At 45.3% G+C, this 42,038-nt stretch carries 32 protein-coding genes and 1 rRNA gene; 13 read left to right on the forward strand and 20 right to left on the reverse strand.

Going from position 1 to position 42,038, the window contains the following annotated elements; translation table 11 throughout:
- The 7 genes from DPF93_RS19510 to trxA form a co-directional block, all read right to left on the reverse strand.
- Nucleotides 1-213: ribosomal RNA gene (locus tag DPF93_RS19510) — 16S ribosomal RNA — on the reverse strand; the annotation flags it as partial.
- A gap of 466 nt (nucleotides 214-679) precedes the next feature.
- On the reverse strand, nucleotides 680-1,393 hold the full coding sequence (gene fre, locus DPF93_RS19520) for an NAD(P)H-flavin reductase (RefSeq protein ID WP_114767713.1): 714 nt from the start codon (nucleotides 1,391-1,393) through the stop codon (nucleotides 680-682).
- Between the two features lie 13 nt (nucleotides 1,394-1,406).
- Nucleotides 1,407-1,676, reverse strand: coding sequence for a 2Fe-2S iron-sulfur cluster-binding protein (locus DPF93_RS19525; protein WP_075647760.1), 270 nt, complete (start codon nucleotides 1,674-1,676; stop codon nucleotides 1,407-1,409).
- A complete protein-coding gene (ubiD, locus tag DPF93_RS19530) occupies nucleotides 1,673-3,526 on the reverse strand; it encodes a 4-hydroxy-3-polyprenylbenzoate decarboxylase (protein ID WP_114767714.1) in 1,854 nt (617 codons plus the stop codon). Before ubiD ends, DPF93_RS19525 begins: the two co-directional genes overlap by 4 nt.
- Before the next feature lie 90 nt (nucleotides 3,527-3,616).
- Nucleotides 3,617-4,615 (reverse strand): hypothetical protein, encoded by a 999-nt coding sequence (locus tag DPF93_RS19535; protein ID WP_114767715.1) that lies wholly within the window; start codon nucleotides 4,613-4,615, stop codon nucleotides 3,617-3,619.
- Nucleotides 4,616-4,718: 103 nt separating this feature from the next.
- The gene (rho, locus tag DPF93_RS19540; protein WP_114767716.1) at nucleotides 4,719-5,978 is read right to left on the reverse strand and encodes a transcription termination factor Rho; all 1,260 of its coding nucleotides are present in this window, start codon (nucleotides 5,976-5,978) and stop codon (nucleotides 4,719-4,721) included.
- A gap of 202 nt (nucleotides 5,979-6,180) precedes the next feature.
- Nucleotides 6,181-6,507, reverse strand: a complete 327-nt coding sequence (trxA, locus tag DPF93_RS19545; RefSeq protein ID WP_075706355.1) for a thioredoxin TrxA — start codon at nucleotides 6,505-6,507, stop codon at nucleotides 6,181-6,183.
- Between the two features lie 111 nt (nucleotides 6,508-6,618).
- Here trxA and rhlB point away from each other — a divergent pair, with 111 nt between their 5' ends.
- Both rhlB and gppA read left to right on the forward strand, forming a co-directional pair.
- Nucleotides 6,619-7,917: an ATP-dependent RNA helicase RhlB gene (rhlB, locus tag DPF93_RS19550; RefSeq protein WP_114767717.1), complete on the forward strand. Its 1,299-nt coding sequence runs from the start codon at nucleotides 6,619-6,621 to the stop codon at nucleotides 7,915-7,917.
- A 7-nt stretch (nucleotides 7,918-7,924) separates the two neighbouring features.
- Nucleotides 7,925-9,415: a guanosine-5'-triphosphate,3'-diphosphate diphosphatase gene (gene gppA, locus DPF93_RS19555; protein ID WP_114767718.1), complete on the forward strand. Its 1,491-nt coding sequence runs from the start codon at nucleotides 7,925-7,927 to the stop codon at nucleotides 9,413-9,415.
- Nucleotides 9,416-9,488: 73 nt separating this feature from the next.
- On the opposite strand, the gene DPF93_RS19560 is transcribed toward gppA, so the two are convergent.
- The 3 genes from DPF93_RS19560 to recQ form a co-directional block, all read right to left on the reverse strand.
- Nucleotides 9,489-10,160, reverse strand: a complete 672-nt coding sequence (locus DPF93_RS19560) for a 7-cyano-7-deazaguanine/7-aminomethyl-7-deazaguanine transporter (RefSeq protein WP_114767719.1) — start codon at nucleotides 10,158-10,160, stop codon at nucleotides 9,489-9,491.
- Nucleotides 10,161-10,370: 210 nt separating this feature from the next.
- Nucleotides 10,371-10,691, reverse strand: a complete 321-nt coding sequence (locus DPF93_RS19565; RefSeq protein WP_114767720.1) for a DUF3630 family protein — start codon at nucleotides 10,689-10,691, stop codon at nucleotides 10,371-10,373.
- Complete coding sequence (recQ, locus tag DPF93_RS19570; RefSeq protein WP_075647751.1) at nucleotides 10,684-12,522, reverse strand: ATP-dependent DNA helicase RecQ; 1,839 nt, start codon at nucleotides 12,520-12,522, stop codon at nucleotides 10,684-10,686. Before recQ ends, DPF93_RS19565 begins: the two co-directional genes overlap by 8 nt.
- 146 nt (nucleotides 12,523-12,668) lie before the next feature.
- On the opposite strand from recQ, the gene rarD reads away from it, so the two are divergent.
- The 3 genes from rarD (at nucleotide 12,669) to DPF93_RS19585 (ending at nucleotide 15,276) form a co-directional block, all read left to right on the forward strand.
- On the forward strand, nucleotides 12,669-13,604 hold the full coding sequence (gene rarD / locus DPF93_RS19575) for an EamA family transporter RarD (protein WP_114767721.1): 936 nt from the start codon (nucleotides 12,669-12,671) through the stop codon (nucleotides 13,602-13,604).
- A gap of 76 nt (nucleotides 13,605-13,680) precedes the next feature.
- Entirely contained in the window at nucleotides 13,681-14,478 is a 798-nt protein-coding gene (locus DPF93_RS19580; RefSeq protein WP_114767722.1) for a helix-turn-helix transcriptional regulator, read from the forward strand.
- 120 nt (nucleotides 14,479-14,598) lie between these two features.
- Complete coding sequence (locus tag DPF93_RS19585; RefSeq protein ID WP_114767723.1) at nucleotides 14,599-15,276, forward strand: LysE family translocator; 678 nt, start codon at nucleotides 14,599-14,601, stop codon at nucleotides 15,274-15,276.
- 1,159 nt (nucleotides 15,277-16,435) lie between these two features.
- Here DPF93_RS19585 and uvrD read toward each other — a convergent pair.
- Nucleotides 16,436-18,610 (reverse strand): DNA helicase II, encoded by a 2,175-nt coding sequence (uvrD, locus tag DPF93_RS19595; RefSeq protein WP_114767724.1) that lies wholly within the window; start codon nucleotides 18,608-18,610, stop codon nucleotides 16,436-16,438.
- A 256-nt stretch (nucleotides 18,611-18,866) separates the two neighbouring features.
- Between uvrD and DPF93_RS19600 the strand changes: the two genes are divergently transcribed.
- The 4 genes from DPF93_RS19600 to DPF93_RS19615 all read left to right on the forward strand — a co-directional run bounded on the left by DPF93_RS19600 (nucleotide 18,867) and on the right by DPF93_RS19615 (nucleotide 21,280).
- A complete protein-coding gene (locus DPF93_RS19600) occupies nucleotides 18,867-19,121 on the forward strand; it encodes a BufA1 family periplasmic bufferin-type metallophore (RefSeq protein WP_114767725.1) in 255 nt (84 codons plus the stop codon).
- 68 nt (nucleotides 19,122-19,189) lie between these two features.
- A complete protein-coding gene (bufB, locus tag DPF93_RS19605) occupies nucleotides 19,190-20,053 on the forward strand; it encodes an MNIO family bufferin maturase (RefSeq protein ID WP_114767726.1) in 864 nt (287 codons plus the stop codon).
- On the forward strand, nucleotides 20,050-20,820 hold the full coding sequence (locus DPF93_RS19610) for an HvfC/BufC N-terminal domain-containing protein (protein WP_114767727.1): 771 nt from the start codon (nucleotides 20,050-20,052) through the stop codon (nucleotides 20,818-20,820). Before bufB ends, DPF93_RS19610 begins: the two co-directional genes overlap by 4 nt.
- A gap of 10 nt (nucleotides 20,821-20,830) precedes the next feature.
- Entirely contained in the window at nucleotides 20,831-21,280 is a 450-nt protein-coding gene (locus DPF93_RS19615; RefSeq protein ID WP_114767728.1) for a DoxX family protein, read from the forward strand.
- Between the two features lie 387 nt (nucleotides 21,281-21,667).
- Here the strand turns inward: DPF93_RS19615 and prlC are convergent, their stop codons facing one another.
- Nucleotides 21,668-23,710 carry an oligopeptidase A gene (gene prlC / locus DPF93_RS19620; RefSeq protein ID WP_114767729.1) on the reverse strand — a complete coding sequence of 681 codons (2,043 nt, stop codon included), beginning with the start codon at nucleotides 23,708-23,710 and terminating at the stop codon, nucleotides 21,668-21,670.
- A 269-nt stretch (nucleotides 23,711-23,979) separates the two neighbouring features.
- On the opposite strand from prlC, the gene DPF93_RS19625 reads away from it, so the two are divergent.
- The 4 genes from DPF93_RS19625 to DPF93_RS19640 all read left to right on the forward strand — a co-directional run bounded on the left by DPF93_RS19625 (nucleotide 23,980) and on the right by DPF93_RS19640 (nucleotide 30,291).
- A complete protein-coding gene (locus DPF93_RS19625) occupies nucleotides 23,980-24,819 on the forward strand; it encodes a 23S rRNA (adenine(2030)-N(6))-methyltransferase RlmJ (RefSeq protein WP_075647765.1) in 840 nt (279 codons plus the stop codon).
- A 246-nt stretch (nucleotides 24,820-25,065) separates the two neighbouring features.
- Nucleotides 25,066-26,421: a glutathione-disulfide reductase gene (gene gorA / locus DPF93_RS19630; RefSeq protein WP_114767730.1), complete on the forward strand. Its 1,356-nt coding sequence runs from the start codon at nucleotides 25,066-25,068 to the stop codon at nucleotides 26,419-26,421.
- A gap of 299 nt (nucleotides 26,422-26,720) precedes the next feature.
- Entirely contained in the window at nucleotides 26,721-28,667 is a 1,947-nt protein-coding gene (locus DPF93_RS19635) for a methyl-accepting chemotaxis protein (protein WP_114767731.1), read from the forward strand.
- A gap of 148 nt (nucleotides 28,668-28,815) precedes the next feature.
- On the forward strand, nucleotides 28,816-30,291 hold the full coding sequence (locus tag DPF93_RS19640; protein ID WP_114767732.1) for a hypothetical protein: 1,476 nt from the start codon (nucleotides 28,816-28,818) through the stop codon (nucleotides 30,289-30,291).
- Nucleotides 30,292-30,361: 70 nt separating this feature from the next.
- On the opposite strand, the gene DPF93_RS19645 is transcribed toward DPF93_RS19640, so the two are convergent.
- From DPF93_RS19645 to DPF93_RS19680, 8 genes are all read right to left on the reverse strand, one after another.
- Nucleotides 30,362-32,065: a chromosome partitioning protein ParA gene (locus DPF93_RS19645; protein ID WP_114767733.1), complete on the reverse strand. Its 1,704-nt coding sequence runs from the start codon at nucleotides 32,063-32,065 to the stop codon at nucleotides 30,362-30,364.
- Nucleotides 32,066-32,294: 229 nt separating this feature from the next.
- Complete coding sequence (locus tag DPF93_RS19650; RefSeq protein ID WP_114767738.1) at nucleotides 32,295-33,242, reverse strand: SPOR domain-containing protein; 948 nt, start codon at nucleotides 33,240-33,242, stop codon at nucleotides 32,295-32,297.
- 282 nt (nucleotides 33,243-33,524) lie between these two features.
- The gene (locus tag DPF93_RS19655; protein ID WP_114767734.1) at nucleotides 33,525-35,171 is read right to left on the reverse strand and encodes a phosphoethanolamine transferase; all 1,647 of its coding nucleotides are present in this window, start codon (nucleotides 35,169-35,171) and stop codon (nucleotides 33,525-33,527) included.
- A 308-nt stretch (nucleotides 35,172-35,479) separates the two neighbouring features.
- On the reverse strand, nucleotides 35,480-36,418 hold the full coding sequence (locus tag DPF93_RS19660) for an ABC transporter permease (RefSeq protein ID WP_114767735.1): 939 nt from the start codon (nucleotides 36,416-36,418) through the stop codon (nucleotides 35,480-35,482).
- A 2-nt stretch (nucleotides 36,419-36,420) separates the two neighbouring features.
- Nucleotides 36,421-37,398 carry an ABC transporter permease gene (locus DPF93_RS19665; RefSeq protein ID WP_114767736.1) on the reverse strand — a complete coding sequence of 326 codons (978 nt, stop codon included), beginning with the start codon at nucleotides 37,396-37,398 and terminating at the stop codon, nucleotides 36,421-36,423.
- Between the two features lie 184 nt (nucleotides 37,399-37,582).
- Nucleotides 37,583-39,193 (reverse strand): ABC transporter substrate-binding protein, encoded by a 1,611-nt coding sequence (locus DPF93_RS19670; protein ID WP_425275315.1) that lies wholly within the window; start codon nucleotides 39,191-39,193, stop codon nucleotides 37,583-37,585.
- An 89-nt stretch (nucleotides 39,194-39,282) separates the two neighbouring features.
- Nucleotides 39,283-40,998 (reverse strand): dipeptide ABC transporter ATP-binding protein, encoded by a 1,716-nt coding sequence (locus DPF93_RS19675; protein ID WP_114767737.1) that lies wholly within the window; start codon nucleotides 40,996-40,998, stop codon nucleotides 39,283-39,285.
- A 730-nt stretch (nucleotides 40,999-41,728) separates the two neighbouring features.
- The coding region (locus DPF93_RS19680; protein WP_164675402.1) for an integrase core domain-containing protein at nucleotides 41,729-42,038 on the reverse strand (310 nt) is incomplete at its 5' end.

Raw genomic sequence — 42,038 nt, forward strand, 5'->3', positions numbered from 1 at the left:
CCCCTCTTTGGCCCGTAGGCATCATGCGGTATTAGCCATCGTTTCCAATGGTTATCCCCCACATCAGGGCAATTTCCTAGGCATTACTCACCCGTCCGCCGCTCGCCGCCCAACAAATCCCCCGAAGGTTCAATGTTGTCGCTGCCGCTCGACTTGCATGTGTTAGGCCTGCCGCCAGCGTTCAATCTGAGCCATGATCAAACTCTTCAATTTAAGATTTTGGTGACTCAATGAATACTGAACATTACATAGTAATGTTGAATTGACTGTGCCGATACTAAGTATCGAATTGGTCACTCAGTTCATTGAAATCAAATTTGAAGCCGAAGCTTCTAATTGGATTATCATCAACGAGTGCCCACACAGATTGATAGGTTTATATTGTTAAAGAGCTTGCTTTAAGATTTTCTCTCAAAGCGGAGGTGCATTCTAACGAGATAATTGAAAGAGTCAAACACTTTTTTCAATTTATTTTCTCAGAAGCTTTCACCTCTCTGACTAACGCTGAAGCCTTGTGGCGTCTGCCCTGTCAGTGGATGCGCATTATAGGGAGCTGGATTTTTATGGCAACCCTTTTTTGCAAAAAAATCGAAAAAAGTGACCGTTCGTTTAAATTACCATCAAAACGACGAAAAAGAGGGCATTTTGCCCTCTTCAAATCAATGATTGCTTGCTATTACTATATGAAAGCATAGGCATCAGCGAACATTCTGTCACTTTTCGCCTGTTTATTTTGCGTAAACTGTTCGCGCGCTGCTCCAGCCATTTCGAAACGACCGGCAATGTAAATATCGTAGTTTTCTAGCGTTGGGAAATCTTGGTTCACCGCTTCTAGTACGTTGCCAAGTTTGCCTTGCCAATCCGCAGCTGCCTCTTCTACTACCGGTACAAAGTGAACGTTACTGTATTTAGCTGCAATTTCTTTCAACTCTGCTTTTGCGTATAACTGGCTAATATCGCGAGCACCCCAATAAAGGTAAATCGGATTTACTTTGTTTTGTGCAATGCAGTGATCGAGAATCGAGCGAACATAGCTAAACCCTGTACCACCAGCAATAAGTAAAAGCGGATTATCACTCTCTTCTCTTACCCAAGCATCACCATGAGGTGCATCAATAGTAATTGAAGAGTCCTGCGCCAATGCCGACTTCATTGCTTCAACGACTTCAAGTGCGTAAGCATTCTGTTCTGCCGCACCAATGTGAAGCTCAAGCTCGCCTTCATGGCGACATGGGCTACTCGCAATAGAAAATGGACGCTTATCTTTTTCACCCATAACAACCATCAGGTATTGACCCGCTTTAAATGGCACTGGGTTTTCAGGGTGAAGCAAAATACGGTAGGTATTAGCTGCTAACGACTCAATTGACTTTACTTTACATTGAATACTCATGGGTTCCTCTCACTTACTCTTCAAAAGTAAGGACTAAATGACTTTCTGTATGAGCTAGACAGGGAAATATCCAGCCTTGTTGTTGTTCTTGTTCGGTAAGCATAGGTTCAAGGTCATAACTAACCTCACCCGACACTTTCTTACACATGCACATCGCACATGCTCCGACCTGGCAACGATGTGGAAAGCCAATATTATTGTTGAGCGCAGCTTCCAACACCGTTTGCCCTTGTGGGACTTCAAATTCTACCTGACTTGGGAGCAAAGTAACCTTGTGTGTCATTCGATTCCCAATTGATGCCAAATTGCATCTATTTTCGCGACCAACTCAGGATCCTTCTTAATCGGAATGCCCCACTCTCTGAGTTTTTCATCGCCCAGTTTATTGGTCGCATCCCAAGCCATGCGACTTACGCCTGATTTTGACTCAGTATATAGAAGACTATCGCGCGCGGGATCCATGCGTGTGGTTACTGCCCAGATTACATCATTCCAGTCACGAATATTGACGTCATCGTCGCATACAATCACAAACTTAGGATCGACAACGTCCTCTAAACCAGACCACACCGCCTCTATTGCTTGGCGACCTTGCCCTATCGCTTGCTTATCAATAGAAAGCAGAACCATCTGCCCAGAGATAGCACCTTCAGGAAGGTAGATATCTAATAGCTGTGGAATGGTCTGTTTCAGTTCAGCAATTTTCTCGATTGGATTGGTTAGTGGCGCTTTCGGTTCATTGCGTGTCAACGCTAACTCAGCCTCCCACTTAATCGTGGCATCTAAGCCCATTTTCGAACCTAAGCCCACCACAGGTGAAGCGAAGTCCAGAGAATCGATTGGTGTGTTCTCGATCATCAAGGTATCGCGCACCGGATCCATATGTTCCGTCATCGCTTTTGTCACAGCGCGCCAATCTCGCGCATCAACCGATTCATCACACACAATAACGTACTTGGTGTACATGAACTGACGTAAGAAAGACCATACCCCCATCATCACGCGTTTAGCATGACCCGGGTATTGTTTCTTCATTGTCACGACGGCCATACGATAAGAGCAGCCTTCTGGCGGCAAGTAGAAGTCTTCAATCTCTGGGAATTGCTTTTGCAATATCGGCACAAACACTTCGTTTAATGCCACCCCCAATACTGCCGGTTCATCAGGCGGACGACCGGTATAGGTGCTGTGGTAGATTGGCTTATTACGCATCGTGATATGCGTAATAGTGAAAACGTGATGTTTTTCTTTTTCGTTATAGTAACCAGTATGGTCACCGTAAGGACCTTCATCGGCAAATTCATTCGGGTCGATATAACCTTCTAGTACAATCTCGGCACTCGCTGGTACTTCAAGATCGTTACTGACTGATTTCACCACTTCAGTACGACTGCCGCGCAGTAAGCCTGCAAACGCATATTCCGACAAAGTATCGGGTACTGGCGTAACCGCACCAAGAATCGTTGCTGGATCAGCGCCAAAAGCGACGGATACCGGGAATGGTTGACCAGGATTAGTCTCCATCCAGTCACGCAAATCGAGCGCCCCACCTCGGTGAGCCAGCCAACGCATGATGATTTTATTCTTACCCAGCTTCTGTTGACGATAGATACCTAAATTTTGGCGCTTTTTATTTGGACCTTTGGTCACGGTTAAGCCCCAAGTCAGCAAAGGCGCGACATCATCTTGCCAACAGCTCATCACTGGTATTTTATCAAGGTCAACATCGTCGCCTTGCCAGACAATTTCCTGACAAGGGGCATTGCGCAGACGTTTGGCAGGCATGTGCAGAACTTGCTTAAACAGTGGAAGTTTCTCAAGTGCGTCTTTGAAACCTTTTGGTGGCTCAGGCTCTTTTAAGTAAGCCAGTAACTTACCTACCTCACGCAACTCTTTCACTTCACTGCGTCCCATTCCCATTGCTACGCGCTCTGCAGTACCAAAGAGATTGGTTAACACCGGATAATCGTAACCAATTGGGTTTTCGAACAGTAATGCCGGACCGCCCGCACGTAGTGTGCGATCGCTGATTTCCGTCATTTCATAATGAGGGTCGGTGGGGTGAGTAATGCGTTTTAATTTGCCTTGTTGCTCTAACAGGTGAATAAAATCGCGTAAGTCCTTAAAACTCATAGCTCTTCTGCTGACTGGTTAAACTACAGGCAGTATATCAAAAAAGAGGGATCGACGATCCCTCTTTTCATTGTGGGTATTTTATCGGTGCTACTGACTTAGGACACTCAGCAAATGACGACTCTTAACGCGTTTATCACTGCTGGCTAACTCAGCCAGCCAACTAGAGTAACCTTGCTCAGCAAGTTGGCGCGCAACAAAAGGCGCATCATCATTACTGCCCATCCTCGCGATCAAAAACTCTTCAACCGCGTTGCTCATTGGTTTGATCCCGACTAACTGCTTAATCGCCAGCTCATCTAAGCTTGGGTTGCTGGCAGCTTGCATGATCTGCTCAATAGAGAATTCATCCGCCACACTACCCAGGCGTATCAACTCATTCTCACTGTAATGATTCGCCTTCATTAACCACACCAATTTATACACTGCCGGATCTTCACTGACTTGAGCAAGGCGCACCATTACCTCTGCTGGCGGTAACCACTCCACGACCGCTTTGTCAGTTAACTGAGCCGTTAAGGCTTTCAGTGCTTCGGGCGACAAGCTATCTAGCTCACGCATTAACAACTGTTCTCGCGTTTGGGTTTGATAGTCAGAGCCCGCCATTAACCATTGGCGTAAGTCGAGCTCTTGTCGCTCTGCTTGCATCACAAAATCTAAGGTTGATTGATCTTGGCGCCAACGCTTGAGTAAGCGACTGGCAATGGCAGGGTAATTAAACGCTGGCGTGGTAAATTCATAGCCATCGCCACGTTCTAATATTTGATAAGTTGGGATCATGGCTTTTTGCTGTTCAACAAAAATAGCCATCTTCGCCGTTAAGATAACGTCTTGCTGTTCGAGTTTTTGTAGCAAAAGATAACGGGCGACTTCCTGTTGCGGAAAAGCGAGTCGTTCGAGAGAGAAGTTGAGCGTATCAACATCATCTTCCATGACATACTGCAGAAATTCGGCAACCTTTGCCTGCATATGATCGCTTTGACGCCACAGCTCAACCCGCTCTGGGGTCATCTGGGTCGCCATAGCTTGAGGCACTCCTAGCGCCAAAAAGAGGGACAGGAGAAGCGACGACAACATTCCTTGTTGCATGTTAACCTCCTTGTAACATTCTCTCTCATTGTGCAGTGACAACAAAGAGAATGCAAACAAAAACGCCACCGTTAAAAACGGTGGCGTTATCGCATTGATTTAATTACTGACGACGCATTGCATCAAAGAATTCGTCGTTAGTTTTCGTCATTGCCAGCTTATCGATTAGGAATTCCATCGCATCGATTTCGCCCATTGGGTGAACAATCTTACGTAGGATCCACATCTTCTGTAGCTCATCAGTCTTAGTCAGTAGCTCTTCACGACGCGTACCTGAGCGGTTGAAATCAATCGCAGGGAAGACACGTTTTTCAGCAATCTTACGGTTTAGGTGCAGTTCCATGTTACCTGTACCTTTAAACTCTTCGTAGATTACTTCATCCATCTTAGAACCAGTATCAACTAGTGCTGTTGCGATGATCGTTAAGCTACCGCCTTCTTCTACGTTACGAGCCGCACCGAAGAAACGTTTTGGACGATGTAGAGCGTTCGCGTCCACACCACCGGTTAGTACTTTACCTGATGAAGGTACTACAGTGTTGTAGGCACGTGCTAGACGAGTAATAGAGTCAAGTAGGATAACCACATCTTTCTTGTGTTCTACTAGACGTTTTGCTTTCTCGATAACCATTTCTGCCACTTGTACGTGACGAGAAGCTGGCTCATCGAATGTCGATGCAACTACTTCACCTTTAACTAGGCGTTGCATCTCAGTAACTTCTTCTGGACGCTCGTCGATTAGAAGTACCATCAACTCACACTCAGGGTGGTTGTAAGCGATACTTTGCGCGATGTTTTGTAGCAACATGGTTTTACCCGCTTTTGGCGGAGCTACAATCAGACCACGCTGACCTTTACCAATTGGCGATGCAAGGTCTAGAACACGAGCCGTGATATCTTCGGTAGAACCGTTACCACGTTCCATCACCATACGCTCATTTGCATGTAGCGGCGTTAGGTTTTCAAACAGGATCTTATTACGTGCGTTATCTGGCTTGTCGTCGTTTACGGTGTTGACTTTTAATAGAGCAAAGTAGCGTTCGCCATCTTTTGGTGGACGAATTTTACCAGCAATAGAGTCACCAGTACGTAGGTTGAAGCGACGAATTTGGCTTGGAGAAACGTAAATATCGTCAGGACCAGCTAGGTAAGAACTGTCGGCACTACGAAGGAAACCAAAACCGTCTTGAAGAATTTCCAGTACGCCGTCACCAAAAATGTCTTCACCGCTTTTCGCGTGAGCTTTCAGGATTGCGAAGATGATGTCTTGTTTTCTTAGACGTGCCAGGTTTTCTAAACCTAAGCTTTCGCCAAGTTTAACAAGATCAGAAACAGGTCTGTTCTTCAGTTCTGTAAGATTCATTGTGGTAGATGCTTGTTTAGTCAAAATAGGATCTGTTGTTTAAGTTAGATGGAATATGGTCTCAGGATCGACCAAGAAGAGAATTCTGTTTAATTAACGTGCGATAAATTAGCACTAAATACTAGCCTAGTCTATCTTTTGTTGCCGTTCAAAAACAAAACCGTACATTGATCAAATGTACGGTCTTATTTTTACAGCGAGCTTATAGGTTAGCGTCTAAGAACTCTTTTAATTGAGTTTTAGACAGCGCACCAACTTTAGTTGCTGCTACGCTACCATCTTTGAAAAGAAGTAGCGTTGGAATACCACGAATACCAAATTTAGGTGGAGTACCTGCGTTTTGGTCGATATTCAATTTTCCGATAGTGAGTTTGCCTTCGTACTCTTCTGCGATTTCGTCCAGAATCGGCGCAATCATCTTACAAGGACCACACCACTCTGCCCAAAAATCAACAAGAACTGGGCCTGCAGCATTGATTACATCGTTATCAAAACCTTCATCAGTAAGCTGCAAAATTTTATCACTCATCTTCCACTCCACTGTGTTTTTTGGAACTGGTTGGATGATAACCAGTATTGAGATGCCCTATTGGAATGTATTTACTTTCGTATTGCAAGCTTAAGCTGATATTCTATAGCGATGAAGAAGACGCACATCACAGAGCAAAAGTTCGCCGATTTGGGGTTACATCCTCAAGTTACAAAGGGTTTGGAGCAAAAAGGGTTCGAGTTTTGTACCCCTATCCAAGCTCAGGCGCTGCCGGTCCTGCTCTCCGGCCGTGACATCGCAGGCCAGGCCCAAACGGGTACTGGTAAGACGCTTGCGTTCCTTACTGCTACTTTTAACCACTTACTGACTACACCAGAGCTAGAAGGTCGTAAGCCAACTCAGCCACGTGCCATTATTATGGCTCCGACGCGTGAATTGGCGATTCAGATCTTTAATGATGCCGAGCCGTTAATTGCCAGCACAGGTATTAAAGCTGCGCTTGCCTACGGTGGTGAGAGCTATGAGAAGCAACTGTCTAAGCTAGAGCAAGGGGTTGATATTCTGATCGGTACTACTGGTCGCATTATCGATTTCCACAAACAGCGCGTATTTAACCTTAACCATATTCAAGCGGTGGTTCTGGATGAAGCAGACCGCATGTTTGACCTTGGCTTTATTAAAGACATTCGTTTCTTGTTCCGCCGTATGCCAGAGCCAAAAGATCGTTTGAACATGCTGTTCTCTGCAACGCTTTCGTACCGTGTACAAGAGTTAGCATTTGAACACATGAACGAGCCAGAATCGGTTGTGGTTGAACCTGAACAAAAAACAGGTCACCGCATTCAAGAAGAACTGTTCTACCCTTCTAACGAAGATAAGATGGCACTACTGCAAACACTTATCGAAGAAGAATGGCCAGATCGCGCGATCATTTTTGCTAACACCAAACACGTTTGTGAATCGATTTGGGGTCACCTTGCGGCAGACAAACACCGCGTGGGTCTACTGACTGGTGATGTACCGCAGAAAAAACGTGAGCGCATCCTTGAGCAATTTACTCGTGGCGAAGTTGATCTCCTTGTTGCAACCGACGTTGCCGCTCGTGGTCTGCACATCCCGCAAGTAACACACGTATTTAACTACGACTTACCTGACGATTGCGAAGACTACGTACACCGTATCGGTCGTACCGGTCGTGCAGGTGCAAGCGGTCACTCGATTAGCTTTGCGTGTGAGCAATACGCGATTAATCTACCTGCAATCGAAGAATATATTGAACATGCGATTCCAGTTTCAGATTATGACTCTTCGGCACTGATTCAGGATTTACCTGCGCCGATCCGTCTGCGTACGCGCAACCAGCAACAACGTCGCACCAATACCGGTGGTTCACGTTCTGGTAACCGTAAACCAAATCGCTCTCGTCCACGTCAGCAAAAGGATTCTTAAGTCGTTTATGAGCCAAGTTGTTCCCTCTCCGCTTTACGCTGCTATCGACCTTGGGTCGAACAGTTTTCATATGCTCGTTGTGCGTCACATTGATGGCAGCGTTCAAACCATGGCCAAAATCAAGCGCAAGGTGCGCCTTGCTGCTGGGTTAAACGAAAACAATGCGTTGAGCCAAGAAGCCATGCAAAGGGGGTGGGACTGCTTGAGTCTATTTGCTGAACGACTGCAAGATATCCCGAAAGAAAACATTCGCATTGTCGGCACAGCAACGTTGCGCACGGCTACCAACGTGGATGTTTTCTTAACGAAAGCCAACCAAATCCTCGGTCATGATATTGAGGTAATCTGTGGCGAAGAAGAAGCGGCAACTATCTATAAAGGGGTTGCACATACCTCTGGGGGTAGCGGTCGCCGTTTAGTGGTTGATATTGGCGGCGCCAGTACGGAACTGATCATTGGTGAAGGATTTGAAGCCAAAGCTCTCACCAGTTTAAAAATGGGTTGTGTTACTTGGCTAGAGCGCCACTTTAAAGATCGCCAACTTACTGCCTCTAACTTCAACCAAGCTATTACTGCTGCCAAAGAAACGCTGCAACCAATCCTTGAGCAATACACAACGCTCGGTTGGAATGTGTGTGTCGGTGCATCTGGCACAGTACAAGCGCTGCAAGAAATCATGCTGGCACAAGGCATGGATGAAGTGATCACCCACGCTAAGCTTAAACGCCTACAAAAACAGGCGATGCTGGCTGACCATTTAGAAGAGCTTGAGATCGAAGGGCTTACCCTTGAACGCGCTTTGGTATTCCCAAGCGGTCTATCAATCTTAATTGCCATCTTCGAATTACTCGAAATTGATTCAATGACACTAGCCGGCGGCGCTTTGCGTGAAGGTCTAGTGTATGAAATGGTCGATGAGTTAAAGCAAGATGATATTCGCGCTCGCACCATTACTAGCGTGCAGACTCGTTATCAAATCGACACCCTTTATGGTGAGCAAGTGGCAGCGCTAGCTGCGCGTTTACTCGCACAATGCCAAGCAGATTGGTTAGCTGAATCACAAGCGAAAGTGCTACTGGAAACGGCTGCCAAGTTGCATGAAATCGGTTTAACCATCGATTTCAAAAAAGGCGGTGAGCACAGCGCCTATTTACTACGTAATCTGGATTTACCCGGTTATACCCGTGCGCAAAAACACTTACTTGCTGAATTAACGCGTCGTTACCGTGAACAGTTAAGCTCCCTACCCGAGCAACATGCTATCTCGGGTACCAGCGCCAAACGAGTGTTGCGCTTATTGCGTTTGGCGGTATTGCTTACCCACCGCCGCAATCCAGAATTGGAACCACAAGTTACACTGCAAACTGAAGGTGACAAGCTCAAACTGTCTATCTCTGCCGCTTGGTTAGCACAAAATCCGCTAACCGCCGCTGAGCTAGAAATTGAAGCCAACCGTCAAAGCGATATCGGCTGGCCTTTAGTCATCATCAGCCAATAAACCTCGAACAAACAAAAAGCCCGAGTCAAAAACTCGGGCTTTCTTAATCCTCACACCAAATTAGCTAACTGATTTAGTTATTCGCGCCAACGATTTTAAAATCAGGGTTAGTGGCGGTTAGCTTCTTAACTAGGTAGTTCAATAACACACCATACATAGGTACAAACAGGCCCAAGCTAATCACCAATTTAAAACCGTAATCAACTAACGCAATTTCTGTCCAGTGCTCCGCCATAAATGGATCTGGGCTTTGGTAGAAAGCGATAGCAAAGAAAGCGATGGTGTCGAGTGCATTACCAAACAAGGTTGAACACGTTGGCGCAACCCACCACTGCTTCATTTGACGCAAGCGGTTAAAGACGTGCACATCCATGATCTGACCAAGTAAATAAGCCATAAAGCTTGCAGCGGCAATACGTGCCACAAACAAGTTAAATTCACCTAAGTGAGCAAAACCTTGGAACTGCCCTTCAAAGAACAACACCGATAAACCATACGATACAGCTAGGGCTGGAAGCATCACCAAGAAAATGATTTTACGTGCCAACTGAGCACCAAAAATACGTACGGTGAGGTCAGTTGCCAAGAAAATAAATGGGAAAGTGAATGCACCCCATGTGGTGTGGAAACCCATGATGGTAAACGGAAGCTGAACTAGGTAGTTACTTGATGCAATGATGATCAGGTGAAACAGAACTAGATAGATAAGGGCGTTGCGCTGCTGCGCAGGGGTAAAGTTACTCATGCGATACCTTTTTAGTTTGGTTTGGGGGTGAGGGAACCCAAATCGAATCAACTTAGTCTTTTCAAGTGAAATTAACCAAGTGAACTCTTACCAACAATGTTAAACAAAACCGCTTAGGGCGCATCAATTGGCGTCAATAAGCAAGGCGGGCGATTATACATTAACCAAGTTGCGCTGCAAGATGGTTTTTAATCACCCAGATAATCTTAATTAGATCAGATCAAATCCAGTGCGAAATAAACCCGCCAAATACTCAAGTTCTTCTTGGTTCGATACTCCCGCTAGCGATTCAAGCCAGACACTTTCACTGTAATGTTCCGCTTTAAGGAACAACTGGCAGCCTTCAAAATCAATCAACCAAGAGTGAATATCTGCATCGCATTGTTTCTCAACAACGGTCGCCGACAAAGTTGTCAGCAGGCGTTCACCCAAGGCGGGAAAGGAATCAAAATCAAAGCTTGGCGCACGCACGATGATTCTTCCCTGCTCCGCTTGATACTCCATCAAGCCAAAATCCGTTTGCTTAACCATGGTGAGTAATATGCTCCTGAATAAGATCTAAGAATGGGTCAGCATATTTCTCTAACTTACGCTGACCGACACCATTAACAGCTAACATTTCACCGTACGAAGTCGGCAAAATTTCCGCCATATCAATCAAAGTCGCATCACTGAATACCACGTAAGGTGGTAAGCCATCTTCATCGGCAATCGACTTACGCAGCTTACGCAATTTAGCAAATAGCTTCTTATCGTAATTTTTACTGGTCAGTTTGTCGGATTTCGCGGCTCTAACTGCCGTATCTAATCTTGGCACGGCTAACTCTAAACTCATCTCGCCACGCAGCAGAGGACGCGCCTCTTCAGTTAGTTGCAATGTCGAATTACGCGTGATGTTTTGAAACAGCATCCCCTTATGGATCAATTGGCGGAAAATGCTCACCCAATAGTCATGGCTATGATCACGCCCCAAGCCATAGGTGGAGATTTTATCGTGCCCATGCTCACGTATACGAATGTTCTGCATGCCTCGCAGCACTTCAACCACGTAGCCAATGCCGAAACTTTGATTAACGCGGTAAACGCAAGAAAGCGCTTTTTGTGCCTCTTGGGTTGCATCAAAATGCTTAGGCGGATCTAAACAAATATCGCAGTTACCACACGGCTTATCACGATATTCGCCAAAATAATTTAATAGCACCTGACGACGACAAGTCTGCGCTTCGGCAAAAGCACTCATGGCATTGAGTTTATGCGCTTCCACTTGCTTTTGTGGTCCGTCGTCTTTTTCGTCGAGCATACGACGCAGCCAACCTATATCTGCCGGGTCATACAACATCATCGCTTCTGCGGGTAAACCATCACGTCCTGCACGCCCAGTCTCTTGGTAGTAAGATTCAATGTTACGCGGGATATCAAAATGCACCACAAAACGCACGTTGGGTTTATTGATCCCCATACCAAAGGCAACTGTCGCCACCACAATCTGAATATCATCGCGCTGAAACGCTTCTTGCACGTATGCACGCTCATCGGCGTCCATACCCGCATGGTAACTGGCTGCACGAATGTGGTTGTTGCACAGTTTCTCCGTCAACATCTCAACCTTCTTACGGCTACCGCAATAAATGATGCCGCAATTGCCTTTTTGTGTATCGAGGTAACGAATGATCTGCGAGACGGGTTTATGCTTTTCGAGCAAGGTATAGCGAATGTTCGGGCGGTCAAAACTGCCCAAATATTCGTGCGGCTGATTCAATTGCAGACGGCTCATAATGTCTTTGCGCGTCGCATCGTCAGCCGTTGCCGTTAATGCCATCACAGGTACATAAGGAAAATGCTGTTTAAGCTGACCAAGTGAGGCATATTCTGGTCGGAAATCATGCCCCCATTGAGAAATACAATGCGCTTCATCGACAGCGATCATACTCAGCGGCAAGCTTTCTAAACGCTCAATAAAATCACGCATTAACACGCGCTCAGGCGAGACATACACCAACTTGAGATTGCCACTGTGCATGCGGTTATAGACAGAAATCAACTCTTCTCGCGACATCGTCGAGTTGACACACTCCGCCGCAACACCATTGGCTTTAAGCTGATCGACTTGGTCTTTCATCAATGAAATCAATGGTGAAATAACTAAAGTCAGCCCGCTGCGTACTAACGCTGGAATTTGATAACAAAGCGATTTACCGCCACCGGTCGGCATGATGACTAAGCTGTCACGCCCTTCAATGGCTGATTCAATCACCTGCTCTTGCCCACTGCGAAATTTTTGATAGCCGAACACTTGCTCAAGCACATTTTGTGCAGTGATAAGCGACTGTTCGTCAGATTGGGCAAGCAATGTTGAGGTCATTGAATCTCTCTGTTTTCTCATAATGAGGTTGGGGGCACATTGTAGTGGGGAATGATGGTGAATTAAACTGCAAATGTTAGGAGAATTCTTAACCGGATCTTATACTGGCAAATCCGTTCCTATCTTATTCAAACAGTGATCTTTGTATGACAACAGAAGAAGAGCAACAACGATCGCGCCAAGGCGTTTTACTGGCTATCAGTGCCTACACCATGTGGGGAATTGCACCGATATACTTCAAAGCCTTAGGTGCTGTTCCAGCGCTAGAAATCCTAAGCCATCGTGTCATTTGGTCGTTTTTTTTGCTTGCCGCGTTACTCCATTTTGGTCGCCATTGGCGATCGGTTCGAGACATTTTTTGCGACAAACGCAAGCTAATTTATTTAACCACATCAGCGATTCTCATTGGGGTTAACTGGCTTATTTTCATTTGGGCGGTCAACGCCAACCATATGCTAGATGCCAGCTTGGGCTACTACATCAACCCACTGATTAACGTGTTGTTAGGTATGCTATTTCTCGGCGAGCGTTTACGCAAGCTGCAATGGGTTGCGGTTGCGCTAGCCGCTGCTGGCGTATTGATTCAGTTGATTGCTTTTGGCTCTGTACCGCTGGTTGCGATTGCCCTTGCCTGTACTTTTGGCTTTTACGGGCTACTGCGCAAGAAAGTGAGCGTCAATGCACAAACGGGATTATTTATTGAGACTTTGGTACTGCTACCTGCTGCGCTGATCTATGTCTTGTGGATTGCCGACTCAGCCACTTCAGACTTTACTCAGAACCCAATGAGCCTCAATCTGCTGCTGATCGCAGCGGGCGTCATCACGACCTTACCATTGCTGTGTTTTACGGGAGCTGCAACGCGTTTGAAACTCTCAACACTCGGCTTTTTCCAATACATCGGTCCAAGCTTAATGTTCCTACTTGCAGTCGCAGTATATGGCGAGGCATTCTCACTGGATAAAGCGTTAACTTTCGTCTTTATCTGGGGCGCTTTGGTGGTGTTTAGTTTTGACGGCTTACGCAATAGCCGCCGTAACAAGAAAGCCGCTCAAGCACAAAACAGCGTCAATAATCGCTAACGTCTGATCGTTTTTTACAAGACAAAGCAAACCTTCAACGATAAGCTTGGTGATAATTTCACCAAGCTTTTTTATTATGGAACACGCCAATTATCGCAATACCATCAATGAATCGATCAATTTGATTGATGCGCGCTACCAGCATTTTAGCTTTCAGCGCCACTATCATCTCGATTTTCATATTGGTTTGATAACGCAAGGCGAACAGAAGTTTCATCACCAAGGCACTGCCCATCACGTAGGACAAGGACAAGTAGTGATCATGCAGCCTGACGAGCTACATGATGGTCATTCGGTATTGGACAGTGGCTACCACACCAAAGTTTTTTCTCTTGATCCACACTGGTTCTCAGATCTGGCGAGTGATAAAGAGGACAAACAGATTGTGACCTTCCGCCAATCCGTGCTCAGTGATCCGGCGATATTCAAGCAGCTTTACCAACTCCATCAGTTGCTCGCCAGCGACAACCTCAGCCAACTCGCCAAAGATTGCCTACCGCTGGAAGGGTTTGAACAGCTGTTCAAACACTACGGCTATGGTCAGCCTCTGCAAGTACAAAAATTAGGTACACAATCCACCGAGATTCTTAAAGAGTTTATTTGGCAGCATATCGACCAACCAATTAGGCTCGAACAACTGGCGACTCTGTGCGAATTGACCCCAACTCAGTTTCAACGCCATTTCAAAGCCCAAATGGGGATTACGCCATACGCATGGCTAACTCGCCTGCGTCTCGAATACGCGATGAAATTGCTGCGTGAAGGTCAAAGCGCCACTCAGGTCGCTCACCACGTTGGTTTCTACGACCACGCCCACTTTACGAAAGCTTTTAAAACTAATTTCGGCGTCACCCCCAAGCAAGTCGCTCCGTAGTATCTCGCAAAAGCAGTGATCATAATTTACAAGCTTTGCTTGCTGTAACGCCCGATAATAACCCCATCTCTATTTACTTAATCAAACAGCAACGCACGTTGCTGATATAGAAATGTTGTTATGAACGAAATTACTATTCTTGCTACCTTGGCGTCGGTTCACTGGATCGCCTTAATGAGTCCCGGTCCTGACTTTGCTTTAGTGGTACAAAACACCACTCGCTATGGTCGCCAAACCGGTCTGTATATCGCACTTGGCCTCTCGTTCGGCATTCTGCTGCATTCCATCTTTAGCCTGACGGGGGTTAGTTATCTGGTCCAGCAACATCCTGGCTTGTTTGCGATTGTGCAATTGTTGGGCGGAAGTTACTTACTTTACTTAGGCTTTGGCGCTTTATATGGGTTATGGCAAAGCCGAAATGCCCCACAAGGCGAACCCAACGATCTCGCGACATCTGGTCATTACCTGTTAGCCAGCAAACGCCAAGCGTTTTCACGCGGTTTTGCCACCAATATTCTTAATCCTAAAGCGCTAGTGTTTTTTGTCAGCCTAATGTCGAGCTTAGTGCCTGCTGGTATGTCTTGGGGTGGAAAAGGTATCGCACTAGTAATTTTGTGGGGATTGTCATTGGTATGGTTTTCTCTTCTTGCTTGGCTACTTTCCAGCTCTAGACTGCAAAAGAAAATGCAAAATGCAGCCAAATATATCGATGCTGCGTGCGGAATTATGTTCTCAGTGATTGGTTTTACTATTTTATTTAGCTCTATAGCAGATATCACCACCTTGCTAATCGGATAGTCGATCATCGATCTGCCCGCATCCTTGTGCGAGATCTCTTACAAAAGGATGCGGATATATCGGATCGTTGCGCAGAAAAGAGAAGAGAGCAATTTTTAAGTCATTGTAATTATTAGTATTGATTTATATTTGAACAGTTATTAAGAAAAATAAGCGATTTAGCTAGATTGTTCTAAAGTGAGAAAGACGTAATATTAACCCTGTCGGAAGGATACTGACACGGAACAGGAAATTACCAAGGATTAGGTAATCTTCAGGAAGAAGATACGGTTATTCAGGATGAATAGTCGGCATGGAAAGCAAATTGGACATTGAACGGACGCAATAGTGACTAGGATGGTTGCTACTAAGGATGGGAAATGGACACCTCTGGACGAGGCAAGGACTGAACATCAGGATGATGTCATGGACACCGCTCAGGGACCAAGTGATGAGAGCTAACGAGGATTGTTAGCAGACCAGGATAAGGTCAAGGACACCGCTAGGACGGCGACGAAAGGATTATGCTGAAGGAATACAGCACACTATCATGGATTTGATGCATGGAGCACTTTTAGTAGCCGGATTGCTGCGAGTAAGACTATAACCCCGATGGGCCTTGGCCCTCGGGGTTTTTCTTTTTCTTCTACCTGCCTATTTCTTGCTGCTGCGTTGTTGGCTGCTTTCGCTCTTCCCATCACATAGCAAACTATGCTCAGGGATGTCGTTCAATTGCCGCCTAGCATCAGCTGCAAATAGATTGGTAGGTACGGTTTTGCTCAGGGGATTCACTTATTTATCGCCTTGCTAAAATCCCCTCTACTTTGAAGTGTCACGTTCTAAGACGAGAATAATCGACAAAATTACCTACAAATAAATTAGTAGGCAGCACATCGAATTTTACAGTAGAGCACTACTCAAGCTCCCTATTCGGAATAGCCATCTTTTGCCACAAACCATTGCTCAATACGACCAGCTAAATCTGTACAGCTAAAAAGTTTTTAGCTCTAGATAAGCGAATTAGAGCAGTTAAGATTGAATAGACTAAATGAATTAATAACAATAAGTTAATTAACACCCAATGCTTGGTGTACAGCTTTTTGAGCTTTTGAACACCCATAGGCCAAATACTAAAAAAGCGTGCCGAAGCACGCCTTTTTAATTCAATCATGTCTGCTAATTAGAGTTTTTCTAATCGAGCATAAGCGGTGACTAACCACTTAATGCCTTCACCATTGAAGGCGACTTGCACACGGCTTTGTGGACCACTGCCTTCAAAATTAATGATGGTACCTTCACCAAATTTCGGGTGTAGCACGCGAGAGCCTAGGCTAAAACCTGTTTCGTTGAAGTTCTCTTTCACCACAGTTTGGCTAAAGCGACCAGAGCTAGTTGGGCGGCTCACTTGCGCTTTCATACGCACTTCATCTAAGCAACTTTCTGGCAACTCTTTAATAAAGCGTGACGGTTTATGGTACTTATCTTGGCCATACAAACGGCGCATCTCAGCGTAAGTGATGTAGAGTTTTTCCATCGCACGAGTCATGCCTACATAGCAAAGACGGCGCTCCTCTTCCAAACGACCTGCCTCTTCTGCTGACATTTGGCTTGGGAACATCCCCTCTTCGACGCCAACCATAAACACCATTGGGAACTCTAGACCTTTTGCACTGTGTAGCGTCATTAGCTGCACCGCATCTTCAAACTCATCCGCCTGACCTTCACCGGCTTCTAATGCAGCATGAGTTAAGAAAGCAGTGAGTTCACTCATCTCGTCCGCTTCTTCAGGTTTTTCGAACTGGCGCGTTGCTGTTACCAATTCTTCCAAGTTCTCAATACGCGCTTTAGACTTTTCGCCTTTCTCTTGTTCATACATTGCAAACAAGCCCGAGTATTTGATCACATGGTCAGTTTGTTGATGCATTGGCATTTCACAAGTGTCATCTTCCAGTGCATTGATCAACTCAATAAAGCGGCTTAGTGCACCAGCAGCACGCCCTGTCAGAACTTGCTCATCAATCAGAGCGATACTGGCTTCCCATAAGGTACAACCACGATCACGCGCAGCAAATCGAACCGTCTCTAAGGTTTTATCACCCAAACCGCGCGTCGGTGTATTCACAATACGCTCAAACGCCGCATCATTATCACGGTTATTAATCAGGCGCATATAACCTAATGCGTCACGGATTTCTTGGCGTTCGAAGAATCGCATCCCGCCATAAATTCGGTACGGTAGACCCGCTTGCAGCAAGGCTTCTTCCAGCACACGTGACTGGGCGTTATTACGGTACAGCATTGCCGTATCGTTCAGCGCTCCACCTTTGTCTTGCCACTCTTTTACCTTACCAACTGCAAAGCGCGCTTCATCTAACTCGTTATAAGCGGCATAAACAGAAATCGGCTCACCAACATTGCCGTCAGTCCATAGCTCTTTACCCATACGCTCAGTGTTGTTAGCGATCAGAGTGTTCGAGGCTTCTAGAATGGTTTTGGTCGAACGGTAGTTTTGCTCCAAACGAATGGTATTTACACTTGGAAACTCAAGGGTGAATTTTTCAATATTCTCAATTTTCGCCCCGCGCCAACCGTAGATAGATTGGTCATCATCACCAACGATCATCACGCGCGTATCTGGACCTGCCATCATGCGTAGCCAAGCGTATTGGATATTGTTGGTATCTTGAAATTCGTCGACCAAAATATGCTTAAAGCGCGCTTGGTAGTGTTCACGAATTGCCGTCTTATCACGTAATAACTCGTGAGTTCGTAGCAAGATCTCAGCAAAATCGACTAAGCCAGCACGATCGCACGCTTCCTGATAAGCACTATAAAGCTGCAAATAGGTCTTGGTCACAGGATCATGATAAGCATCAATGTGCTGCGGACGCAGACCTTCATCTTTCTTGCCGTTAATCCACCAGCAAACTTGGCGAGGTGGCCACTGCTTTTCATCCAAGTTTTGCGCTTTGATCAAACGCTTGAGCAAGCGCTGCTGATCATCGCTATCAATGATTTGGAAATCTTCCGGTAGCTTAGCGTCTAGATAGTGAGCACGCAGAATACGATGGCAGATACCATGGAAAGTACCATTCCACATGCCCGATGCACTGCCCATCATCAACTCTTCGATACGCCCGCGCATTTCCGCTGCAGCTTTGTTGGTAAAGGTTACCGACATAATCGAGAACGGCGACGCTTGCTCAACAGACATCAGCCAAGCAATTCGGTGAACAAGCACACGAGTTTTACCACTCCCTGCTCCAGCAAGAACAAGCAGGTTTTCAATTGGAGCTGCAACGGCTTCACGCTGTTTATCGTTTAGACCGTCGAGAAGTAAAGAGGGATCCATCATGGCTAAGCTACTGGTTATTTATACATAAAAGTTGATTATAACCTAAACAGCTAGGTGATATGAGCAGAAAACCGAGAAATTTTTTCCATTTTTTTATTGCTTATCCATCAAACAATTAGATAACAATTTTGCATCATTTTTCTGGCAAAAATAAATTTTATGAAAGTTTTCTGGCTGCTTTTCTATCCTATTAGGTGAGCAAACTGTTGAACAGTCTGCCAAATTTAATCAAGGAAATCAGTCTGAGGAATCTACTATGAAAAAGTCTAATCTAGCTGTAACTGCTGCAATCACAGGTCTATTGGCTATGGGTACGCTAACGGCAGCACCAGCGGTCGCTGCTGACAAAGAGAAATGCTATGGCGTGTCTAAAGCCGGTAAAAATGACTGCGCAACCAAAACCAGTTCATGTGCTGGTACCGCTAAAGAAGATGGTCAGAAAGATGCATTCGTTGTAGTTCCTAAAGGCCTATGCGACAAGCTGGTTGGCGGTAGCACAGAGTCAGCTTAAGTCTTGTATGACGCGCTGAGCTCAACGGCGCGTCATCTCTTTCACGCCATTTTTGCTAGGGATCAACCGTGACGACGACACACTTTCACCCATCAATCGGAGTTGGATTACGCTCACCACATATCGACTATTTTTTGACTGAGCCTACGCAACTCTCTTGGCTCGAGATCCACAGTGAAAACTATTTTAAGCCAGATTCAATTGCTCGCCAGCAACTGCGCCAAATCCGCAATAATTACCAAATCAGCTGTCATGGTATTGGTTTATCACTTGGTAGCGTTGAACGAGTGAATCCGCTGCACATTAAACAGCTATGTCATTTAGTCGATGAAATCGAACCTATCTTAATCTCTGATCATTTAAGTTGGAGTGAAAATGGCGGGCACTATTTTAACGACCTACTCCCTCTTCCCTATACGGAGGAAGCCTTAAGCGTGTTTTGTCGCAATGTGCTGGAAGTGCAAGACGCACTTAAGCGCCCACTGCTAGTAGAGAACCCATCGAGCTATGTAAAATTCACCCACTCCACCATTACTGAATGGGAGTTTCTCGCTGAAGTGCAACGCAGAACTGATTGCCGCTTGCTGCTCGATTTTAACAATATTTATGTCTCCGCCTTCAATCATGGCTTTAGCTGCGAAACTTACCTCAACGGCATACCAAGCCATGCGGTCGATGAAATTCATTTGGCAGGTTTTACCGTTAAACAACTAGAGAAAGGCGAGATTTGGATTGATACCCACAGCCGCCCTGTCAGTGATGAGGTTTGGCAACTATTTCAAAATTGGATTCACCACAATGGTCCACGACACACACTCATTGAGTGGGATTTAGATATTCCAACGCCAGAGGTATTGCTCGGCGAGGCTCGTAAAGCGAGCCAAATCCTAATTGGTTGTGAGACAAAAGAGTCATTCAAGGAGGCGCTATGAAGCTTGCTGAGCTGCAACATCAATTTGCTAGCGCCTTACACTACCAAGCGAAAGGTGAAGAGTGCCAAATTGTCAGTGACCACTTTAGTGCAGACGAGCGCATGCAGATCTACCGCAATAACTTCGTGATGAGCTTAAGCGAAGTTTTGGAGGCAACGTATCCTATGGTGAAGGCACTATTAGGAGAAGAATGCTTCGCGCAAATCGCGCGCCATCATGTGCTTAATTACCCTTTGACCAGTGGCGACGTTACCCATTATGGCGAACATTTTGACCAGTCACTCAACACTTTTCCTACGGTGATCCAAGCCGCTCCTTATATCGGAGACGTGGCTCGTTTTGAATGGGGATTGGATTTAACACAACAAAGGTTTTCGCGCCAACCGCTCGGCAGCCACACTCTCGACCAACTTGCCACATTACCTGTCGAGCAGCATGGTCAAATTCGCTTTCAGCTCTATCCAGATGTCGTGTTATTTACTAGCGCCTATGCCACTTTTGCTCTCTATCAAGCGATTTTCCACAACCCAGATGAGCTTGCCAAGCTGGATATTCAACGTCCACAACAAGGTGTATGTGCTTGCAATCAAGCAGGAGAATCCTGGAATCTTGCGGTTGAAGAAGAGGTCTATCAACTGCTTACCAGCATCGCTAAAGGGTTCACCTTACAAGAAATCGACCCCGTTTATCTCACCGCCCTCAATCAACTGATTGAACTCAATTTGATTGCTGGATTTTCCTTATCCCAACAATCAAACCCAAGTTAAGGAGAACACCATGACCACCAAAACCATGCTTGAGACCTATGATGATCTGATCGGCAAATTGCAATGTGTGTTCGTTCCACTCCTGTTACTGTTTTGCCGTTTGTGGGTCGCTTGGGTGTTTTTTAATTCCGGTCTGATCAAAATCAGCTCATGGGATAGCACCCTCTACCTGTTTGAGTTGGAATACCAAGTGCCACTGTTGCCTTGGGAATTAGCCGCGTATATGGGCACTGCCGCCGAGCTTATCCTGCCCGTATTTCTCGCATTCGGCTTACTCACTCGCCCAATGGCAGCCATCTTGTTTGTCTTCAATATTATCGCAGTGGTCTCTTACCCATTACTGTGGGAAAAAGGCTTCTATGACCACCAGCTGTGGGGCTTGATGATCTTAATTGTCATCGTTTGGGGACCCGGTCCAATATCCCTCGATAAACTGCTTAAAGCTAAGTTGCAAAACTAACCCCCTACCCTCCATATACAAAAAAGCCTTCCAATCGGAAGGCTTTAATATTTCTAATCAATCTAATTCAACACTAAGCCAAACTAATTGGCGTTGTAGCTAGGCGTCCAAGAAGCAAAGCCTCACTAAACCTGGCAATTCTCACAGCAGTTGAGAGTTTCTGCTAGGCAGCAAAGTTTCACTGTCTAGGAGCATAGAAAACCATTCTTTTAAGAACAGTGACTAGAAGTGAAACTGCTTCACACTGACTTGGCAAACCAATTGCCAAGCCAAACTAGTTGGCGTTGTAGCTAGGCGTCCAAGGAGCAAAGCCTCTGAACATAGACAAACTATGTGATGAGGTTTGCGAGCGCAGGACAACAACGCTACAGCGCCAAATAGGCAGGGTTAGGCTAGGATACCTGAATGACGTAACAAAGCATCAATCTCCGGCTCTCTGCCACGGAAACGCTTAAACAGCTCCATCGGCTCTTCACTGCCACCCATCTCTAGGATGTTATTGAGGAAGCTTTGTCCAGTCTCTTTGTTAAAGATACCTTCCTCTTCAAAGCGTGAGAACGCATCTGAAGAAAGCACTTCTGCCCATAGGTAGCTGTAGTAACCTGCGCTGTAACCACCTGCAAAAATATGGCTAAAGCTGTGCGAGAAACGGTTCCACTCTAGACCTGGTAGTACGGCAACTTTCGACTTCACTTCAGCTAACGTTTCTAGCACGCGTGGACCTACTTCTGGGTCATATTCTGTGTGTAGCGTGAAATCAAACAAGCCAAACTCTAACTGACGCAGAATAAACATCGCCGATTGGAAGTTCTTCGCCGCGAGCATTTTATCGAGCATCTCTTTTGGTAGTGGCTCACCGGTCTCATAGTGACCAGAGATAAACGCTAGCGCTTCTTCTTCCCAGCACCAGTTTTCTAGGAACTGACTTGGTAGCTCTACCGCATCCCATGGTACGCCATTGATACCTGACACTGCACCAGTATTCACTTGCGTTAGCATATGGTGGATACCATGACCAAACTCGTGGAATAGCGTCACTAACTCATCATGAGTAAAGAGCGCTGGCTTATCACCGACCGGTTTATTGAAGTTACAGGTTAGGTACGCCACTGGGGTCTGTAGTTCACCATCCAGTGTGATACGGCGACCACGGCAGTCATCCATCCAAGCACCGCCACGTTTGTGCTCGCGCGCGTACAAATCAAGATAGAAGCTACCACGCAGTGTCTTCTCACTATCGAAGATATCGAAGAAACGCACTGACTCATGCCAAGTATCAACCCCTTGACGCTCGGTCACTGTCATACCGAAGACGCGGTTCAATACTTCAAACAGACCACTCACGGCTTTCTGCTCTGGGAAGTATGGACGCAGCTCTTCATCAGAAATTTGGAATAAGTGCTGCTTCTGTTTTTCGCTGTAGTAAGCAATATCCCAAAGGTTGAGCTCAGAGACACCAAATTCACTTTGAGCAAATTGACGCAACTCTTCCACTTCGCGCTCACCTTGCGGTTTTGCTTTGGTGGCTAAGTCATTGAGGAAGCCCAGTACCTGCTCTGGCGTTTCCGCCATTTTGGTTGCCAGTGATTTTTCACTGTAAGTGCCAAAGCCGAGCATACGTGCAATTTCATGACGCAGTTTCAGCTTCTCGGCGATGATTTCACTGTTGTCCCATTTACCTGCGTTTGGACCACGATCAGACGCGCGCGTTACGTACGCTTCGTACAACTCTTGGCGCAGCGCTTGATTATCACAGTAAGTCATCACGGGCAGATAAGATGGAATATCTAATGTCAGTAGGTAGCCATCAAGCTCTTTCGCTTGCGCGGCGGCTTGCGCTGCAGCGAGTGCAGACTCTGGCATACCCGCTAACGCTTTCTCGTCTGTAATGTGCTTAGTCCAACCCATGGTTGCATCGAGCACATTGTTAGAGAATTGCGAGCCGAGCTCAGACATACGTTTGCTGATCTCGCCGTAACGACGCTGCTCTTCAGCTGGTAAACCAATACCCGACAATTCAAAGTCACGCAGTGAATCGGTAATGGTTTTTTGCTGCGCTTGGCTTAATGTAGCAAAGGCATCGCTACTCTTGATCGCTTTGTAAGCATCAAACAAACCTTTGTGCTGACCAACCCAAGTACCGTACTCAGACAGAATTGGTAGGCAGCTTTCGTACGCTTCGCGCAACTCATCGCTGTTCACCACTGAGTTCATATGGCTCACTGGTGACCAAATGCGGCTTAGGCGATCATCCATCTCTTCAATTGGCGCAACAACAGACTCCCAAGTTGGCTCACTAGCGTTTGCCATTACTTGCTCAATCTTGTCACGGCAATCGCTAATCGCTTGCTCGACTGCAGGCTTGATATGCTCAGGTTTGATCTGAGAGAAAGGCGGTAAGTCGGTAAAGGTAAGAAGCGGATTAGACATAATGCATTCCTTATGTTTGCACAAAGCGAACTGACGAGTTCGTTTGAAATTTAATAATCACGTCTATGTTAAATATAGGTAAGTTAAGTGATTTTCAATAGTCATCTCGATGATTATGCTCACAAGCCCTGCGAAATAAAGGCGCTGGCTAAGTAAAAAACCGGCTTAGGTCGATTCGCCAATACTGCCCCTCTCACTGAGTTAGGTATATACTAAGCGCAATTGTTAATCCTAAGATCATGGTCAAAAGACCGTTTCGAGAGTGTCCCTTGCTGAGTTATCGTCACAGTTTTCACGCTGGCAACCATGCCGATGTTGTTAAGCACATTGTGCAAAGCCTTATCCTTGATGCCTTAAAGCAAAAAGATAAGCCTTTTGTTTACCACGATACCCACTCGGGTGTGGGTCGCTATGACCTAACCCACGAATGGTCAGAAAAAACCGGCGAATACAAACAAGGTATCGCACGTATTTGGGACAACCCAAATATCCCTGAAGATATCAAAAGCTACATTGAGTCGATCAAAACCCTCAATAACGGTGAAACTCTGCGTTACTACCCAGGCTCACCACGTGTAGCGCGTGCGCAAATCCGCCCACAAGACCGTATGGTGTTAACCGAGCTTCACCCGAGTGATCACCCACTACTTGAACAAGAGTTCGAACGCGATCGCCAAGTCAGCATATACAAAGAAGATGGCTTTAAGCGTCTTAAGGCAAGCTTGCCACCACAAGAACGCCGCGGTTTAGTGCTGATTGATCCACCGTATGAGCTCGCGAAAGAGTATCGCGATGTGGTTCAAGCGATTTATCAAAGTCATAAACGCTGGGCAACAGGTATTTACGCAATTTGGTACCCAGTGGTGAATCGCTGTGATATCGAAGATATGATTGAAGGCTTAGAAGGGCTTGGCATTCGCAAGATCCTGCAAATTGAACTGGGCGTATCTCCGGATACCAATGAGCGTGGCATGACGGCATCGGGCATGATTGTAATTAACCCACCTTGGAAGCTAGAGAGCCAAATGCAAGAAATCTTGCCATTCCTGCAAGAAGCGATTGCACCGGCAACAGGTCACTGGAAAGTCGACTGGATTGTGCCGGAATAATCCCATTATCTTTAGAACGCAGCGACTCTTTTCGCTGCGTTTTTTTATCCGCTTATTCCCCTTTATATGACTCTCATCGCTATTTGTCATAAGCAATATCACTTTTTCCCATTTAGCAAATTGCTAGACTCGATTTATGATAGCAACATAGGATGGATAGCAGTTGATATGGTGATGTTGAGTTTATAACCCACCACCCCAATGTAACTGTTGTCAGACAAAATTAATAAGCTCTTGGAGAAAGTAATGGCGACTCATTTTGACTATATCTGTATCGGCGGCGGCAGCGGCGGCATCGCATCAGCAAACCGTGCAGCAATGTATGGCGCTAAGGTAGCTCTGATTGAAGCAAAAGACCTTGGCGGTACGTGTGTAAACGTAGGTTGTGTACCAAAGAAAGTGATGTGGCATGGCGCGCAAATCGCTGAAGCGATGAACCTATACGCTCCAGATTACGGTTTTGATGTAGACGTAAAAGGCTTCGACTGGGGCAAACTGGTGGAAAGCCGTCAGGCTTACATTGGTCGTATCCACCAATCTTATGACCGTGTGCTTGGCAACAACAAAGTAAACGTTATCAAAGGTTTTGCTAAGTTTGTTGATGAGAAAACAGTCGAAGTGGATGGCGAGCTATACACGGCTGATCACATCCTTATCGCAGTCGGTGGTCGTCCTACGATTCCAAACATCCCAGGCGCGGAATACGGCATTGATTCAAACGGTTTCTTTGACCTAGCAAAGCAACCAAACCGCGTTGCTGTGGTTGGTGCAGGTTACATCGCAGTTGAGATTGCGGGTGTACTGAGTGCACTTGGCACTGATACGCACCTATTCTGCCGTAAAGAATCACCACTACGTAGTTTTGATCCAATGATCATCGAAACATTGGTAGAAGTGATGAACGCAGAAGGTCCAACGCTGCATACCCACTCTGTACCAAAAGAAGTGGTTAAAGAAGCGGACGGCAGCCTAACGCTGCATCTAGAAAACGGTGAGAGCCAAAATGTTGACCAGCTCATTTGGGCAATTGGTCGTCACCCTGCAACCGATGCGATCAACCTAAGCGCGACGGGTGTAGCAATCAACGAACGTGGCTACATCAAAGTAGATGAGTATCAAGCAACCAACGTACCTGGCATCTACTGTGTTGGTGACATAATGGAAGGCGGTATCGAACTTACACCGGTTGCAGTTAAAGCGGGTCGTCAGCTTTCTGAGCGTCTATTCAACAACAAGCCAAACGCAAAAATGGACTACGCGCTAGTCCCAACAGTGGTATTCAGCCACCCACCGATTGGCACCATTGGTCTAACGGAACCTGAAGCGATTGCTCAATACGGCGAAGAGAACGTTAAGGTTTACACCTCTGGCTTTACCGCTATGTACACCGCAGTAACCCAACACCGTCAACCATGCAAAATGAAACTTGTGTGTGCTGGCGAAGATGAAAAAGTTGTCGGTCTGCACGGTATTGGCTTTGCAGTGGATGAGATGATCCAAGGCTTTGGCGTTGCAATGAAGATGGGCGCAACCAAAGCAGATTTCGACTCAGTAGTCGCTATCCACCCAACGGGTTCAGAAGAATTCGTTACGATGCGTTAATTAAAAAGAATGCGTTAATAACTTATAAAGCCATGTTTTTATTTATAAAAGCATGGCTTTTTTAATGTTTACTTTCTCTATAGATATAATTATCACAATAAAACCAAACACTTAGCCACACGCAATCTTTGTGAAACCGTCTGACTTATCCGACCATGGGATGCGAGTCAACTCAAGTATCTCTTTTAAACTTCCAACTTGTCATATTCAGCACCCTATTCCATTTCTAAACTAATGTGCATCTAGTTAAATAATCAAATTATGACCAAGTGCAGAAATGGACTTTTTGGGAGAGCTATATGCGCAATTGGAGCCACCTATCTATTCGAACCCGGATCTTTGTCACGTTCTCTTTGCTGACTTTAATCAGCATCGCCAGTGTATCGCTTTACCTAGCGAGTCATGACTTTAAACAGCAAAAACAAACCTTATTACGCGAGACCATCCCTTCGCACTTAGATAGCTTAGGTGCAAAAATTACCAATTCACTGCTGCCATCTATAAACCACGCGCAAGCACTAACCGAATCTCTTGAAGTTGCCAAATGGTTGAACTCCCCCTATCTCGTCGCAGATGCAACGCCAATCCAAAATAGCTTTAACCACATCAAAACCTTATCCAACGCGGACATTCTCTTCTTGAGTGCAGAAAGTGCTTATGGGCAAGAATACTTTGTCGAGGCAGGTGGGGAGTTTGAGCGCATGTTGCTGCAAGACTATCAAAATGGTCATTTCTACCAAGATTTTGTCGCCACCAATCAAACCTATGAGCTCAACTTGGATGAAGTCAGTGGCAATAAGTTTATGTTTATTAACTACCGTAGCCGCCAACTGAAAAGTGATGTAGCCGAACCTTTTGTCGTTGCCGGACTTGGTGTAAACGTCAATAATATGGTCGAGCTGGTCGAAGCTCAGTCTATCGGCAAAAGTGGTAAAGCCATGTTAGTCGACGAGTTTGGTAACCTCGATGTTCAACCTCCGGGCACGGTTATCACTGATGAAGTAAGTAGCCAAGCGTTCGCGGGTTTGCTCGACAAAGAACAAGATTATCAAATCACCACGCGCGTCATTAATGGCACTGAGCTGTTTATCGCCACCAAATGGGTACCAGAAATCAAACGCTTCGTGATCTTAGAAACACCAACCTCTGAACTTATGGCACCAATCAAAACCATGGCATGGAAAACGCTCATGGTTGCGCTCGTGGTTGGCGCTATCGCTATCATGGTGATGTATTGGCTGGTGAATGCTTTAGTCAGACCTCTGCGCCAACTAACTGAAGGTATTGAGCACACCGCAACTCAGCTTCATTTAGGCAAACATGTGGATGTAGATGACAATGCAGAAATTGGCGAAGTAGCAAAACAATTTAACCATTTTCTTGATTGCTTGCGTGATGCGATGCAACAGGTAAAACAAACCACAGATAGTTCGACGCAAGCTGCCTATACCCTTAAGAGCAACTCTGAGCAGGTCAATCGCGCTTCGCAAGAGCAACAGGACTCATTGGACAATATCGCTGCCACCACGCACCAAATCAATGTTGCCTTAGACGGACTCGCCGTTTTTTGCGATGAGATCAAAGCCGTATCTGAACATGGGCAAACCTCTCTCGCACAGACAGAAAATATCATGAGCAGCAGCGTCAATAGTACTCAAGCTCTACAAGCCAATATGGAAAAAAGCCAGCAAGATCTGAATGATTTAAATACCCATACAGATCGTATTTTGAAAGTGCTTGAGGTGATCAGTGCTATTTCAGAGCAAACCAATTTGCTCGCCCTTAACGCAGCAATTGAAGCAGCGCGAGCTGGTGAGCATGGTCGCGGTTTTGCGGTAGTTGCCGATGAAGTACGAAACCTTTCTCAACGCACCCATGACTCCACCACCGAGATCCAAGAAATCATCAACAGCTTGATGTCCGCTGCCGCCAATGTCACTGAACAGATGTCGTATATTCACCAAAGCAGCGAAAGCAGCCTAACAGAGCAAAACCAAGCGTCGGAGTCCCTTGCCGAGTTAAGGACCGAGTTAGTAAAACTGTTTGATATGAATGCCAAAATTGCGCAAGAGACGCGTTCGAGCAGCGATAGCCTCAACGACATTAGTAGCCATATCGAAAATATTGCTGAACAAGGACAGCAACGAGAAGTGTTGCTTGCCAACAGTCGCGAAGCTTGCAACTCCATATCCAGTTCAATGCAAAGCCTCACCGAAGATGTTGCACGCTTCAAAGGGGTGAGCTAGTTAACTCTTCTCCATTTATCGCAATAAAAAAACCGCAAATTATTTTGCGGTTTTTTATTTTCCTAACGTCCCTACAGCGCTCGTGAGCACCTCGACATACTGTCACCCTACGCCAGATAGCGAATGGTTTGAAAGGGATAATCTAACAATGAATAAGCAAAGTTTACTTGCAGCGTCAGTACTGCTTGGGTTGGTTGGATGTGGCGGTGATAGCGACAGTAACAACGCTAGCGCAAACAGCGTGACTCTAACGGCTTTCGATGGTTACTTGAGTAATGCGCTGGTCTTTATTGATCAAAATAATGATAGTCAGTGGAATAGTGGTGAACGCATTCTTGGCTTAACCAATGGCTCAGGGCAGTTAACATTAGATAGTCGCCCTGATGGTGTGATTGCCGTGCAAACTCTGACACCTAATGGTCTGGTGCAACAACAGCTAGCCAACGATCACCCTGAATATAGCAATGTCTACACCATTGATATGGACCGCCCTGCTCAGCCTATAACTTATGAGCTTGTGCTAAAAACACCAGCCTCATCCAATACCCTCTCGCCTTTAACTGATCTAGTGGTGTTAGAGATGGCAGCCGGTGCCACTGAGAGTCAAGCAATCGAAAATATAAATAATGCACTTGGCAAAAACATTTCCCCCTACAGTAATTATTTAGACGGTAATGAGGCAGATGCCGAGCTACATAAACTCGCGCAGATCCTCACTGAAACCAAAGGCAATAATAGTGTGGATGACTACGCACAAAATCGCCTCAATGTAATTACTAAAGCGCAGCAACTAGTGGATGAAATTGTCAGTGACAATAGTTTAGATATTGAGGACAAAAACTATATTCCTACTATCGAGATTGCCAATGACAATAGCCTGTCCAATAAAGTCAATCATCGACTTGTGACCAACCAAAGCGTTGCCAACGATGTCGACAATACACTTGCAGCCCTCATCATTGATGAAAACTTTTCAGGTACCACAATTCCCTTAAACAAAGATGTCGATGGTCACTTGGTTGAGCTTTTTAGCGATGCCGATCAAGCTGGCGCGATTGCCGTGACCATTACCAATAGTGCAGAACTTGCTGCCGCAGGACTGAACTTCATTCTGGTATCTAGCGCAATAGAAATCACCCCAAATAGTAACAATTTACTTACGGGTGATTATCGAATCCAACTACAAGCTAATGACCTCGATGCCAATGGCTTACAAGTTGGGGCCAGCCAAGCTATTTTCACCACTAAGGTACGAACCTCAGGCAATAACCAACTGCCAAGCGCGAATACAGCTCTAACTGCTTCTCTACAGGCACAGATCGATAGCAATTGGAGCTTTAAAGTAGGCACTCCGATCAGCAATATGACCTTAGACATTGGTAATCTATTTACCGATCCTGAAGGTGATACACTTAAATTTGGCACTCGACCACGCTTAACCTATGCCTACTTGGAAAGAGGTATCGACGTAGCTTACTCGAGTGACCATTCAACCATTACCCTTTCTGGTACCCCAACTGATAGTGCAATCGGTGGCACCATGTCTATTGATGTGCAGGATCACCATCATGGTCATGGCGAGTGGACGACGGTTGAATTGAACTTACCCAATATTGCCCAGTAATCTGACAATAAAAAAGCCAGTCGTGTATACGACTGGCTTCGGAGTCTCTAGTGATTCCACACGTGATAAATTAGATGTTCTTTTGAAGAGTCACACTAGAAATCTTACTTCCATCGGAAGGGTTTAAAGTATCGATAGTCAAAACGCCTTTATCCCAGTTTTTACCCGCAGGAATATAGCTAAAGCGATTAACTTTGATGTTTCCTTTGTCATCCCATCGAATTGTTGTGTTTAGCTGATCAAGCGTCGCTTTAGAGTCACCAGCCTCGTTAGTACCAAACCACCAAAAATCCATCTGTGCAAACTCTGTATAAGATGTCTCAAGAGCATCAATAATTACACCCGTTTCAGTAAACTGCCACTCTTTACTTTCTACCGAAGCCCCATCTTTTTTAGTCATCGTCCACGTACCCATAAAATCAACATAACGATCAGTACCCTTGCTTTCTACCGGGTAAATAAAATTAATTGATTCAGATACATAACCAGTCCACTCCTCATGTTTGCGGCGTACTTGAGTATAAACATCTGTAATTGGGTCGTATGAACCTGATGTAATTTCACTCTGCATTTGAGGAGACTCCCCCTCATTAGCATCATTTCGACGAATTTTTTCATATTTCGTCATAGCCTGCTCAGAACAGGAAGATGCAGCCATACACTCGTAAACACCACCGAACTCCGTCATATCACTCCAAGGATGGGACTTTTCTTCCGTCAAGGTAGAAACTGGGTTCACAAAGCTATATTCAAAATGACCACCTGGGCTCAAAAGATCTGTAAACGAATCAGAAATTGGTTGGTTAAAATCTTCACCATCGCAAGTTACTATCGAAGTACCATCAGTTTGTCTTTCAATATCAGGTACACCACCTGACTCTTGACAACTCAGGTACTCTGCCATCTTATTACCTGTCACAGAACCATCATTTGAACCCGTTAGTTCCAATAATGCAGCTTGCGTTGACTTAAAATACATTGCCGACAAACCAGTAACTTGGGTAAAAAGATCTTCACCTAATGTACGATCCATATGCATGATGTATTTAAAATCTGTACCATTATACCTTACGCGTTGCTTTGAAGATCGCTCAACAAAAGTCCAGTTTGAACCTTTAGACCAATGTGTAAGTAGCACATTTGAACCACGATTAGTTAAAGTACCGAACGAACCCTCCGATTCAAAATGAGTAAGCGCCTCATCCTCATTCACTAAGTCATCAATCGTCCAACTATTGTCAATTGCCTTTAATAAATCCTCAACAGCACCTTTACCAGAAGCGCTATTAAAATCATCGAGTTGGATCTTTGACAATAATGCAACCATAGCTGAGTCTGGGCTACGAACCGCTTCTGGAATAATAATAGAGGGGTTACTTAAGGAAGTATTGGCGTTAATAGTCAACAGTAAACGAGCCAAGTTAACAACCCTATCATGAGTTCCTACGGTTTCATAAGGAGTCACAACATGACGACCTGAAGAACTCCCCAACACTAGTCCTCCGGCTTGATTACCGAGAATAAATGTTACATTGGGATTATCTTGATCAATTGAAAATGTACCTTCTTCATCAGTAAAACTTCCTGTGTTACTCAATTCTCCCTTAACGAAATATAACCCCTCTACTTTGGCATCAATAAATTTACCTTGCTCTGGGATGGCAATAACAGGTTTTTCAGCCAAATCGCTATTTTTTGAATCATTGCTATTGTTGCCACAGCCAACTAACGCTAAAGCAACCGCAGTTGCCAAAATTGTTGTTTTCATTTCCATTGTTTTCTAACCACTGATTATTATCTTTATGTGACACCGGTTCCAAAACCAAATGTGCGGCACGGATATTAATCGCGTAAGAAAAACCCTACAACAGAAACAAAGAGCATAAGTGAATGAAAAATAAACGCTTTCCTTGATTTATTTTTCTTTTGTGAACAGAGTCATAAATTGATATAGATATCAATTATATACAGCAGGGATAGAGCGGCAGTCCAATAAGCCACTCTTACCCCACACACATTACATTGAGCAGAGACTTACCTGAGGTGATGGTCACTTTCCCGCTGGTAAACAAAGCCGCATTGTCAGAGCCCCAATATGGTAGATGCATTGGCCATTGATGGCTCTTCATCACATCGGCTTCGAGTAAGGTTTGCCATTCTGCTGGGCTTGGCACTTCCATATCTAATGCGTGGCAAACTTTAGTTGCCTTCGCAAAATCCACACGACTCCATGGCTTGTCATATTCCATATAGAATTGGTCGTCACTAAACGGCAGGTAAGGCACTTTAAAATGTAAGTCGCCGACTCTGATCTCACGACGAACGGAAATTTCCATCTCGACAGGTACTGGTTTGGCTGCCACAGGAGCTGCTTTGATCTCGGCAGGTTTTGTCACTTTTGCGGGTGGCAAGATGGTGGTTGACTGGCGAGTCGCTGCCGTTTTCACTGGCAAAGGTTGAGCGTTCGCTTTTGGTTTTGGCTGAGGTGGCAGTACTTTACTCTGTGGCGGCGCACCTTTGACCACTTCACGAATAAATGCCTGCTGGTAAGGTTTAAGTTTTTTCACCGCGAGGAGATCTTTACTCGCCTCTGAGAAGTTCTGATATGGGCCAATCAAACATCGGGCGTTTTTGCCTTCAATTTTTGCCCAAACATCGGTGGAGATATGCGGATAGATTAACTTGGCTTCTTTGACCGATAAAGGCTTAGATAACACCCCACACTGAATCCAAAAAGTCGACTCATCCCCTTTTGGCTGCTGTTTACCCCACAAGCCTTGACCAATCGGGCAAGAAGCTGAGAGTAAAGGTAATTCTTGAGCTGAGGCTTGAGTGGCATCACAAAGAAACTCTTGCGCGCTCACTGGTTGCATCATGCTTATTCCACCTAATGTAGCCAGTGTCAGTAACTTGACTCGTGCAGCAGAGAGTAGCGACAATTTGATATCCATATTGGTTGTTCGACCTTTGTTATTCTGTTTTTGGTGTGGGTGACTACGCAAAAGAAGCGTGCTCAAACTAGAGCAACAATCTGAAAAAACGTCTCTTTTTATCACGATTCACACCTCCACCATAGATGCTGTTTCAATTAGCACTGCGTCGTATAGGATAAGCAAGACAGCGTTGAGAAAATGTGGATGCAAAAATGAAGCCGTTTATTAAAGCGGCTTCTAGTGTAGAGAGATTGTTCAGTATAAATCTTAGGCTTAGATCACTATTTCAGACCTAAATAACTAATTATTTACTCTACAGCGAGAGAATATATCTAACTTTGGTTGGTAAACCTGTGTCTTCACATCGAACGCTCCCAGTAATGAATGGAACAAATTATCGTGTGAGTGTGTTTCTTTTAGTGTCGCTTGTTGCTGCAAGCAATCTATATCGATGTTTTTCGTCGCTTGAAAACCTGGTGACATCCACACAATTAGCGGCACATGAGTTTGATACTTCGGCGCTATTGCATAAGGCGCACCGTGGAGAAACAGTCCATCCTCTCCTAAAGATTCACCATGATCCGAAAGATAAATAAGCGCGGTGTTGTATTTATCTTCAAGCTTAACTAAGCGTTCAATCAACCGACTTAATACAAAATCGGTATAGCGAATACTATTATCGTAACTATTGATGATCTGCTCTTCACTACAGTTTTCAATGTCTGCACGCGGGCAATCGGGTTGGAAGAACGCCATCTCTTTGGGATAGCGCTTGTAGTATGTAGGACCATGGCTGCCAATTAAGTGTAGAGCCAGCATTCGGTTGCCTGATAACTTGTCCACATTGCGGGCAAAATCATCCAACAACACCATGTCATAACAAGTATTGCCATCACAGTTCGCATCAACATTTTGTCGGTTCATCATCTGCTTCTCGATATGACTGGCGACTGTTTTATCCCCGCCATCATCGTCTTCCCACACCATGCTGATCCCTGCGCGTTTAAGAATATCGATCACGTTATCTTGATTCACCGCGACATCATGGTCGTAATTATCGTGAGTGAGTAAGGAAAACATACAAGGCAGGGATACTGCTGTTGCAGTACCACAAGATCGCACGTCTTGAAATGACACCACACCCAACTTTTCAGTATAAGGATTGGTCGCTCTAGGATAGCCGTTAAGCTGATAGTTTTGTGAACGCGCGGTTTCTCCAACCACCAGCACCAACAGTGTTGGTTTGGTCTTCGCTTGCTCTAATGCCTTGTCGCTTTGTCTTGCATCCAGCCCCAGCTCTTTATACGGGATAGGCGTATAAAAATAGGTCTGATTGATGTACTTCGCCGTTGCAGCAACAAATTGAGTCGGCACTATCATGCGTTTTAGATAGCTATGGTTGCGACCCACAGAGGCATAGTCTTGATAATAAAGACCCGCAATCAGCACAATTACCAATAGCGAGACCAACATCGAAACTAACTTTGTCGCGAGTAACCTCAACCAAGATTGCGATTTAAGTGAGGTGACGGCGAGTAGGCATGCAGGTACGAGCCCGAGCACGCTAAACCAGACCAATGAATAAACACTTAAGTAAGCGCTCGCTTCGCCGCTATCGGTTTGCATGATATTGGTGATCATGTTGGCATCAAAAATAGTACCGTAATTAAATCCGGCGTAGCTGACCAAGGCAGAGCAGACTAAAAGGACGATAAAAAAAGGTTTGGTTAGGTAAGGCCAACTGAATAAGTTAAAGATAAAATTTAGTGCCGCAAAAAAGAAAAACGGAATCGAAATAATAAAGCCTAGATTTACTTGCTCCATCTGGTCAAAAATCGCCGTCAGTTCTTTATAGATAGGTAAGTTCAGTACCATCGCAAAATACAACGCGATGATTGCTGTCACCGACACATAAGACAACGTTCGTCTGCTACGCTGTTGCTTCATATAAATTCTCTCCACGAACATCAAGCTTGCATAAGAAATCATCCGCAAGATAAACCAAGCCAAACTCACCAAGTCACTTCTGCTACTAGGATGAAGCAACTCTGTTTTAGTTTAGACCCTCGTTCACTAACTAAACTGCGATAGCGTTTCTCAAGATGCTCTAACACATTGCCAAACCGCCTATGAAACAATAATTTCCTGCAAATCACGAAATAACTTGGCAAAAACAAAGATTGCATAAACAAACAGCCAAACTGCAGAGACGAAAAAGCCGCGTTATAACGCGGCTTGTATTCGATAAATTAGGCTTAACCTTTATACAGTTTCGGGTTGAATACATCCCTTAACCAGTCACCCAGCAAATTAATCACCAAAACGAGCGTAACCAACACAATGCCGGGGAAGGCAGTAATCCACCATGCACCCGAGAAGATGTAGTTAAAGCCAATACTAATCAAAGCACCAAGCGATGGTTGGTCTACCGGTAGACCCAAACCTAAAAACGAAAGTGCCGCCTCAGACATAATCGCGTTTGCCACTTGCACGGTAGAGATAACCAAAATAGGCGAGAGACAGTTTGGTAGAATATGACGGAACATGATTCGCGGTGCTTTAAAGCCCATCACGCGCGCCGCTTCCACATACTCTTTCTTTTTCTCTGCCAATACCGAAGCGCGAATAGTACGTGCATATTGCGGCCACTCCGCAATACCTATAATCACCACCAGCATTACTACCGCATATTGGCTGTAGAACTCACTGCCGAAACTGGCTTTGAAGATTGCCGAGACAATAATCGCCACCATCATGGTTGAAAACGATAACTGCACATCCGCAAAACGCATTAAAAAGCTATCAATGCGCCCGCCAAAATAGCCCGCTGATAAACCAATCACGATACCCAGAATCAACTGCAAACCTACGGCTAAAAAGCCAATAGTCAGTGATAAACGAGAGCCATACAGAATAGTAGAAAGAATATCGCGCCCTTGCTCATCCGTGCCTAATAAGAAGCGCTCATCGCCCTCTTCCATCCAAGATGGCGGTAACTCGGAGTCCATAATATCAATCGAACTCAGATCGTATGGATCGGTTGGCGAAAGAATCGGTGCCGCTAACGCCAACAGCAAAAACATCATAAAGATGGCAAAGCTGAACATTGCCACTTTGTCGCGTAAGAAATAGTAAAGAAAATCCGATTGCTTGAATCGCTCCCAACGAGAAGGAGCTGCCACTGTCTGTTCCATGATTAGGCTCCTTTGCCGGTTAAGTTGACTGTTGGGTTAATTAAGCCGTAAAGCAAATCCACTATCGTATTGGTCACAACAAAGATTAAGCCAACAAAAATAACGTAAGCGGTGATTAGCGGTGTATCAACACGGTTGATCGCTTCAAGGAACAAAAAACCCATACCTGGCCATTGGAATACCGTCTCGGTTAAAATGGTATAAGCCACCATAGTACCGATTTGAACGCCGCCCACCGTAAGCACAGGTAGCATGGTGTTCTTTAAGGCATGTTGGTAGTAAATCTTTTTCAGATTAAGCCCTTTGGCTTTCGCGAATTTAATGTATTCCGAGCTCAGCACTTCAAGCATTTCAGAGCGCACTAGACGAATAAACAGTGGCAACATAATCGAAGCCAGAGAGATACATGGCAGCACTAAATGAGAAAGCCCATCTAGAGTGAAATAGCCCGACTCCCAACCGAGCACATTGGCGGTATCACCGCGCCCGTAAGATGGCAACCAACCCAGCTCAATCGAGAACACATACATCAGCATAATCGCGGTTAAGAACACCGGGATCGATATGCCGACACTACTCATCGCCATCACGATTTTGGTAAAGACGCTTTTGGGGTGAATCGCTGAGTAGACACCCAAAGGAATAGAAAAAACAATAATAATTAACGTCGCACCAAGCACTAACTCGAGAGTGGGTACTAACTTATCCAGAATCACTTCTGCGGCAGGACGTTTGAAGAAATAGGATGTGCCTAAATCGCCTTGCAGAGCATTGCCAACAAAGCGGGTGTATTTTGTAATGAAGGGATCATTCAAGCCGAGCTCATCACGTAAAGCTTGACGTTCGGATTCGGAAACCGATTGACCAACAAGCTCACGTAGCGGATCACCCAAGTTATCTTGAATGGCAAACGCCACTAAACTGATCACAAACATCACTATCAGTGCCTGAAACAGGCGCTTGACCAGAAACGAAAACATTCCTTGCCCCTTTAACTATCCATAGAAATCTAACTGCGCTGCAGGGCAATTAGATAGTCAGCCTATAAAAGGTGCCAAGCCCGACTGAAAGCAAGACACCAAAATGAACTCCTGGCACTGAAGAGCATGACATAGCCTGGCTCAACCAAACTACGCCACACCACTTAAGCCAAATCCACGCTGGTTACTTAACTACTAGGTCACCAAAGTAAGGGAAGTTCATACCATTGATGATTGGCTGGATCTCTACGTTGCTCTTCGCCGCCCATGACGGGTCTTGCCAGTGTAGAGGGACAAATGCCGCTTCATCATAGAGCGTCGCTTCAACTTGTTTTAGCATCTCACCACGTTTCACCAGATCCGTTTCTGTGTTCGACGCTTCAACTAGCTTGTCCACCTCTGGGTTTGAGTAGTAACCACAGTTGTACTGACCTTTGCCCGTTTCAGCATTGCGCGTCATCGCTAGGAACTCAGTGAAGTTACCTGAATCTTCCGTATCTGGGTGCCAACCAATCATCAGCATATCTGCTGCACACTTATCAAACTCAGGCCAGTACTGTGCTTTTGGCATGGTTTTCAGATCAACCTTAATGCCAATTTTTGACAGCATTGCTGCAGCACTTTGGGCAATCTTGTCATCATTCACATAACGGTTATTTGGTGCCATCATGCTAAGCGAGAAGCCATCCTCATAGCCTGCCTCTTTCATTAGCTGCTTCGCTTTTTCTAAATCAAAGCGAGGCTTAAGCGCTTCGTTATAACCGGCATAACCGACAGGGCTTTGCTGAGCCGCTGCTGTCGCTGCGCCTTTCATGATTTGTTTAACAATACCTTCGTTGTTAATCGCGTAGACAATCGCTTGACGTACACGCACATCTTTCAGCGCAGGGTTACTGTTTTGGTTCATTTGGAAAGTGATAACACGTGTGCCAGGCATGGTGTACAGATCAACGCTGTCGGCACTCTTAATTCGCTTGTAATCATTCGGAGAAACTGGAGCAATCATGTCCACATCACCAGAAAGCAGCGCTGCAACACGAGTCGCGTCTTCTTTGATTGGCACTAGCGTGATCTTATCTACGTTACCGGCATCTTTATCCCAGTAATCATCAAAGCGATCAAATTCCACCTTAACGCCTTGCTCACGTGAAGTGATGATAAATGGTCCAGTACCTGATGCGTTGGTTGATGCAAATGAGTTACCGTGTTTAACCAATTCAGCTTTGTCTTTGCCATCTTCGGTCTTACCGGTGTAAAACTTACTGTCCATTGGGAAGATGTAAGTTGCCACGTTTTCAATCAGTGGGTAGGTACCATCAGTCTTAACTTCTACCGTGTAATCATCCACTTTGGTTAGTGACACTAGTGGACCAAAAATACCTTTAAAGTCTGGAGAGCTCTTCAAACGGTTGAAAGTCCAAACCACATCTTCCGCTGTCAGTTCATTGCCCGAGTGGAACTTCACGCCTTTACGCAGGTTAAAGCGCATGGTTTCGTTATCAACACGCTCCCAAGATTCCGCCAAACGTGGCTCGAACTTCATCTCTTGGGTAAAGCGTACTAGTGGGTCAAATACCATGTGTGACAGTTGCAGCGTACCGCCAGATAGCTGCTCATGCGGGTCAAGTGACACAGGATCCGCGTCATAAGCGACTTTAATCGCAACTTCTTCGGCAACTGGCGCAACAACCGCAGGCTCTTGCTCAGCGACGGCTGGCTCTTGTTTCGATTGCATTGAAAGATAAATACCACCAGCAGCAACTGCGGCCACTGCTAATGCAATTTTCGTTTTCATGCTCATTTGCATAACTCCTTATGCGGGATAAATTCCCTTTACTGTTGTGTTTGCATCTAATAAATAGCTCAACGAGAGCTACTCACGACTTATGCCGTTTTTACTTCTTCTCGTAAGCCAGTAAATTCCGGCATTAATGAAATCAATTGCTTGCTGTACTCATGCTGTGGGTTGGTAAATAACTGCTCGGTCGGTGCGACCTCTAACAGGGTTCCCATTTGCATCACGCCAACGCGATCGCACATTTGTCGAATCACAGGCAAGTCATGGCTGATAAACAACATGGTCAGGTTGAGCTCATCTTGTAGGTCTTTGAGGAGATTTAGAATTTGTGCTTGCACCGATACATCTAACGCTGACGTCGGTTCATCACAAATCAAAAGACGTGGGCGTGTTGCTAGAGCACGCGCTATCGAAATACGTTGGCGCTGACCGCCAGAGAACTCGTGCGGGTATTTAACTCCCGCCATAACACCCAAACCAACGTGATCCAAAAGATCGTTAACGATCTGTCGCGTTTGTGTTTCATCGCGCGTAAGCTTATGAAATCGAATCGGTTCTGCGATGATATCGAACACTTTCATGCGTGGATTCATCGAAGTATATGGATTTTGAAACACCATCTGCATTTGACGGCGCATTGGGCGACGCTCTTTTTCGGATTTTAAAGAAGTTAAATCAATCCCTTCAAACGTCACTCGCCCAGCGTTAGGTTGATACAAACCTGCAATCACACGTGCAATAGTCGATTTACCCGAACCGGATTCACCCACCAGACCAAAGGTCTCGCCTTCACGTACTTCAAAACTGACATTGTTTGACGCTTGGACATATTCACGGCGACTTTCAAATAGCGAATCTTTAGTCACAAAACGCAAGTTTACGTTTTCAACTTCTAGCAATGCCCCGGTGTAATCGCGCTGGTCCTGACTCTGTCCTAACCAGTGATTCTTAATATCAAGCGGCTCCATCTCTGTCGCTTCTTCGATATAACTAACCAATGGAAAACGTTTTAATTTGACGTCTGAACGCGGCACCGCCGAAATAAGACTGCGAGTATAGGAATGATCCGGATCGCCAAGCACTTTTGCCGTCGGACCAAACTCAACTAAGTCGCCACGATACATTACTGCCACTCGGTCAGTGACATTTGAAACCACGCCCATATCGTGTGTTACCAACATGCAGCCAACGTTGTTCTTTACGCACAACTCGCGAATCAGATTAAGGATTTGGTCTTGGATTGATACATCCAGCGCAGTGGTTGGTTCGTCAGCAATAATAAGATCGGGTTCACCGGCAAGTGCAATCGCAATCACCACACGCTGGCGCATACCACCAGAGAACTGGTGAGGATACTGCTTAAGGCGGTTCTCTGGTTGTGGAATACCGACTTGCTGCATGAGAGATAATGCGCGCTGATACGCTTCTTCATCAGACACATTCATATTGGCATGAATGGTCTCTTTTAACTGCTGCTCAACGGTAAATAGCGGATTAAGTGAGGTCATGGGATCTTGAAAGATAAACCCAATCTTAGAACCACGCACTTGACGCATTTTTTGCGGTGACAGACCGGAGATCTTTTCACCATCAAGGAAAACTTCACCTCCGGCAATCGTACCTGGAGGGCTGAGCAGATCGATGACAGCATTGCCGACGGTTGATTTGCCGGCTCCTGACTCACCAACCACGCCCACGATCTCACCCCGTTCAATATTGAACGACAATGCTTTCACGGCGGCATGTACCCCATGACGTGAGGGATACTCAATACGAAGATTTTTAACTTCTAAAAGTGACATTACCAGACCTCTACTGCTGCGGCAGTTCCCTGCCCTGTCTGAAAAATTGAATCCATTCAAATACCAGTATGCTGTTCTGGCACTCACAAGCCTTTCAATCTGGCAAATATTTCACACAAATGCAACAAAAGCAGTATAAAAAGTTGCCTTTGCTCATATTTTAAGCAAGTTATAATCCTGCTAATGCATAATTATTTAGTTAAAACGTAGATAAATGCGTAGCAACTCCAGATAAAAATCACCATCATGCATTTTTCTATGAATAATTACTCACACATAGTCATTTAACAAAAACAAAACAAAAATTTACTTAACCCGACAAATACAACGCTAACAACCATAGAATTAAGTTCAAACAGGAAAACAAACCAAAATAAATCGCAAAGAAAGTTTTATTACCAAGCCTTATCAGAGGGATCAGCACAGAAAAATAAGCTACAAGGCAAAGAACAAAGATGTTTGCCATAAGAGAGGGAAAAAGAACGTATATAGACAGCCCAGCAATTGGCAATAAATTAACGTTTTATTAGATAAGACCGATCTGTCAGGGACGGCTAGTCGGGGGCACCCAGTCTAGGACTTCGTATAGTGGTCGGTAAAGAGGAATTCGATACGTTCGGGTTTCCGAGGACTGGCATTCCATTGGACTGGCACCCCAGCCCCCGACCCAGCATGTGCAGACTTAGTCTTATGCTGTTGTCTCGTCCTAAAATACGTTGACAGTTTTATGCTAAGCCAACTGCGTTAGCAGCTGGCTTTTTTCATGAACCTCATTTGGGGTTTTCATCCCGAGGCTAAGATGTGGCCTCATATTGTTATAGATACTAATAGACTCTTTTACTAGTTGGTTGAGCTCTTTGATGTCTTGACACCTATTGAGTAGGAACTCTTGTTTTAGTATCCCATTGACTCTCTCTGCTAACGCATTCTGGTAGCAGTCATACCCATCGGTCATGGATGGCTTTATATCTCCACTTTTCAACTGCTCTTGATAAACTGTTGAGCAGTATTGAAGACCTCGGTCTGAGTGATGGATACAA

It is taken from the genome of Vibrio rhodolitus, from assembly GCF_003350325.1.
Lineage (GTDB): Bacteria > Pseudomonadota > Gammaproteobacteria > Enterobacterales > Vibrionaceae > Vibrio > Vibrio rhodolitus.

What these genes read in the sequence shown, in the direction of transcription:
- DPF93_RS19660 (WP_114767735.1), bottom strand. Translation starts at nt 36,418, where the DNA reads ATGGAACAGACAGTGGCAGCTCCTTCTCGTTGGGAGCGATTCAAGCAA.
- DPF93_RS19645 (WP_114767733.1), bottom strand. Translation starts at nt 32,065, where the DNA reads ATGGAAATGAAAACAACAATTTTGGCAACTGCGGTTGCTTTAGCGTTA.
- DPF93_RS19565 (WP_114767720.1), bottom strand. Translation starts at nt 10,691, where the DNA reads ATGGTTAAGCAAACGGATTTTGGCTTGATGGAGTATCAAGCGGAGCAG.
- gorA (WP_114767730.1), top strand. Translation starts at nt 25,066, where the DNA reads ATGGCGACTCATTTTGACTATATCTGTATCGGCGGCGGCAGCGGCGGC.
- DPF93_RS19670 (WP_425275315.1), bottom strand. Translation starts at nt 39,193, where the DNA reads ATGAAAACGAAAATTGCATTAGCAGTGGCCGCAGTTGCTGCTGGTGGT.
- DPF93_RS19585 (WP_114767723.1), top strand. Translation starts at nt 14,599, where the DNA reads ATGAACGAAATTACTATTCTTGCTACCTTGGCGTCGGTTCACTGGATC.
- recQ (WP_075647751.1), bottom strand. Translation starts at nt 12,522, where the DNA reads ATGACCTCAACATTGCTTGCCCAATCTGACGAACAGTCGCTTATCACT.
- rhlB (WP_114767717.1), top strand. Translation starts at nt 6,619, where the DNA reads ATGAAGAAGACGCACATCACAGAGCAAAAGTTCGCCGATTTGGGGTTA.
- rho (WP_114767716.1), bottom strand. Translation starts at nt 5,978, where the DNA reads ATGAATCTTACAGAACTGAAGAACAGACCTGTTTCTGATCTTGTTAAA.
- DPF93_RS19640 (WP_114767732.1), top strand. Translation starts at nt 28,816, where the DNA reads ATGAATAAGCAAAGTTTACTTGCAGCGTCAGTACTGCTTGGGTTGGTT.
- DPF93_RS19650 (WP_114767738.1), bottom strand. Translation starts at nt 33,242, where the DNA reads ATGGATATCAAATTGTCGCTACTCTCTGCTGCACGAGTCAAGTTACTG.
- trxA (WP_075706355.1), bottom strand. Translation starts at nt 6,507, where the DNA reads ATGAGTGATAAAATTTTGCAGCTTACTGATGAAGGTTTTGATAACGAT.
- prlC (WP_114767729.1), bottom strand. Translation starts at nt 23,710, where the DNA reads ATGTCTAATCCGCTTCTTACCTTTACCGACTTACCGCCTTTCTCTCAG.
- DPF93_RS19635 (WP_114767731.1), top strand. Translation starts at nt 26,721, where the DNA reads ATGCGCAATTGGAGCCACCTATCTATTCGAACCCGGATCTTTGTCACG.
- fre (WP_114767713.1), bottom strand. Translation starts at nt 1,393, where the DNA reads ATGAGTATTCAATGTAAAGTAAAGTCAATTGAGTCGTTAGCAGCTAAT.
- DPF93_RS19580 (WP_114767722.1), top strand. Translation starts at nt 13,681, where the DNA reads ATGGAACACGCCAATTATCGCAATACCATCAATGAATCGATCAATTTG.
- DPF93_RS19615 (WP_114767728.1), top strand. Translation starts at nt 20,831, where the DNA reads ATGACCACCAAAACCATGCTTGAGACCTATGATGATCTGATCGGCAAA.
- DPF93_RS19535 (WP_114767715.1), bottom strand. Translation starts at nt 4,615, where the DNA reads ATGCAACAAGGAATGTTGTCGTCGCTTCTCCTGTCCCTCTTTTTGGCG.
- uvrD (WP_114767724.1), bottom strand. Translation starts at nt 18,610, where the DNA reads ATGATGGATCCCTCTTTACTTCTCGACGGTCTAAACGATAAACAGCGT.
- gppA (WP_114767718.1), top strand. Translation starts at nt 7,925, where the DNA reads ATGAGCCAAGTTGTTCCCTCTCCGCTTTACGCTGCTATCGACCTTGGG.
- ubiD (WP_114767714.1), bottom strand. Translation starts at nt 3,526, where the DNA reads ATGAGTTTTAAGGACTTACGCGATTTTATTCACCTGTTAGAGCAACAA.
- rarD (WP_114767721.1), top strand. Translation starts at nt 12,669, where the DNA reads ATGACAACAGAAGAAGAGCAACAACGATCGCGCCAAGGCGTTTTACTG.
- DPF93_RS19655 (WP_114767734.1), bottom strand. Translation starts at nt 35,171, where the DNA reads ATGAAGCAACAGCGTAGCAGACGAACGTTGTCTTATGTGTCGGTGACA.
- DPF93_RS19610 (WP_114767727.1), top strand. Translation starts at nt 20,050, where the DNA reads ATGAAGCTTGCTGAGCTGCAACATCAATTTGCTAGCGCCTTACACTAC.
- DPF93_RS19525 (WP_075647760.1), bottom strand. Translation starts at nt 1,676, where the DNA reads ATGACACACAAGGTTACTTTGCTCCCAAGTCAGGTAGAATTTGAAGTC.
- DPF93_RS19600 (WP_114767725.1), top strand. Translation starts at nt 18,867, where the DNA reads ATGAAAAAGTCTAATCTAGCTGTAACTGCTGCAATCACAGGTCTATTG.
- DPF93_RS19675 (WP_114767737.1), bottom strand. Translation starts at nt 40,998, where the DNA reads ATGTCACTTTTAGAAGTTAAAAATCTTCGTATTGAGTATCCCTCACGT.
- DPF93_RS19560 (WP_114767719.1), bottom strand. Translation starts at nt 10,160, where the DNA reads ATGAGTAACTTTACCCCTGCGCAGCAGCGCAACGCCCTTATCTATCTA.
- DPF93_RS19665 (WP_114767736.1), bottom strand. Translation starts at nt 37,398, where the DNA reads ATGTTTTCGTTTCTGGTCAAGCGCCTGTTTCAGGCACTGATAGTGATG.